This window comes from Paraburkholderia steynii, assembly GCF_900100565.1.
Classification (GTDB): Bacteria; Pseudomonadota; Gammaproteobacteria; order Burkholderiales; family Burkholderiaceae; genus Paraburkholderia; species Paraburkholderia terrae.
This window is the reverse complement of the sequence record NZ_FNDI01000010.1, coordinates 78,531-134,558: the sequence shown is the minus strand read 5'-3', so window position 1 is coordinate 134,558 and position 56,028 is coordinate 78,531. Positions and strand designations below refer to the sequence as shown.

Genomic DNA, 56,028 nt, shown 5'->3' with positions numbered 1-56,028 from the left:
CGGTGTTAGCCGCTTTCTTTTGCCTACTTTTCTTTGCGGCGGCAAAGAAAAGTAGGTGCCGCCCCGCACAGGGGCGACGCGTGAAGCACGCTAACGAATCGCGGATGCCAGCGCAAACGCCAAAACACCAAACCAACCGCGCCACGAAGTCAAACCGCGGATGCCAGCGCCAAGCCCAAGCAAACCACCTCACAGACGCCCATCCGAAACGCACAGCGAACCGCAAAAAACCTCCTGTGCCCTGGCACTTCTCCCCCTCGTGCAGACTTAATTTTTCCGGTACATATTGAACGAACACGCCGGATCGGTTGCGCGCGCATCGAACCGGCAAAATGAAAGGACCGGGCGTCCAACGCCAATCACCACGACAACGACTACCGCGCGCACCCTGGAGATCCACAATGAGTTCAACACTAGCCGCGAGCACCGCGCAAACCCGCCCCGATACATGGCGTACGGTGGTCGCCGCGTCGATCGGCAACGCGCTGGAATGGTTCGACCTCGTCGTCTACGGTTTTTTCGCCGTCGTCATTTCGAAACTGTTCTTTCCGGCCGGCAACGACATCGTCTCGCTACTGCTGACGCTCGGCACCTTCGGCGTGTCGTTCTTCATGCGGCCGCTCGGCGCGATCGTGCTTGGCGCCTATGCCGACCGGGCAGGGCGCAAGGCCGCACTCACGCTCTCGATCCTGCTGATGATGATCGGCACGCTGATCATCGCGGTCTTGCCGACGTACCAGTCGATCGGCCTCGCGGCCCCGCTGATTCTCGTCGTCGCGCGGTTGATGCAGGGCTTCTCGGCGGGCGGCGAATTCGGCAGCGCGACGGCCTTTCTCGCCGAGCATGTGCCCGGGCGGCGCGGCTATTTCGCCAGTTGGCAGATCGCGAGCCAGGGCCTCACGACGCTGCTCGCCGCACTGTTCGGCATGGTGCTGACAGGCAAGTTGTCGCCGGAACAGATGGCATCCTGGGGCTGGCGCGTGCCGTTCTTCTTCGGCCTGCTGATCGGGCCGGTCGCGTGGTACATCCGCACGAAGCTCGACGAAACCCCCGAGTTCCTCGCCGCCGAAACCACCACCACCCCGATCCGCGATACCTTCGCGAGCCAGAAACTGCGGCTTTTCATCGGCATGGGTATCGTCGTGCTCGGCACGGTGTCGACGTATCTCGTGCTGTTCATGCCGACCTTCGCGATCAAGCAGCTAGGTCTCGCGCCATCGGTGGCATTCGCGGCGATTGCGCTGGTCGGCGTGATCCAGCTGGTGTGCTCGCCGATCGTCGGGCATCTGTCCGACCGTCACGGACGCGTACGCATCATGCTCGTGCCCGCCGTGCTGCTGTTCCTGTTGATCTGTCCGGCGTTCAGCTATCTCGTCGCGCATCCGACCTTCGGCACGCTGATCGGCATGCAGATCGTGTTCGGCTTCCTGATGACGGCGTACTTCGGCTCGTTGCCGGGGCTGCTGTCGGAAATCTTCCCGGTCCAGACGCGCACGACGGGTATGTCGCTCGCCTATAACATCGCAGTGACGATCTTTGGCGGCTTCGGGCCGTTCATCATTGCGTGGCTGATCCAGGCGACGGGCTCGAAGATCGCACCGAGCTTCTATCTGATGTTCGCCGCCGTGTTGAGCGTGATTGCGCTGATTGCGGCGCGTCGCAAATTGGGCTTTCGGTGAATCGGGTTACGCGTTAGCGCAGACGTTGTAAACGACAAAGGCCGGTTCATCATCGAACCGGCCTTTTGCTTTTACGTTGCTTCCGAAGTATCAGACGCTTTTGATCAAACCTGCGCGCCCGCGTTCGGATCGCTCGGATCGTGGCGTTCCTTCTTGTCCTTGATCAGGTCTTCACGCTTGACGCCCAACCACATGGCCAGCGCCGCCGCGACGAACACCGACGAGTAGATACCGAACAGAATACCGACGGTCAGCGCGAGTGCGAAGTAGTGCAGCGTCGGACCGCCGAACAGGAACATCGACAGCACCATCATCTGCGTACAGCCGTGCGTGATGATCGTACGCGACATCGTGCTCGTGATTGCGTGGTTGATGACTTCGATCACGCTCATCTTGCGTTCGTGGCGGAAGGTTTCGCGAATCCGGTCGAAGATAACCACGGACTCGTTCACCGAATAACCCAGCACGGCAAGCACGGCAGCCAGCACCGACAGCGAGAACTCCCACTGGAAGAATGCGAAGAAGCCGAGAATGATCACGACGTCGTGCAAGTTTGCGATCACGCCTGCGACCGCGTACTTCCACTCGAAGCGGAACGACAGATAGATCACGATGCCCGCGACCACGCACGCGAGCGCGAGCAGGCCGTCGGTGGCGAGTTCCTTGCCGACCTGCGGGCCGACGAACTCGACGCGCTGCAGCTTCGCGTTCGAATCCTGGCCCGTCAGCGCGGACATTACCTGGTCGCTCTGTTGCGCCGAGCTCAGACCTTGCTTCAACGGCAGACGGATCAGCACGTCGCGCGAGGTGCCGAAGTTCTGCACCTGCGCGTCGGCGTAGCCGATCTTCGACAGCGTGTCGCGCACCGGTTCAAGCGGCACGGCGCCCGGATACTGCACTTCGATGACCGTGCCGCCCGTGAATTCCACGGACAGATGCAGCCCGCGATGCAGCAGGAAAAACACGGCGGCGATGAACGTCAGCAACGAGATCGCGTTGAAGAGCAACGCGCGCTGCATGAGCGGAATGTCTTTACGGATGCGGAAAAATTCCATGTTCTCTTCTCCGGGACTCAGCGGGATGAACCCGGTTTGTTGGTGCCACCCGGCGCGTTGCGGTTGCGCAGCGCCGGCTTGGCAGCCTGGGCTTTCGCGGTGCCGGCGGGCGCCTTGGCCTTCGGCTTTGCCTTCGGCGCCGTTGCTGCGGCGATCGCGCGAGCCGTGTCGGTTTCCGTGTCCGCGTTGTCGAGATAAGCGGGTGCGCCCTCGGCGGCAGCGGGTTTCCACACCTGGCCGATCGCGAGCGATTGCAGCTTCTTCTTGCCGCCGTACCACAGGTTCACGAGACCGCGCGAGAAGAACACGGCCGAGAACATCGACGTCATGATGCCGATACAGTGAACAACAGCAAAGCCGCGCACAGGGCCCGAGCCAAATGCGAGCAGCGCGAGACCGGCGATCAGCGTCGTCACGTTCGAGTCGAGAATCGTCGCCCATGCATGCGCGTAGCCGTTCTGGATGGCCAGTTGCGGCGGCGCGCCGTTGCGCAGTTCTTCACGCACGCGCTCGTTGATCAGCACGTTCGCGTCGATCGCCATACCGAGCGCGAGCGCGATAGCGGCAATGCCCGGCAAAGTCAGCGTGGCCTGCAGCATCGACAGAATGGCGATCAGCAGCAGCAGGTTCACCGACAGCCCGATCATCGAGATCAAACCGAACAGCATGTAGTACGCGATCATGAAGACGGCGATTGCCGCAAAGCCCCACACCACCGAGTGGAAGCCCTTCTTGATGTTGTCCGCGCCAAGGCTCGGGCCGATCGTGCGTTCTTCGATGATGTCCATCGGCGCCGCGAGCGAACCGGCGCGCAGCAGCAGTGCGAGATCGGTGGCGGCTTGCGGCGTCGGCTGGCCGGTGATCTGGAAGCGGTCGCCCAGTTCCGACTGGATCGTCGCGACCGTCAGCACTTCGCCCTTGCCCTTTTCGAACAGCACCATCGCCATCGGCTTGCCGATGTTGTCGCGCGATACGCTGCGCACCGCGCGGCCGCCTGCCGAGTCGAGACGGATGTTGACGGACGGACGTTGATGTTCGTCGAAGCCCGCCGACGCGTCGATGATGCGGTCGCCCGTGAAGATCACGGCCTTGCGCAGCAGCACGGGCGCGGCGTTGCCTTGCGTGAAGAGCTCGTCGCCCGCCGGAACCGGGTCGCCCGGGTTCGGATGCAGGCCGTTCGGGTCGGCCAGGCGCGCTTCGAGCGTCGCCGTGCGGCCGATGATGTCCTTCGCCTTCGCCGTGTCCTGCACGCCCGGCAGTTCGACGACGATGCGGTCGGAGCCTTGCTGCTGGATCACCGGCTCGGCCACGCCGAGTTCGTTGACGCGGTTATGCAGCGTCGTGATGTTCTGCTTGAGCGCCGCGTCCTCGACCGTCTTCTGCACGGCCGGCGTGAACGTGCCCACCACCTGGAAGCCGCCCGCCGGGTTCGGCTGCGTCGCCCACTGGAGTTCGGAAACGGCCGTCGTCAGTTGCTTGCGCGCGTTTTCTGCGACGTCCTGGTCGGCGAAATTGACGACCACCGTCTGGCCAGTGCGGTTCACGCCGCCATCGCGGATACCCTTGTCGCGCAACAGCGTGCGCGCATCCGATGCGTCCGAATCCAGCTTCTTGTTCAGCGCCCCTGCCATGTCGACCTGCAGCAGGAAGTGAACGCCGCCGCGCAGATCGAGACCGAGGTACATGGGCAGTGCGTGCAGGGCGGTCAGCCAGCGCGGCGACGCACTCTGCAGATTCAGCGCGACGATGTACTGCGGATCGCTCGGGTCGCTATTGAGCGCCTTTTGCAGCAGGTCCTTCACGTGCAACTGCGTGTCGGTGTCCTTCAGACGCACGCGAATGTTCGCGTTCTGCGAGGAATTGTCGAACGTGACGTCGTCCGGCTTGATCTGGCTGGATGCGAGCGCCGCTTCGACCTGCGACAGCGTGGTCGAATCGAGCTTCACCGTTGCCTTGCCGCTCGACACCTGCACCGCCGGCGCTTCGCCGAAGAAATTGGGCAGCGTGTACACGAGGCCGATGACGAGCGCCACCAGCATCACGACATACTTCCAGAGGGGATAACGATTCATGGGGTGGTCCAACGGGAGGTTGGCTTGAAAGCGATGCGTCCGGCGATGAGCGCGGCGGGCAGAAGCATGGGTGGTTTGCTTCGATCGACGCGAGGCCGCGCCGGACGCGAGAGAGCAGGCCTTACAGCGACTTCAGGGTGCCCTTCGGCAGAATGGTCGTCACCGACGACTTCTGCACGGTGATTTCCGTACCTTCAGCGATTTCGACGCCAACGTAGGCTTCGCCGACCTTGGTCACCTTGCCGACGATGCCGCCGTTCGTCACGACTTCGTCACCCTTCGCCATGGCGGAGAGCATATTGCGGTGTTCCTTCTGGCGCTTCATTTGCGGGCGAATCATGATGAAATACAGCACCGCGAACATCAGAATCAGCGGCAGGAAGCTCATCAGGCTGGATTCGGCGCCACCAGCTGCACTGCCTTGCGCGAAGGCATCGGTAATGAACGACACGTTGGTCTCTCCGTTATAACAATCAAAAAAATCAGCCGGTTATTCTACCACCGGCCATTTGCGGGACGGCACCCGGAACGGGTTTTCCTGACGGCTTGTCAAGGGGGGTGCCGATATTCCGAAAGTTAATTGTAATGTCTGACGCGCTATGTGGGAGAACGGTTTTTGCGCGTCGCCTGACGTCGCGTTTAACTCTGTTCCGTCCCGCGCGCCCGGTTTTCGTGAAACAGCTTCCTGAAGGCGTCGAACATCTGCGCGTCGATGGCGTCGCGCATTTCCTGCATCAGTTCGAGGTAGTAGTGCAGGTTGTGGATCGTGTTCAGCTGCGCGCCGAGAATCTCGCCGACGCGGTGCAGATGGTGCAGATAGCCGCGCGTGAAATTGCGGCACGTGTAGCAGCCGCATTGCTCGTCGAGCGGGCGCACCGAATTCTTGTGCGTGGCGTTGCGGATCTTGATGTCGCCGAAACGCGTGAAGAGCCAGCCGTTGCGCGCGTTGCGGGTCGGCATCACGCAGTCGAACATGTCAACGCCCGCTGCGACGCCCGCCACGAGGTCTTCCGGCGTGCCGACGCCCATCAGGTAGTGCGGCTTGTCGGCGGGCAGCTTCGGGCCGATGTGGTTCAGCACGCGCATCATGTCTTCCTTCGGCTCGCCGACGGACAGCCCGCCAATCGCGAGACCGTGGAAGCCGATCTCCGACAGCCCCGCGAGCGATTCGTCGCGCAGGTCTTCGAACATGCCGCCCTGGACGATGCCGAACAATGCATTCGGATTGCCGAGCCGGTTGAATTCGTCGATCGAGCGCTTTGCCCAGCGCATCGACATGCGCATCGAATCGGCGGCGTCCTGGTGCGAGGTCGGCACGCCGTTGGTCGCGTAGGGCGTGCATTCGTCGAACTGCATCACGATGTCCGAGTTCAGCACCTTCTGGATCTGCATCGACACTTCCGGCGACAGGAACAGCTTGTCACCGTTGATCGGCGACGCGAACGTGACGCCGTCTTCGGTGATCTTGCGCAGGTCGCCGAGCGAGAACACCTGGAAGCCGCCGGAGTCGGTGAGGATGGGGCGCTTCCAGCCCATGAAGCCGTGCAGGCCGCCGTGCGCCGCGATCGTTTCGAGTCCGGGGCGCAGCCACAGATGGAACGTGTTGCCGAGAATGATCTGCGCACGGATTTCTTCGAGTTCGCGCGGCTGGATCGCCTTCACCGTCCCATACGTGCCGACGGGCATGAAGATCGGTGTTTCGACCACGCCGTGGTTCAGCGTCAGGCGGCCGCGGCGCGCCTGGCCATCGGTCTTGAGCAGCTCAAATTTGAGGCCGTTTTCGGGGCGAATGTGGTCGCCAAGGTAGGCGCCATGGTCGGCGCGTGCAGCGTTGTTATGACCGTCGGTCATTTTGTTGACTCCGTTTGCAACCAGAGAACAGTCCGGCGCAATTTGATGTGCGCCGCCGGGCTTCCGGCGGCAGGTGGTGGATTATGCGTTAAGCGCGTCGTCGTGGCGCGTAAGCAGCATCGCGTCGCCGTAGCTGAAGAAGCGGTAGCGTTCGTCGATCGCATGCCGATACGCCGCGCGGATCGTCTCGATGCCCGCGAACGCCGAAACCAGCATCAGCAGCGTCGACTTCGGCAGGTGAAAATTCGTTACCAGCCGGTCGACCACGCGGAACCGGTAACCCGGCGTGATGAAGATATCCGTCTCGGCGCTCGTCGCGGCGAGCGGCCGGCCAGCGGCGTCGGCATCGCGCGCGGCGGCTTCGAGCGCGCGCATCGACGTCGTGCCGACCGCGATTACGCGATTGCCGCGCGCCTTCGTCGCCGCAATCTTGTCGACCAGCGATTGCGGCAACTGATACCACTCGCTATGCATCTTGTGCTCGTCGATATTCTCGACGCGCACCGGCTGGAACGTGCCCGCGCCGACATGCAGCGTGAGCGTCGCTCGCTCGACGCCTTTTGCGTCCAGGCGCGCGAAGATCGAATCGTCGAAATGCAGGCCAGCCGTGGGCGCGGCGACGGCGCCCGGATTCTGAGCGTAGACCGTCTGGTAGCGCGTTTCATCGAACGCGTCGGGGTCGTGCTCGATATACGGCGGCAACGGCAGGCGGCCGAACTGCTCGATCAGCGTCAGGCAGTCATCGGGAAAATGCAGCGTGTAGAACGGCTCGACGCGTTCGCCGACGGTGACGTCGAACGCATCGGCGAGGCGCAGCGTCGTGCCCGCAGCCGGGCTCTTGCTGGCGCGGATTTGCGCCAGCGCGGTGCGCTCGCCCGTCAGACGCTCGATCAGCACTTCGATCTTGCCGCCACTGGCCTTCTGGCCGATGAAGCGCGCCTTCAGAACCTTGGTATCGTTGAAGACGAGCAGATCGCCGGACTCGATGCAGTCGGGCAGATCGGCAAAATGGCGATCGACGAGCGTCGCGGGCGAGGTTTGCCCGTTCACTTCGAGCAGACGGCTCGCGCTGCGCTGGGGCAACGCGACTTGCGCGATCAACTCGGGCGGCAGGTCGAAATCGAAATCGGAAAGCGTGAACATGCGAACTGGCTTGATGCGGTACTTGACGGGATTGCCCCCGGACGAACGCTTGGCTGGATCAACAGCGTCTACGACAGCGCCCGTCGAGCGGCTATGATTGCGGGACATTGCCGCAGCGGCCCTGTGTGCGCGCATCACTCACGCGCACTGGCCGTAAAACTTCTGAAGCCGATATTGTACTTGCGAAGCGACTCATGCCTTTGTCCGACACCCGTTCACCTCTCGAAACCGACGATGACAGCGCTCCGAAGAAGCGCCGCGCCGCGCGGAGCAAGGCGGATGCGGATGTGACCCAGGAGCCCGGCGTGCCTGCTGCGGAAGGCACGAAAAAGCCCGCCGCCGCGAAAAAACCCACGCTCGCCAAAACCGCCGACAAGCTCGCCAAGCTGGGCCTCACGCGCGATATCGATCTGGTGCTGCATCTGCCGATGCGCTACGAGGACGAAACTTCGCTCACGCCGATCGGCGAGTTGCTGCCGGGCGGCATCGCGCAGACGGAAGGCGTCGTGTACGACAACGAGATTGCATACCGGCCGCGCCGCCAGTTACTGGTGAAAATGCGCGACGACGCGGGTGACGAGCTGATCCTGCGCTTCCTCAATTTCTACGGCTCGCAGGTCAAGCAGATGTCGATCGGCGTGCGGCTGCGCGTGCGCGGCGACGTGCGCGGCGGCTTCTTCGGTATGGAGATGGTGCATCCCGCCGTGCGCGTCGTCGATGAAGACACGCCGCTGCCGCAGGCGCTCACGCCTGTCTATCCGAGCACGGCAGGCGTCTCACAGGCGTATCTGCGCAAGGCGATCGACAACGCGCTGGCGCGCACGTCGCTGCCCGAATTGCTGCCAGAACCCGTCGAGCGGCAATATCTGAAGCCGCTCGATGTTCCGCAACTGATGGACGCCGTGCGCACGCTGCATCATCCGAATTCGCATTCGGACGAGACGGCGCTGATCGACGGCACGCATCCCGCGTGGACGCGTATCAAGTTCGAGGAACTGCTCGCGCAGCAACTGTCGCTCAAGCGCGCGCACGAGGAGCGCCGCACGCGCGCCGCGCCCGCGATGCCGCGCCGCGAGCCGACCGATGAGGCGTCCCTGGTGACGCGTTTATTAAAGACCCTGCCGTTCTCGCTGACCAACGCGCAGCAGCGCGTGTGCGCGGAAATCGCGCAGGACCTGACTCAGCCGCATCCGATGCAGCGCCTGTTGCAAGGTGACGTCGGCAGCGGCAAGACTGTCGTCGCTGCGCTGGCCGCCGCGCAGGCCATCGACGCCGGTTATCAGGCCGCTATGATGGCGCCGACCGAAATCCTCGCCGAGCAGCACGCGCGCAAATTGCGCGGATGGCTGGAGCCGCTCGGCGTATCGGTCGCGTGGCTCGCGGGAAGCCTGAAGACGAAGGAAAAGCGCAGCGCGATCGAAGCCGCCGCGCTCGGCACCGCGCAACTCGTGATCGGCACGCACGCGATCATTCAAGACGCTGTCGAATTCGCGCGGCTCGGCCTCGTGATCGTCGACGAACAGCATCGCTTTGGCGTCGAGCAGCGGCTCGCGCTGCGCGCAAAGGCGCACAACGCCGCAGACGGGGCGCGCGACTTCCAGCCGCATCAGTTGATGATGTCCGCGACGCCGATTCCGCGCACGCTCGCGATGACTTATTACGCGGACCTCGACGTGTCGACGATCGACGAATTGCCGCCCGGCCGCACGCCGATCCTGACCAAGCTCGTCTCCGATGCGCGGCGCGAAGAAGTGATCGGCCGCGTGCGCGAGGCGGCGCTCACAGGCCGCCAGGTGTACTGGGTGTGTCCGCTGATCGAGGAAAGCGAGACGCTGCAATTGCAGACGGCCGTCGAAACGTACGAGACGCTCGTCGCCACGCTGCCGGAACTGAACGTCGGGCTGGTCCATGGGCGCCTCACGCCCGTCGAGAAAGCCACCGTGATGGACGCGTTCAGCCGCAACGAAGTGCAGTTGCTGGTCGCGACGACGGTGATCGAAGTGGGCGTCGACGTGCCGAATGCGTCGCTGATGGTGATCGAGCACGCGGAGCGTTTCGGCCTTGCGCAGTTGCATCAGTTGCGCGGGCGGGTGGGGCGCGGCAGTGCGGCGTCTGTGTGCGTGCTGATGTACGCCGGGCCGCTGTCGATGACGGCCCGCGCGCGCCTGCAAACCATGCGCGAAACGACCGACGGCTTCGAAATCGCCCGTCGCGACCTCGAAATTCGCGGTCCGGGCGAATTTCTCGGCGCGCGGCAGTCGGGTGCCGCGATGCTGCGCTTCGCCGATCTGGAAAACGACGGCTGGCTGATCGAGCCGGCGCGCGAGGCGGCGACGACGCTGCTCGAGCAGTATCCGAACGTCGTCACGCAGCATCTTTTGCGCTGGCTGAACACCCGCGAACAGTATCTGAAAGCGTGATGAAGGCCGCGGGTGGAAGCGCTTGCGCGCCGCACAACGGCTGAATCTGGCTAGAAGGTTGGCGAATTGGCCCCATAGGTGTATAACAGAAACCTATCGAATCTATCGCCCTGATTGGTCCCCAATGACCCTCACCGAACTGAAATATATCGTCGCGGTTGCGCGCGAGCGCCACTTCGGCCGCGCGGCAGAAGCGTGTTTTGTGAGCCAGCCGACGTTGTCCGTCGCAATCAAGAAGCTCGAAGACGAGCTAAACGTGCAGATTTTCGAGCGCGGCACGAGCGAAGTCAGCGTCACGCCGATTGGCGAGCAGATCGTCACGCAGGCGCAGCGCGTGCTCGAACAGACGCTCGCCATCAAGGAAATCGCCAAGCAGGGCAAGGACCCGCTGCTTGGGCCGCTGCGCCTGGGCGTGATCTATACGATTGGACCGTATCTGTTGCCGACGCTCGTTAAACAGATGATCAAGCGCGTCCCGCAGATGCCGCTGATGCTGCAGGAAAATTACACGCTCAAGCTGATTGAGCTGCTCAAGCAAGGCGAGATCGACGTCGCGATCATGGCGCTGCCGTTTCCGGAAACGGGCCTGATGCTGCGCCCGCTGTACGACGAGCCGTTCGTCGTCGCGCTGCCGTCGGGTCACGCGTGGGAGTCGCGCAGCAAGATCGATCCTGGCGATCTCAAGCAGGAAACCATGCTGCTGCTCGGTAGCGGCCACTGCTTCCGCGATCACGTGCTCGGCGTGTGCCCGGAACTGATGCGCTTCTCGCAGAACGCGGACGGCATCCAGAAGACCTTCGAAGGGTCGTCGCTGGAAACCATCCGGCATATGGTCGCGAGCGGCGTGGGCATTACCGTGCTGCCGCGCATGTCGGTGCATGAGGTGAAGCCGCACGCCGGCGGCGTCGATTCAGGGCTGCTCAGCTACGTGCCGTTCGACGAGCCGGTGCCGGACCGCCGCGTGGTGCTGGCCTGGCGCAAGAGTTTCACGCGAATGCCCGCCATCGATGCGATCTGCGACGCCATCTCGGCCTGCGATCTGCCGGGCGTGAGGAAGCTGGATTTGCCCGCTGCCGTCAACTAACTAACTGCCTTTGCCGCGACGCACGGGCAGCCGATGCTGCCGCTGCGTCGCCTCCCGCCTTCTGCATGAGGCGGCGACTATCGAATATATAAAATTAATCAAATCGCAGTTTTCGATAGTTTTCTTTAAGATTTCCTCCATGGGTCCCAGCGATCCACCACTACAAACGGAGGAAATCATGCAGCCATCCACGTCTTCGCTGTTCAAGTCTGTTTCCCCATCGCCGCAGCAAGCGGCATCGAGCGGTAGCAACGCGTCCGGCTTCAGGACCATCGCGTTCTCGCTGCTCGTCGATCGCGCACTGTCCGCCTGATGGCGCGCCGCACGTCTCCTTCCCATTCGAAGTAGCCAAAACCGAATCAGCAGGACCGCATTCCTTAGGATCACCCGGAGAATAACTATGTCTGAACGCAATCTCACCACCGCCTCGGGCGCACCCGTCGCCGACAACCAGAATTCGCTGACGGCTGGCCCGCGCGGACCCGTCGCGCTGCAGGACGTGTGGCTGATCGAAAAGCTCGCGCACTTCGACCGTGAAGTGATTCCCGAGCGCCGCGTTCACGCGAAGGGCTCGGGCGCGTTCGGCACGTTCAAGGTGACGCACGACATCTCGCGCTATACGAAGGCGAAGGTGTTTGCGGAAGTCGGCAAGGAAACGCCGCTGTTCATGCGCTTTTCGACGGTGGCGGGCGAGCGTGGTGCCGCCGACGCCGAGCGCGACGTGCGCGGATTCTCGATCAAGTTCTATACGGAAGAGGGCAACTGGGACGTGGTCGGCAACAACACGCCCGTGTTCTTCATCCGCGATCCGTTGAAGTTTCCGGACTTCATCCACACGCAAAAGCGCGATCCGTACACGAACATGCGCAGCGCGACGAACGCGTGGGACTTTTTTGCGCATCATCCGGAGTCGCTGCATCAGGTGACGATCGTGATGAGCGATCGCGGCATTCCGAAGAATTATCGGCAGATGCACGGCTTCGGCTCGCACACGTATTCGTTCATCAACGCCGACAACGAGCGCTTCTGGGTGAAGTTCCACTTCAAGTCGATGCAGGGCATCGAGAACTACACCGACGAAGAGGCCGCGCAAGTGGTCGCGCGCGATCGTGAAAGCGGGCAGCGTGACCTGGTCGGATCGATCGACGACGGCAACTTCCCGAAGTGGCGTTTTCAGATTCAGGTGATGCCCGAAGCGGACGCGGCGACGTATCGCTACAACCCGTTCGATGTCACGAAGGTCTGGCCGTACAAGGATTACCCGCTTATCGACGTCGGTGTGATCGAGTTGAACCGCAACGCGCAGAACTACTTCTCGGATGTCGAGCAGGCAGCGTTCACGCCGGCCAACGTGGTGCCGGGCATTGGCTTCTCGCCGGACCGTCTGTTGCAAGGGCGTCTGTTCTCGTACGGCGACACGCAACGCTATCGTCTTGGCGTGAATCACCATCTGATTCCCGTGAACGCGTCGCGCGCGCCGAATGTGCGCTCGTTCCATCGTGATGGTGGCATGCGTGTGGACGGCAACCTCGGCGGCAACGTGAACTACGAGCCGAACCGTTTCGGCGCCTTCGCGCAGGACCGTAACGCGATCGAGCCGCCGCTCGCGGCAGGCAATGTCGATCACTACAACCATCGCGAGGACGACGACTACTACAGCCAGCCGGCTGCGTTGTTCCGGATCTTCGACGACGCGCAGCGTGGGCGTTTGTTTAGCAACATCGCGCGGGCGATCGAAGGCGTGCCCGCGGATATCGTCGCGCGCCAGGTCGAGCATTTCCGCAAGATCGATCCCGCGTATGCGGAAGGCGTGATTGCAGCAATCGAGGCGCTCGCAAAAGCGAACGCGAAGTAACGTATCAGTTAGTGGACGGCGGCAAGGTGCTGCCGTCCACAGGGAGAAAGATCATGGTTCAGATGGTGATGAACGCGGTTGGATTTCAGGCAGGTAATGCACGTAACGCTCGCGATGCCGGCAGCGTCGCGCAACAGGTGAACGGCCCCGTGCTTTTCCAGAAGCTCGTGGGTTTCGCGATCCTCGGCAGTGGCTATATGACGATCGTCGCAAGTCTCGTGCATGCAGTCCGCGGATGACGAATCGCGCATGGCCATGCGTGGTCTGGAAGGCACGAGCAGCGCGGCGTTGGGTCTCGCGAACGGTTGTCAGTTCTACGATAAACTGGCGGGCGTTCGAGCGTTGAACGATTGCACACGCGCAGTTCCGGGCATGCAGACCGGTTCGTATCACTCTTAAAAGGAGTCATCATGGCCAAGAAAGAAGCCGTACAGCACGTCAATATTGGTATCAGCGACAAGGATCGCAAGAAAATCGCAGAAGGTCTCTCGCGTCTTCTCGCCGACACTTACACGCTTTATCTGAAGACCCATAACTTCCATTGGAACGTGACGGGTCCGATGTTCAACACGCTGCATCTGATGTTCGAAACGCAGTACACGGAACTGGCCTTGGCCGTCGATCTGATCGCCGAGCGCATCCGCGCGCTGGGCGTTGCCGCGCCGGGCAGCTACAAGGAATTCGCGAAGCTGTCGTCGATCGCTGAAGCGGACGGCGTGCCCGCCGCGGAAGACATGATCCGCCAGCTGGTGGAAGGCCAGGAATCGGTGGTGCGCACCGCGCGCGCGATCTTCCCGGTGACGGACGCGGCACACGACGAGCCGACGGCCGACTTGCTGACGCAACGCATGCAGACGCACGAAAAGAACGCGTGGATGCTGCGTTCGATGCTGGCGTAATCTCTGTCGCGGTGTAGCGCGGGCGCTGTATGAAGCGCTCGCTGCTGCGCTGCAGATGTGGCAAAGAAAGCCCGGCGGGTTAGATTCCGCCGGGCTTTTGTTTTGTGCTTGCGCGTTGGAATGAGTCTGTGACGCGCGCTGCTCTAAAATACGGGAATCGTATCTCCGCGCACCGCCATGTTCGCCCGACTCCCGCTCTATCTGCGACTTGTCCGCATGGACAAGCCGATCGGCAGCCTGCTGCTGCTGTGGCCCACTCTCAACGCGTTATGGATCGCGTCGGATGGTCATCCGTCGCTGTCCTTGCTGGTGATCTTCGCGCTCGGCACGATACTGATGCGCTCGGCCGGCTGCGCGATCAACGACTACGCGGATCGTGACTTCGATCGCTATGTGAAGCGCACCGAAAACCGGCCGATCACGTCGGGCAAGATCAAGGCATGGGAAGCCGTGGCGCTGGCAGCGGGGCTTTCGCTGATCGCGTTCCTCCTGATCCTGCCGCTCAATGCGCTGACGAAGGAGTTGTCCGTGGCCGCGCTGTTCGTCGCCGGCACGTATCCGTTCACGAAGCGCTTCTTCGCGATTCCACAGGCGTATCTGGGCATCGCGTTTGGCTTCGGCATTCCAATGGCGTTCGCCGCCATCCAGAATCAGGTGCCGTTGCTCGCGTGGGTGATGCTGATTGCGAACGTGTTCTGGTCGGTCGCGTATGACACCGAATACGCGATGGTCGATCGCGACGACGACATCAAGATCGGCATTCGCACGTCCGCATTGACGTTCGGCCGCTTCGACGTACTTGCGATCATGCTCTGCTACGCGGTGACGCTCGGTATCTATGTGGGCATCGGCGTTGCGCTGAGCTTCGGCGTGCTGTACTGGATCGGTCTTGCCGCGGCGGCGGGTTGTGCCGTCTATCACTACACGCTGATCAAGGACCGTGAACGCATGCCGTGTTTCGCGGCGTTCCGGCATAACAACTGGCTCGGCGGCGCGTTGTTCGCCGGCATTGCCGCGCATTACGCGGCGCAGGCGTTCTAGACGCTATTCGCTAGTGTCCGGCGAGACGAAGCACGCGCATCGCTGCTTCGTCCGCCTGTGCCAGTCAGGCAAGCGACATCACTGCTTGCCGAATTCCTCGCCCATTTCACGCGCGCGCGCGTCCGCAGCCAGTGCGCCGCGCACGATTGCGTCCTTCACGCCTTGCGCGTCGAACGCGGCGAGCGCCGCAGCCGTCGTGCCGCCCTTCGACGTCACGCGCTCGCGCAACACGCTTGCCGGTTCGCCCGACTGCGCAGCGAGTTGCGCTGCGCCCGTGAACGTCGCGACGGCCAGCGCGCGGCCTTGCTCTTCGTCCATGCCGAGCTGACGCGCCGCTTCCTGCATCGCCTCGATGAAATAGAACACGTAGGCCGGGCCGCTGCCGGAGATCGCGGTGACGGCGTCGATCTTCGCTTCGTCGTCGAACCACACCGTTTCGCCGACCGCGCCGAGCACCTGCGAGGCCAGCTCGCGTCCCGCTGCGTCGACGCCTTCCATCGCGACGAGTCCTGTCACGCCCATGCCGATCAGCGCAGGCGTGTTCGGCATGGTGCGCACGAGACGCGCGTGACCGCCTAGCCAGCGCCCGAGGTCCGCGCCGCGAATGCCCGCGACGATGCTGATGACGAGCTGTGACGCCGACAGATGCGGCGCGAGCGCTGCTGCGACGTCCTTGACGATCTGCGGCTTCACGGCCAGCACGATCGCATCGAACGATTGCAGCGACGCATCCGCCGAAGCGCTCGTGCCGATGCCGAATTGCTGCTCGCTACGCTTGCGCGCGTCTTCGTTGGGATCGATTGCGCGGATATCCGACGGCGCAACGCCGCGCTTGATCAGACCGCCGATGAGTGCGGCGGCCATGTTGCCGCCGCCGATGAAGGCAATTTTCATGATGTTCGGAAGTTCAGTGAGAGTAATCGCGGGCGCCGAAGATAGCCGTGCCGATGCGAACGATGGTCGCGCCTTCGAGCACGGCCGCTTCGAGGTCGCCCGACATGCCCATCGACAGCGTGTCGAGTTCGAGACCGTCCGCGAGCAGCTTTTCGAACAGCTCGCGCAATGCGCGATGCGGCACGCGTTGCTGCTCGACGTCGCCTGCCGGTTCGGGAATCGCCATCAGGCCGCGCAGACGCAGCCTGGGCAGCGCGGCGATCTGGCGCGCGACTTCGACGGCTTCGTCCGGCATCACGCCGCTTTTCGAGGCCTCGCCGCTGATGTTCACCTGCAGGCACACATTGAGCGGCGGCAGTGCATCTGGCCGCTGCTCGGACAAACGCTGCGCGATTTTCAGCCGGTCGACGGAATGCACCCAGTCGAAGTTTTCGGCGACGGGACGCGTCTTGTTCGATTGCAGCGGCCCGATGAAATGCCAGCCGAGCGATGCGCGCAGATCGGACAGCGCCTCGATTTTCGTCAGCGCTTCCTGCACGTAGTTTTCGCCGAACGCGCGCTGGCCCGCGGCATGCGCGGCGCGAACGTCTTCAGCGGGAAAGGTCTTGGAGACGGCCAGCAACGCAATGGAACGCGGATCGCGGCCCGCGACCTGCGCGGCGAGGGCGATGCGCTGATGCACTGCGTCGAGATTGTGAGCGAGAGCGGGCATGAAGCGTTGAGTACCGATGCGAGGGGCGACGAATCGAATTATACGGACGCCGCCCGCGCGTCACGACCTGGCCGAACGGCCAGGTTGCGCGCAACCCGTCTGTAACCGATTCTGCCGATCAGGACGCGAGCATGTGCTCGACGAGTTCGACCCAATGCACGACAGGCGTGGAGGTGCCGCTTTGCAGATGCGCAATGCAACCTACGTTCGCAGACACGATGATCTGTGGCTCCTGTGCCTTCAGCTTTTCCAGCTTCTGGTTGCGCAATGCGTACGAAAGCGCGGGCTGCGTGAGCGAATAGGTGCCGGCCGAGCCGCAACATAGATGGCTATCGGCGGGCAGCCTGACATCGATGCCGAGCGCGTTCAGCAGATGCTCGACCTTGCCGCGAATCTGCTGGCCATGTTGCAGCGTGCAGGGCGGGTGATACGCAACCGTATGAATTGCGCGGCGACGCGTGAGGGGCGTCAGCGCTTCTTCGAAGTCCGGCAGGATTTCGCTGATGTCGCGCGTCAGTTCGACAATGCGTTTCGCTTTTTCCGCGTAGGCAGGGTCGTTGCGCAGCAGGTGCGCGTATTCCTTGACCGTCGCGCCGCAGCCCGAGGCGTTCATCACGATCGCTTCAGCGCCCTGTTCGACATGTGGCCACCACGCGTCGATGTTTTGCCGCACGTCATCGAGCGCTTCGTCGTTGTAGCCGAGGTGCAGGCGGATCGCGCCGCAACAGCCGGCTTCCGGTGCAATCACGGTCTGAATGCCGAGCGCGTCGAGCACGCGTGCCGTCGCAATGTTGACGTTCGGCATCATCGAAGGCTGCACACACCCGGCCAGCATCAACATCTTGCGCGGATGCGTGGCCGTCGGCCATTCGAGCTGGCGTTGCCGTTGCGGGACCTTGTCGCGCAGTTTCTTCGGCAGCAGCGGGCGGAAGTGTTGGCCAAGCCGCATCGCGGGCGTGAACAGCGTGCTGTTCGGCACGAAGCTCGCCAGCATCCGGCGCATCAGGCGCTGGCCGAACGGGCGCGGCACTTTCTCTTCGGTGAGCTTGCGACCTATCTCGATGAGCTTGCCGTACTGCACGCCGGAAGGGCAGGTCGATTCGCAGCTGCGGCATGTGAGGCAACGGTCGAGATGCAGTTGCGTGCTGCGCGTGACGGGCGCGCCTTCCACCATCTGCTTGATCAGATAGATACGCCCGCGCGGACCGTCGAGCTCGTCGCCGAGCAGTTGATAGGTCGGGCAGGTGGCCGTGCAAAAGCCGCAATGCACGCATTTGCGCAGGATGGCGTCGGCTTCTTCACCGTCCGGCGTGTTGCGCATGAAGTCGGCGAGATTGGTTTGCATCAGGCGCTCAGAAGTCGGAGTACAACCGGCCGCGATTGAAGATGCGGGCCGGGTCGAAAGCAGCTTTCAGGCCGCGATGGATCTTCATCAGCGGTGCGGGCAGCGGCGTGAACACGCCTGCGCCTCGGTCGTAGCCGAGGCCGGTGCGGAAGATCGTCGCGTGGCCGCCCGCCTGTTTCGCGCTGATGCGCACGGTCTGCGCGTCGGCGTCGGTGATCCACCAGCGTTGCGCGCCGCCCCATTCCATCAGTTGCGCGCCGGGCAGTTGCAGCGGCTCGGTGATGGTCGGCAGCGCGAGGCGCCAGAGCGCGGACTTCGGCGCGATCGCTGCGAAGAACGGGTCGGTCTGTTCGCGCAGGCCCGCCCAGAAGCGTTCGGCTTCGACGGCATCGACCACTTCGCCGCCCAGCGACGTGCGCGCTGACTTGACGGCCGCCTCGGCGCCGCCAAGCCGCACGGCGAGCGTGCCGTGTCGCCACGCGCTGCCCGTAATGGGAAGCGGGCGGCCGCCCCATTCGTTGAGCTTGCGGACGGCGTCGGTGCCATTCATGTCGAACTTGAGCGTCGCTTCGGCCTTCGGGCGCGGCAACACCTTGACGGACAACTGGAGAATCAGCCCGAGCGTTCCTAGAGAACCCGCCATCAGCCGGGATACGTCGTAACCCGCAACATTCTTCACGACCTGGCCGCCGAACGTCAGCACCTGGCCCTGGCCGTTCATGACGATGGCGCCGAGCACGAAGTCGCGTGCCGCGCCCGCCGAATGACGGCGCGGTCCAGCAATGCCAGCCGCAATGCAGCCGCCAAGCGTGGCTTGCGGGCCGAAGTGGGGCGGCTCGAAAGCGAGCATCTGGTCGTGTTCAGCAAGCGCCGCTTCGATTTCGAGGAGCGGCGTGCCGGCGCGCGCCGTGATGACCAGTTCGGCCGGATCGTAGGCGATGACGCCGCGATGCGCGCGCGTGTCGAGGACCTCACCCTGCAATGACTGGCCGTACCAGTCCTTCGTGCCACCGCCACGGATGCGGATCGGCTGCTGCGCGGCCGTGGCAGCGCGAACCCGTTCCGACCACGCGGCGACGATGTCGTCCTCTTTCATGGTGCGTTGCTTCGTTGTAGTGCTTTCGATTGTACCGAGGCAAGCCGCGCTCGCAACCCGGTTCGGACCCGTATAAAACGTACTGCTGCGCTTATGCGTTATGTTGGTTCAAGGGCGCGCATGGTCCGGCAGCGCAAGAAGGTGCTCAAAAACGGGTACTCAAAAACGAGGTATATCGGGATGAGGCAGCAGCCCTCCGCGCACATGCATCTTGCCGTACTCGGCGCAGCGGGCGCGCGTCGGGATGCCCTTGTCGGGATTGAGCAGGCAGGCGGGATCGAAGGCGCGCTTGACCGCGTGGAACGCATCGCGTTCTTCCGGGGAAAACTGCACGCACATCGAATTGATTTTCTCGATGCCCACGCCATGTTCGCCCGTCACCGTTCCGCCCAGCTCGACGCAGGTTTCGAGAATGTCGCAACCGAATGCCTCGGCGCGGTGCCACTCGTCGAGATCGTTGCCGTTGAACAGGATCAGCGGATGCATGTTGCCGTCGCCCGCATGGAACACGTTGATGCAGCGCAGGTTGTACTTCTTTTCCATCTCTTCGATGCGCGCGAGCAGCGGCCCGATGCTGCGGCGCGGCACGGTACCGTCCATGCAGTAGTAGTCGGGCGAAATACGGCCGGCGGCCGGGAACGCATTCTTGCGGCCCGACCAGAAACGCAGCCGCTCGGCCTCCGTGCGCGAAATCTGGATGCGCGTGGCGCCTTGCTCGCGCAAGACGGCCGTCATCCGGACGATTTCTTCGCTCACTTCCTCGGGCGTGCCGTCCGACTCGCACAACAGGATGGCCGCTGCGTCGAGGTCGTAGCCCGCTTGCACGAATTCCTCGACGGCGCGCGTGGCTGGCTTATCCATCATTTCCAGGCCGGCGGGGATGATGCCCGCGGCGATGATGCCCGCGACGGCGTCGCCGCCTTTCACGACGTCGTCGAAACTCGCCATGATGACCTGCGAGGCCTGTGGCTTGGGAATCAGCTTGACTGTGACTTCCGTGACGATCGCGAACATGCCTTCGCTGCCGATCACGACAGCCAGCAGGTCGAGGCCCGGCGCGTCCGGGCTGAGCGAACCGAACTCGACGATTTCGCCTTCCATCGTGACCGCACGCACGCGCATCACGTTATGGACGGTCAGTCCGTACTTCAGGCAATGCACGCCGCCGGAATTTTCCGCGACGTTGCCGCCGATCGTACAGGCGATCTGCGACGAAGGGTCGGGCGCATAGTAGAGACCATAAGGCGCGGCCGCTTCCGAGATAGACAGGTTGCGCACGCCCGGCTGCACGGTCGCTGTGCGCGCATACGGGTCGACTTCGATGATCTTGCGAAAGCGCGCGAGCGACACGACGACGCCATGCCGGATCGGCATCGCGCCGCCCGACAGGCTCGTGCCCGCGCCGCGCGGCACGATCGGCACGTTCAACCGGTGGCAGATCTGCACGATGCGCTGCACCTGAGATTCCGTCTCGGGCAACGCGACGGCCAGCGGCAAGCGCCGATATGCGGCAAGACCGTCGCACTCGTACGCGACGGTGTCTTCTTCGCGATACAAAAGGCAATGCGTTGGCAGCACGGCCATTAAAGCCTGCACGACTTCGCGCTGACGTTGCGCAAGCATCTCGGGCGAAAGCTCGGGGGACAGCTCGCCGGGTGCGTTCATGGAATGTCTCCTCCATCGACGGCCGCGCGCGTCGTTGCGCTGCGCAGCCAGCTCTACGGTTATGCCCGGCCTAGGCCCACGTAAAGATCTTGCCCGGATTCATCAGGTTGCGTGGATCGAGCGAATGCTTGATCGAGCGCATCACGTCGACGGCAACGGGGCCGTGTTCTTCGACCAGAAAGCCCATCTTGTGCAGGCCCACGCCATGTTCGCCCGTGCAGGTGCCGTCCATGCGCAGCGCGCGCTGCACGATGCGATGATTCAGGCGCTCCGCCTCCTCCAGTTCTTCCGGCTTGTTCGGGTCGATCAGCATCGCGACGTGGAAGTTGCCGTCGCCGACGTGCCCGACGATCGGGCAGGGCAGCGGCGAGGCTTTCAGGTCTTCTTCCGTTTCGACCACGCATTCGGCAAGCCGCGAGATGGGCACGCAAACGTCGGTGGTGACGGCGCGGCTGCCGGGCTTGAGTTGCAGCATCGCAAAGTACGCGTTGTGACGCGCGTTCCACAGACGGCTGCGGTCTTCCGGACGCGTCGCCCACTCGAAGCCTTTGCCGCTATTCTGCGCGGCGATTTCCTGCACCAGTTCAGCTTGCTCCTTCACGCCGGCTTCCGTGCCGTGAAACTCGAAGAACAGCGTGGGCGCTTCGCGCAGCGTCAGGTTCGAATGACGGTTGATCGAGCGGACGGCGAGCGAATCGACGAACTCGACGCGCGCGATCGGCACGCCGATCTGGATGGTTTCGATCACCGCGCGCACAGCATCGCCCATTGAAGGGAACGTGCAGACAGCCGCCGATACCGCTTCGGGCTGCGGGTACAGGCGCACGGTGATTTCCGTGATCACGCCGAGCGTGCCTTCCGAGCCGACGAACAGGCGCGTGAGGTCGTAGCCCGCCGACGACTTGCGCGCGCGCGTACCCGTCTGGGTCACGCGGCCATCCGCGAGCACGACGGTCAGGCCGAGTACGTTTTCGCGCATCGTGCCATAGCGCACGGCGTTCGTGCCCGACGCGCGCGTCGCCGACATCCCGCCGATGCTCGCATCGGCGCCCGGATCGATGGGGAAGAACAGACCTGTGTCCCGCAACGCTTCGTTCAACTGTTTGCGTGAAATGCCGGGCTCGACGGTGACGGTCAGATCTTCCGCGTTGATCGACAGCACGCGGTTCATCCCCGAAAGATCGATCGATACGCCGCCTTGCACGGCGAGCAGATGGCCTTCGAGCGAAGAACCGTTGCCATACGGAATGATGGGCACGTCGTAGTGACCGCACAGCTTGACGATGCTCTGTACGTCTTCTGTGTTGTGCGCGAAGACGACGGCGTCGGGCAGTTGTGGGTCGAATGGCGACTCGTCGCGGCCGTGATGGGCTCGGACGGCTTCGGACGTGGATACGCGTTCGCCGAATGCCGACTTGAGCGCAGTGAGAAGTTCAGGAGGAAAGGGGCGGCGCACGGGGGCGGGCGGCACGGGATGGTTCACCTGCGTCTCCTGTTGGCGAATATTCTGATGGTTGATGCCCATTTTACGCCCATCGACCGTTGGCGCGGCGTCATGCTTGCAGACAGGCGCGGCAAGGGTTAGCCCGATCGTCCTTATAATGGATCGAAGCTGAACGGCATACTGCGATATATCCGGACGGATGCATCGCGGAACATTATGAGGACACGGACATCATGGGCAACCGCTTGAGCAAGATCGCGACGCGCACGGGCGACGACGGCACCACGGGTCTCGGCGACGGCAAGCGCGTGCGCAAAGACGACGCGCGCATTGCCGCAATCGGCGACGTCGATGAATTGAACTCGAACATCGGCGTGCTGCTGTGCGAAAGATTGCCCGACGATGTCCGCGCCGCGCTCACGTCGATCCAGCACGATCTGTTCGATCTCGGCGGCGAACTATGCATCCCAGGCCATTCGATGATTGCCGATACCCATCTCGCGCAACTCGACGCGTGGCTTGCCGAATACAACGCGACGCTGCCGCCGCTCAAGGAATTCATTCTGCCTGCCGGCACGCGCGCCGCTTCGCTTGCGCATGTGTGCCGCACCGTTTGCCGGCGCGCGGAACGCGCGATCGTCGCGCTTGGCGCTGTCGAGACGATCAACGATGCGCCGCGCCGGTATGTGAACCGGCTGTCCGATCTGCTGTTCGTGCTGGCACGCGTGCTGAACCGCGTGGACGGCGGCGCCGACGTGCTATGGCGGCACGACCGCGGCGCGAAGAGGCCGGACCCGCAACGCGGCGAATAGCGGTGCGACCTGCAAGAGCGCTCAGCCGACCGCGAGCGTCACAGGCTTACCGATACGGCTCATCATTTCGACGAGGGTATCAATGGTGAATTTGGCCGTCTTCTTGTTGACGACATCCGACACGCGCGGCCGCGACACCATCAGGATTTCCGCAGCTTCAGACTGCTTAAGATGATGCTGTTCGATCCACGTGGACAGCTCGGTCATCAGCTGTTCCTTGAGCAGCCGCGTGTCGTTGATCTGCTTTTGCGATGCGGCATGCAGGCGCTTCGCCTCTTCTGCGGGGAAGCCGAGCTCGAGAAACAGATTCGCGCCCGGTTTTGTTACGTGACGGACCTTGGTGTCGATGGTCTTCATACTTTCCTCACATTGGCCACGGCGCGGTAGCGCGCCTCGGCGATTTCCCTGTCCTGCCGGCTGGTAGCCTGCGTCTTCTTGTGGAAGCAGTGCAGCACATAAACGGCTTCGACAAACTTGGCGACGTACATCACGCGAAATGCGCCTTCCTGCTCGTTGACGCGAATTTCGCGCGTGCCCGCGCCGACGATATCGAACGGCTTCCAGTTGTCCGGATCAAGCCCCGCCTGCACCTTGGCGAGCTGAAAGCCAGCCTGGCGGCGCGATTCATCCGGGAACGCGAGCAGATCGTTGTAGCTGGAGCCGACCCAGCGAATCTCTTTTTCCAGCTCCATGTGTTCCCTTCGTGTACAAAATTTTATACCTAAAATCTCCGGCGTTCAATCTGCGCAAACACCGGAACGAGATTTGAAGGTACCGAAAGGGACGAGAAAATTCGATTCGGCCGAATGGCCAAAAAAAAGCCCGGCTGCATGAGCCGGGCACGATGTGCGTTGGGGGAAGCGCGGCGTTCAGTTGCCGCTGCCGCGTGCAATGCGGCGCTGCTTGACGGCATCCGCGAGACCTTCCAGCACGCCGATGCTGTCGTCCCAGCCGATGCAGGCGTCCGTGACGCTCTGGCCGTAGGTCAACTCGCAGCCTTCCTGCAGGTCCTGACGGCCCGCGACGAGATGCGATTCGACCATCACGCCAACGATGCGCTCGTCGCCCGCCGCGATCTGGCGGCCGATATCCGCGCACACGGGAATCTGGTTCTCGTGCTTCTTCGAGCTGTTGGCGTGGCTCGCGTCGATCATCAGGCGCGCTGCAAGGCCGGCCTTGCCGATGTCGCTGCACGCGGCGTTCACGCTGTCGGCGTCGTAGTTCGTCGTCTTGCCGCCGCGCAGGATGATGTGGCAGTCCTCATTGCCTGCCGTCGAGACGATCGCCGAGTGGCCACCCTTGGTCACCGACAGGAAATGGTGCGGCTGCGATGCCGCCTTGATCGCGTCGACGGCGATCTTCACGTTGCCGTCGGTGCCGTTCTTGAAGCCCACGGGGCACGACAGGCCCGACGCGAGTTCACGATGCACTTGTGACTCCGTCGTGCGTGCGCCGATCGCGCCCCACGAGATCAGATCGGCGATGTACTGCGGGCTGATCATGTCGAGGTATTCGGTGCCGGCGGGCAGACCCAGCTCGTTGATCTTCACCAGCAGTTCGCGCGCAGCGCGCAGGCCGTCGTTGATCTTGAAGCTGTTGTCCATGTACGGGTCGTTGATGAGGCCCTTCCAGCCCACTGTCGTGCGCGGCTTTTCGAAGTACACGCGCATCACGACTTCCAGTTCGCCAGCGAAGCGCTTGCGCTGCTCGATCAGGCGGCCGGCGTATTCCATCGCGGCCTTCGGGTCGTGAATCGAGCACGGCCCGATGATGACGATCAGGCGGTCGTCCATGCCGTGCAGAATCCGATGCATCGACTGGCGCGCGTTGAAGATCAGATCCGACACCTTCTCGTCGCACGGGAATTCGCGGATCAGGTGCGCGGGCGGCGTCAGTTCTTTCAATTCGCGGATGCGGACATCGTCGGTATTGTGCGGGGGCATGGGTTTCTCCTCGATTCGTTTAGTAGCGCGGTTCGAGCGGTCTGCTATCTGACGACGGCGACGCAGCGAACAGGTCAACAGGCTAAAAAGGTCACAGTCAAAGTTGTTAGGGACGAAAAAAAACCGCCAGACTCGCTGGCGGTTTTTTCGGGAATTTCAGGTGCTTATGTACGTTCACACCCCTCTCGATCCGCCAGCGGTCTGAGATGCCCAAAAGAAATAAAAATAGAACTTGGCGGACATGGCGAAAAAGGGATGGCTCGTCAAAAAGGTTGATTGGCTTTATAACCCGAGGTTTGCTCGGTTGGCAAGCCGCAGGCCCTAAAAATGCGGAAAATCCGCACGCTTCGCGCTTTCAACGCGTAAAGCGTGCGTGTTACCTGAAATCACACCGTGCCGCCGACCGTCATCTTGTCGATGCGCAGCGTAGGCTGACCGACGCCGACGGGCACGCTCTGGCCTTCCTTGCCGCACACGCCGACGCCCGTATCCAGCGACATGTCGTTACCGATCATGCTCACATACTTGAGCGACTCCGGGCCGCTGCCGATCAGCGTCGCGCCCTTGACGGGATACGTGATCTTGCCGTTTTCGATCATGTACGCCTCAGACGCCGAGAACACGAACTTGCCGTTCGTGATGTCGACCTGGCCGCCGCCGAAGTTCACCGCATACAGACCGTTCTTCACGGAAGCGATGATTTCCTGCGGATCCTTGTCGCCGTTGAGCATGTACGTGTTGGTCATGCGCGGCATCGGCAGGGCTGCATACGATTCGCGGCGCGCGTTGCCCGTCACGGGCATTTTCATCAGGCGCGCGTTCAGCGTGTCCTGGATATAGCCCTTCAGGATGCCGTCTTCGATCAGCGTCGTACACTGCGTCGGGTTGCCTTCGTCGTCGATGTTGAGCGAGCCGCGGCGATTCGGCAGCGTGCCGTCGTCGACCACCGTCACGCCCTTCGCCGCGACCTGCTCACCGATGCGCCCGGCGAACGCCGACGAGCCCTTGCGGTTGAAGTCGCCTTCCAGACCGTGGCCGATTGCTTCGTGCAGCAGCACGCCGGGCCAGCCCGGTCCGAGCACGACGGTCATCGCGCCAGCCGGGGCCGGACGCGCGTCGAGGTTCACCAAAGCCGCGTGGACGGCGTCGTCGACGTACTTCGACAGAAGTTCATCCGTGAAATAGCCGTAGTCGTACCGTCCGCCGCCGCCGCCGCTGCCGATTTCGCGACGGCCGTTCTGCTCGGCGATCACCGTCACCGAAACGCGCACGAGCGGGCGGATGTCCGCCGCCAGCGCGCCGTCGCTGCGCGCAACCAGCACGACGTCATATTCACCCGCGAGGCCCGCCATCACCTGCGTGATGCGCGGATCGCGGCCGCGCGCCATCTGTTCGATGCGCTCGAGCAGCTTGACCTTCGCGGTTGCGTCGAGCGAATGCAGCGGATCGGACGGCAGATACAGATCGCGCCCGGACACGCCCGTCAGCGTCAATGCCGCCTTGATCTTCTGCTTGCCGCCGCCCGCTTTCGCGATCGCGCGCGTGGCGATCGCGGCCTGGCGAATCGCTTCAGGCGACAGGTCGTCCGAATACGCGAACGCCGTGCGGTCGCCCGACACGGCGCGCACGCCGACGCCCTGGTCGATGCTGAAACTGCCCGATTTGACGATGCCTTCCTCAAGGCTCCACGCTTCGCTGCGCGTGGCCTGGAAATAGAGGTCCGCGTAGTCGACGCGATGCGTGAAGATTTCGGCGAGGGTGCGGGTCAGCACGCCTTCGTCGAGGCCGTACGGCGTGAGGAGCACATCTTTGGCCGTCGCGAGATTACGGATGCTGGGTTCGATGATGTTCATGCGAAGTTCGCTCGATTCAGGGTATTCGGTGGGTGCATGCCAGTCAGATGGGTGACGTCGGCGGCACTTTCAATACGTGCGGTTCATGTCAAACGTAATCAGCTCAGCACGCGGTGACGCCAGGCCGGCAGACTCTGCCGGACTTCGTCGATACGTGAGCGCTCAATATTGCCCGCGACGACGCCCGCGCCTTCGTCGCGCACGTCGATAATTTCGCCCCACGGGTCGATCAGCATGGTGTGGCCCCACGTGCGCCGGCCGTTTTCATGCTTGCCGCCCTGTGCAGCGGCGAGCACGTAGCACTGGTTCTCGACGGCCCGCGCGCGCAGCAGGGTTTCCCAGTGCGCGCGGCCCGTCGTGTACGTGAAGGCGGACGGCACGACGATCAGCGCGCAGTCGCCCATGCGCCGGTACAGCTCGGGAAAGCGTAGATCGTAGCAGACGGATAGGCCGACGCGCCCGAACGGCGCGTCGAACGTGCGGACGGTGTCGCCGGGGCGGATCGTGCGCGCCTCGTCGAACGATTCCTCGCCTTTCTCGAAGTTGAACAGATGGATCTTGTCGTAGCGCGCGGCCTCGTTGCCCTGCGGATCGAACACCAGCGTCGTGTTCAGCACGCGGGTTTCTTCAGGCGCGGTCAAAGGCAGCGTGCCGCCGATCACCCAGACCTTGTGCCGGCGCGCGGCGTCGGCGAGAAAGCGCTGGATCGGGCCGTCGCCGTAGGGTTCACGCACGGTGAGCTTGTCGGTGTCCTTGTAGCCCATGAAGCAGAAGTACTCGGGCAGCAGGACGAGCTGCGCGCCATCGGCGGCGGCTTGCGCGATCAGGTGGTCGGCATCGGCGAGATTGCGGTCGCGGTCCGGCGTGCTCACCATCTGCAACGCGGCGACGCGGAAAGGACCAGCGTGGAGAAAGGACTTCGCGGACTGCGTGTTCAGGTCGCTCATAGGCGTTCGAAAGACTCCTGCAATGGGCAGTACGGACAGCGGACGCCGACATTCGCGCCCGGTGCATAGGGCGCGCCAGCCATCGCCAGAAAACTCGGAACCGCGGTTCGGCCCTCAGTTCGGCGTCGCGATGGCCGCCGGCGCGTTCATATTACCGCTATCTCCATGTACCCGCTCGACGTGCGGTTTGGCCCATGAGCCCGTGATCGAGTAATCGCGTGCGAACGCATGTTCGATCGAATGCGACAGTGCGATATCGCCGACCAACGCGGCAAGGCCGAGCAGTGGATTGATGATGGCCGCTGCGACGACGCCCGCGCCGGCGCTGACGGTCGGCACGACATGCACGTTCAGGTTCTGCGTTTCGGTGGTCATATCGACGGTGCCTTTCATTTCGGCGCGCGCGGGCGCTGTCACCAGTTCGAAGTTGTTCGTCGAGCCGATGCCGTTCACGACCTGCGCAGTGCCCGTCACGTGTTCGAACGGCAGCCCTTCGCCGATCACGTCGCGGAAATTCATCGACGCGTAGCGCGCGAGGCTTTGCAGGCTCAGCACGCCGAGCAGCTTCGCGACGCCCGGATCGACCTTGAGAATCTGCCCGTGCCGCAGATCGACGGCGAGATTCCCGTTGAGCGTCGGATAGTCGGGCTTGGTCGGGCCGCCGCGCCAGCCGAGCTTGCCCGACAGCGACCCTTCACCCGCCTTCAGTGTGCGCGGCAGGCCGGCGCGTTCGAGCAGCAGACCCGCGTCCTTGATGTCCAGTTTGAAATCGAGCTCGGTGCTCCGCTCGGCTTCGTCGTCCTGGTTCGCACCGTAATTGCGGCCCGTGCGCCAGTTCGCCGTCGCCTTCAGCACGGCGGCCGGGTTGGTGATTTCGAGCGAATCGAGTTGCCAGACGGGCGTGCCGTTGTCCTCGAAGTTATGCGCGTTGACTTCGAGCTTGCCGATGTTGCGCTCGCGCACGATCAGCTCGTTGACGACGAGATCGATCGATGGAATGTTTTGCGCGGGCTGGTTGATCGCCGGGCCAAGCAGATCGTTCTCGGTCGCCGACGGAATCACGAGCCGCGCGAGCCGCGCCTGCAGCGTGCCCGGCGATCCCGGCTGCGCGCCCGGCACCCATGACAGGTGGCCCGACACCTGGTTCGACGCGATATTCGCCTGCCACTGGCGGTCGTTGTGCGAGGCGCCGACCACCACGCTTTCCCAGTGACGCTTGAGCAGCGTCAGCGTGCCGATGTGGATGGCGAAACGGTTCGGCATGAACTGCACGGCCGTCGCGCTGGGCGGCACGGGGGCGACGCCTTCGTTGGCCTTGCGCATCTGCAGGAAGAGGGCGCGCCACGCGTCGGCGTCGAGCGCGTCGATGTCCACGGCGGCGATCACGCCTTCCGACGGCAATTCCGCCGTCCGGTTCACGCCGACCGCGCCGCGCACGACTTCGGGCGGCTGGCCGGGCGTGTGGCGCAGCAGATAGGTCGCCGCGATCGGACCGAGCGTGAGGTCGGCGCGTTGCAATCCGTTGCCCGTCGCGCTGCCGGTGCTTGCGTCCACGCTGCTGCCGCCGTTCCCGACAGTCGGCCGGAAGGTGAAGTCGAGCGGCATCGGTGTGCCGATCGGCTTGTTGAACGGCGCGGGGAAATTGAGCGCGAGCCCCGTCAGGTCCGAGTGAACGGCGACATCGGGCAAACGGCCCTTCGCGCCGCGCACGCTGATGTTATAAGGCGCGCTGCCGTTCATCCGCGTCAGCACCTGCGCGGGCAGGCCGCGCAGATTCAGGTCGCGGGCAGCATCGACGGCGACCTGGCCTGACAGGTTGAGCGCATAGGCGCCTTTGTCGTCGAGGCCGCCCTTCGCATGCACGTCGCCACCCATGAACTGCCCCGTCAGCCCGTCGACCTGCGCGGTGCGCTCGGTGAAGTGGACTTTGCCGCGCAATTGCGACAGCGGCGGGACGTTGTCCACCGCGAGCCGGTCGTTCTCGAACGCAAGCGAGCCTTCCACCGCGACACGCACTTTCGGCGGCGTGACGCCCGGCGGCGTGGGCGGGTTGCGCGGCACCGTCAGCTTGAGCGCGAGCGCGGCGGGGCCTTCGGCATGAATCTTTTCCGTTTCATGCTTCGCCATTCCGCCGAGCGCGCTGTTGTTCACGTAGTCGAGCATGTCGGCGAGCGGCCCGTGTCCGTCGCCTGTGATGATGAGGCTCGATGCGCGGTTGCCGAGGTCGTCGATCTTGCCCGTCACCTTGCGCATGGCGACGCCCTTGTAATGCGCGCGGTCCACGTCGAAGCGCAGCAGTTTCTCTTTCAGCTGGAACGTGCCGTCGATACCGTCCAGCGCGGGCCACACGTTCGGTGCGCCGTTTTTCAGCGTGCGCGGCGGATACGGCGACGGGTCGAAGCGCCCGCCCTTGAACGGCGCGATGATTCTGAACACGCCCGCGCTCGGGTCACGCGAGTAGGGGAATTTCTCAAGATTGCCGTGAATCTCGATCGTGCCGCCGTGTGACACGCCCGCCTGCAAGCCGTGGGTCAGATAGACGCGCAGTTTTTCGCTGATGCTGGTAGGCAGATAGCGCGTGATGCGCGTGACCTGCGCGCGCTCGAAGTCGGCCTTCAGATCGAGCGAGCCGCGCCCACTGCCGACGTTCGAGTAGCTGGCCGTCGCCTTCGCGGCCGTATCCGCATTCGACACCTTCAGTTCCGACACATCGACCTTGAACGCTTTGTGCTGCTGGCCTGGCTCGATGGCGGACGCGATCGTCCATGTGCCTTTGCCGCTCAGATGATCGAAGGTGAGGCGCGGGTCGTCGAACACGCCGGGCAGCGTGAGCGCCGCGTTGGCCGTATCGATGGCAATCGAGCCGTGCTTTTCGTCGGCGTCGACCGTGCCCCACAGATTCTCGATGCCCGGAATGCCCGCGCGCGGGTGGTTTCTCGCGGTCAGCCCCGGCGGCGGCTCCTGCGCGGCGACGCTGATGCCCTGCAGATCGCCCTTGAAGCGATACCGCACGATGGGTTCCGCGCCGGGCTCGCGATGCTCGGTGGCGGCCTCGCCCGAATCGGGCTTGCCGCGCTCGACTTCAATCGTGTAGTCCGCTACCAGCCCGCGCGGGTTGAAACGCACGAGGTTGTTCAGAATGCGTTTGGGGAGCGGCAGCGCGCGGCTGAATTCCACGAGCACGCCCAGATCGACGCGATCGCCCGAAATGCTGATCAGCTGGCCGTGCTGGATGCTCGGCATCCGGTAGCGGCTCGACAGCGTGTGCAGCGCAAGGATGCGGGCCACGGGCGTGCCGTCGTCGAGCGGCGGCTGGCCGAGTTCGGCGCGCAGGTTGTTCAGGTCGAGTGTCCACTCGTCCCCGTCGTGCGCGACTGCCCACGAAAAGCTCGCGACGGGCACGTCGAGCTTCGGCTGCGTCGGCTTCACGCGCAGCGCGATGTTGTTGCCCGACAGTTCGCCCGAGGCCGAGCGCACGCGGCCCTGCGCAAACTGCAGCCAGATCGCGTTGTCGACGCGGCCCGCGTAGGTTTCGATCGGGAAGTCCATGTAGCGGGCGAGCGTCGGCAGATCGACGGGCCCCGCCGATATGTAGGCTTCGCCCGTCCAGTTGATCGGCTTGCCCATCGCGGCGAGGCGCGCGTGCCGGAAGTGCGCGCGAAAGTCAAGCGGGCCGAACAGCAGCTTGCCGTTGGGCGGCGCCTGCAGCGCGAGCCGGTGATCGTAGCCGTCGCTGAGGATCGCGAGGCGAATGTCCTGTAGCGCGATCTCAGGCGCGTCGCGGCGCGCGTCGTGCCAGCGCAGCGTGCCGCCGCGCAGGATCATCGCCTCCTGGCGCAGCAGCCACGTGCTGAAGGTGTCGTTGCCGGAATGCGTGGTCGGCACCATCACGCCCGCGACCGTCAGCGAGCCGTCCGTCTCGCGCTCGATCAGCAGATCCGGCTTGTCGACGATCACACTCGACAGGATCGGCGCGAGCTTCCAGACGGATGACCACGACACCGTCGCGCTCGCGTGCGGAATGTTCAGCGCGACCTTGCCGTCGCGGTTGGTGATGGTGACGTTGGTGACTTCGAGGCCGGGCTGGAAGCCCGTCCAGTGCGGCGCGATCTTGCCGATCTTGAGCTGGGCGTGGATCTTTTCGGAGACGGCCGCCTCGATTCTCGGACGAAACGAATCGGCGTGCGGCAGCACGATGTAGCGCAGGCCAAGAACGGCCAGCACGACAACGAAATACAGGAACAGCGCGATGCCAAGCAGGACCCGCAGCGTGTGCCGCAGCACTGCGTGATCGTGTCCGCCTACGGGCTTGACGCGTCCAGCTTCGTGCGGGTCGGCGGATGAGTTTCGCTCGGACATGCTGCGACGGGGTAGGCGTATGTTAGTTTTGCGGTCTAACCACGAAATGTATCACACGGGCCAGCGGCCACGGACTTAAGGTACGGCCTGTGTGGACAAGGCCACACGGGGTGTCGGCAGCTCGAGCGAGCTCCGGCTGCGACGGCCCGAGGCAGGAACCCAAGCAACCAGCGAGCCAGATCTTTGATGACCGAACCATCCCTGTTGAGTTCCAGCTATTCGCACTACGCGTCGCGTGCCTATGCGGCGCACGATGGTCTCGCGTCGCGCGTCGCGGCGCTGGCGGAGGCGCCCATCAGCCGCGAGCGGATCGACGAGCGTCTCGACGCGCTGACGGACGCTCTGCGCGCGACGCCCGATGCGCAACTCTCCGAAGACGCACTGAAAAAGGCGCTGCGCCAGCTTCGCGCAGAAGTGTTCTGCGCCGTGATGGAGCGGGACCTGTCCGGTGCAGCCGACGTGGCGGAAGTGACGGGCACGATGACCGATCTCGCCGAAGCGACGGTCCAGCGCGCGATGGCCGTAGTCAGCGCCGATCTCGAAGCGCTTTATGGCGAGCCGCGCGGCACGCAGGGCGAGCGGCTGTCGCTGGGCGTGGTCGGAATGGGCAAGCTGGGCGGGCGCGAGCTGAATGTGTCGTCGGATATCGACCTGATCTTCGTCTATGAGGACGACGGCGAGACGACGGGCGGCCAGCGTTCGCCCATCGCCACCCAGGACTTCTTCACGCGCCTCGGCAAACGGCTGATCGCGGCGCTCGCCGAGGTGACGGCGGACGGCTATGTGTTTCGCGTCGACATGCGGCTGCGGCCGAACGGCGACTCGGGGCCGCTCGTGTGCAGCCTCGGCATGCTCGAAGAGTATTTCTACGTGCAGGGCCGCGAGTGGGAGCGCTACGCGTGGATCAAGGGCCGGCTCGTGTCCGAACACGCCAGCGATTCGGCGCGGCGGCTGTCGAAGCAGCTCGACGCGATCGTGAAGCCGTTCATCTACCGGCGCTATCTGGACTTCGGCGTGATCAGCGCGATCCGTTCGCTGCATCTGCAGATTCGCCAGGAGGCGCAGCGGCGCGCGTCGATGCGCCCCGACAAGGCCGACGATATCAAGCTCGGCCGCGGCGGCATCCGCGAGATCGAATTCAGCGCGCAGGTGTTCCAGTTGATACGCGGCGGCCAGGACGCGGGTTTTCGCGTGCGTCCGACGCTCGTCGTGCTGCGCCACGCGGCGGCGCGCGGTCTCATTTCGCCGGGTGTGTGCGCGGATCTGACGAGCGCGTATCTGTTTCTGCGCAACCTCGAACACCGTCTGCAGTATCGAAACGACGCGCAAACGCACGCAATGCCCGTCGATCCCACCGAGCGCGCGCATCTCGCGCAGGCGATGGGTTTCGATGATTACGCGTCGCTGATGACGAAGCTCGAAGCGCATCGCGAGCTGGTTGAACAGCAGTTCGACCAGATATTCGCCGACAAGGTGAGCGGGCAAGGCGGCTGCGGCGCGCGCGAAGACGGCGCGGCCGTGTGGGTCTGGAGCAGCGCACTCGTCGATGACAGCGCCGATGAAGCGCTCGCCGCGCGGCTCGTCGAACTCGGCATCGAGCATCCCGCCGAGTTGCTCGCGCGCCTGAAGGCTGTGTGGCAGTCGTCGCGCTATGCGGGGCTTGCGGAGCGCAGCCGCCAACGCTTCGACATCGTCGCGCAGCGCGCGCTCGAGGCGGCACACACGCTGGAGCCGGCCGAGCGGCGCGGCGATATTCTCGTGCGCCTGTTCGATCTGCTCGAAGCGATCGGGCGGCGCGGCGCCTATCTTGCGCTGCTGACTGAGTATCCGCAGGCGCTGCATCGCGTGCTGTCGGTACTGGGCGCGTCGCGCTGGGCGGCGGGCTACCTGATCCGCCATCCGCAACTGCTCGACGAACTGCTCGACGACGAAGCGATGGCGAGCCCGTTCGACTGGCCGGAGTTCAAGCGCACGCTGCGCGCGCGGCTCGCCGCCGCCGACGGCGTCGAGCAGCAGATGGATCTGCTGCGTCACGCGCATCAGGCCGAGGTGTTCCGCATTCTGCTGATCGATCTGGCTGGCAAGCTGAGCGTCGAGCATGTCAGCGACCGTTTGTCGGAACTCGCAGATGCCGTGCTCGACGTGACCATCGAGGCCGTCTGGAACCAGTTGGCCAAGCGCCATCGCGCGGTGCCGCGCTTTGCGATCATCGCGTACGGCAAGCTGGGCGGAAAGGAACTCGGTTACGCGTCGGACCTCGACCTGATCTTCCTGTACGACGATCCGGACGACAACGCATCCGACATCTACGCAACCTTCACCCGCCGCCTGATCACGTGGCTCACGACGGCGACGGGCGCGGGCACGCTGTTCGACGTCGACTTGCGGCTGCGTCCGAACGGCGAATCGGGCCTGCTCGTGACCGATCTCGACGCGTTCCGCCGCTATCAGCTGCGCGAGGGCGATGCCGCCAACACGGCGTGGGTCTGGGAACATCAGGCGCTGACGCGCGCCCGTTACTGCGCGGGCGATCCCGCCGTCGGCGCGCAGTTCGAGGCGATCCGCGAACAGGTGCTGACGACGCCGCGCGAAGCCGCGTCGCTCGCCGCCGAGATCGTCGATATGCGGCGGCGTGTCGAGGAAGGGCATCCGAACCGGACCGAACTGTTCGATCTGAAGCACGATCGCGGCGGCATGGTCGACATCGAGTTCACTGTGCAGTACTGGGTGCTGCTGCACGCGGCGCGCGATCCCGAGCTGATCCGCAATACCGGCAATATCGCGCTGTTGCGCGAGGTGTCGCGCTTCGGGCTGATGAGCGGCGAGGAGGCCGATACCGTGGGCGCGGCTTACCGGACGTATCGGAAGCTGCAGCACAAGCTGCGGCTCGACGGCATGGAGAAGGCTCGCGTCGAGCCGCATGCCGTCGAGAACGAACGCGAGGCCGTGCTGCGGCTGTGGCGGCGGGTGTTTGGATGACACTGCGCGGCGGCGCGGAGCGTTGAAGCCCGCGCCTTCCGCGCCACGACAGGCGTTTTAAGCCGTGGTGAGCATTTCCTTCGCGTGCTTGCGCGTGGTGGCCGTGATTGCCAGGCCGCCCAGCATGCGCGCGACTTCTTCGATACGGCTCGTCTTGTCCAGCGACGTCACCGTGCTGACCGTGCCGTTCTTGCCCTTGCTGCTCTTCGCGACCTGGAAGTGGTGATCGCCGCGCGCCGCGACTTGCGGCAGGTGCGTCACGCAAAGCACCTGGCGCTGTTCGCCAAGCTGATGCAATAGGCGTCCGACCACTTCCGCGACACCGCCGCCGATCCCCGTGTCCACTTCGTCGAAGATCAGCGTCGGCGTCGGGCTGGCCGCGCTGGCGATCACCGAAAGCGCGAGACTGATACGCGCGAGTTCGCCGCCCGAGGCCACCTTCGCCAGCGGCCGCAACGGCACACCCGCATGGCCCGCGACGCGGAATTCGATCTGTTCCATGCCATGCGCGCCGCCGTCGGGCAGCGGCACGAGCGCGACTTCGAAGCTGCCACCCGCCATCGACAGTTCCTGCATGCCCGTCGTCACCGCAGCGCCCAGCGCCTTCGCGGCTTTCGCGCGCGCCTTCGACAGCACCTTCGCGTCGGCGAGATATGCGTCTTTCGCCTTTGCCTCGGCGGCGCGCAGCGCGTCGAGATCGGCGGCGGCGTCAAGCTTCGCGAGTTGCTCGCGGCGCTCTTCATGTTCTTGCGGCAGGGTTTCCGGTTGCAGCCGGAATTTGCGAGCCGCCGAATGCAGCGCGTCGAGGCGCTTCTCAACCTGGGCGAGCCTGTCGGGATCGAGTTCCAGCCTCTGCGCGTAGTGGCTCAGCGAGTAGGCAGCTTCCTGCAACTGGATTTCGGCGGGTTCGAGCGCGGCGAGGGCGTCGTTCAGCGCCGGATCGATCTCGGCGAGATCGCGCACCTTCGAGATGACGGACGACAGATGACCGAGCATCGCTTCGTCCGATTCGGACAGCGCCGACAGCGCGCCCTGCACGCCGTCGATCAGATTCGCCGAATGCGACAGCCGCCGGTGCTCGACGTTGATCTCTTCCCACTCGCCGGGCTGCGGCGAGAGCTTGTCGAGTTCCGCGAGCTGCCATGCAAGACGCTCGCGTTCGAGTTGTAGCTCGCGGTCCTTGCTCTGCGCGGTCTCGACGGCCTGCGCCGCATCGCGCCAGGTACGCCACGCGCGGGTCACAGCGGCTTTCGTGTCGAGCAGCCCGGCATGCGTGTCGAACAGTTCGCGCTGCGCATCGGGCCGCATCAGCAGTTGATGCGCATGCTGGCCGTGAATATCGACGAACATTTCGCCGAGTTCGCGCAATTGCGCGAGCGTCGCCGCCGTGCCGTTGATGAAAGCCCGCGAGCGGCCGTTGCCGTCGACCACGCGGCGCAGCATCACCGTATTGCCGTGCTCCGTCTCGATGGCGGCAAGCGCCTGTTCATCGAGCCATGCGTCGACGTCCGGATGCGTGTCGAACTCGGCCGTGATGTCCGCGCGTGCCTCGCCGTTGCGCACGACGCTCGCGTCGGCGCGTGCGCCGAGCGCCAGCGCAAGCGCGTCGATGAGAATGGATTTGCCGGCACCCGTTTCGCCGGAAAAGACTGTGAAGCCGCTGTCGAATTCAAGATCGAGCGCGGCGACGATGACGAAGTCGCGTATCGAGAGGTGGCGGAGCATGGCTCGTCTGTGTGGCGTGGCTGGCGTGAGTTGGTGTGGTGTTGTCGTTACGCTCGGACTTGCAGCAGGCGGCGCTGGCGAGCATTCAGTCGCGCGGATCGTCTTCGTGCGACGGATACTCGTTCCAGTGCAGCTTCTTGCGCAGCGTCGCGTAATAGCTGTAGCCGACGGGATGCAGGAAAGGCACCGTATGGCGCGAGCGGCGCACGTCGATCGTGTCGTTCAGTTCGAGCGCGGTGAACGACTGCATGTCGAAGTTCACGTTGACGTCGCGGCCCGAGATGATCTGGATGCTGACCTTGGAGTCGTCCGGTATCACGATAGGGCGGTTCGACAACGCATGCGGCGCGATCGGCACGAGCACGAGGCCCTGCAACTGCGGATGCAGAATCGGCCCTTGCGACGACAGCGCATAAGCCGTCGAGCCCGTCGGCGTCGCGACGATCAGCCCGTCGGAGCGCTGGTTGTACATGAAGCGGCCATCCACGGAGACGCGCAGTTCCGCCATGCCCGAAAAGCCCGAACGGTTCACGACGACGTCGTTGAAGGCGAGCGCATGGTAAATGGGCTGGCCGTCGCGCATGATCCGCGATTCGAGCAGCACGCGTTCCTCGCGCTCGAAGGTGCCCGACAGCATCTGCGGGATGATCTCGCGCATGTCGGTGATCGGGATGTCGGTGATGAAGCCCAGCCGGCCGTGATTGATACCGATCAGCGGCGTCCTGTACGGCGCCAGTTGCCGGCCGATGCCCAGCATCGTGCCGTCGCCGCCGAGCACGATGGCAACGTCCGCGCGCGCGCCGATTTCCGCCGGGCGCAGCGCAGGCCATTGCGTCGCACCGATTTCCTGCGCGGTTTCCGCCTCGAACACGACGTCGAAGCCGAGCTTGCCGATGCACGCGGCGAGCGCGGTCAGCGGTTCCCCGATGCCCGGCGTATTGCTGCGCCCGACGAGCGCAACGGTCTTGAACTGGCTGTTAGCTTGCATGCCGGCATTACACCATAGGTGCGACCTGAAAAGAACCGTAGAAGGCGGCGGCACGCCCGCCGGGGCTGACACGCGACGGACGCGCGATGCCGGCCAGCCTTCGCCCGATTATCGTTAGAATGGTGAAGTCCTCACGACAGATGTGACGACTGTCTGGATCCATGCGATGCGGCTTGGGCGCGGGCGGGGTGCCGCGCAGGGCGCGCACGGCTGTCAAGCCGCCGCGCCGCGTGCCGCCGCGCGCTCGCCGCGATGCGGTGGTTACGCTAAAATTTTTCGCCATGCTAGATCCTCGCGCACAAACCCTTCTGAAAACGCTGATCGAGCGGTATATCGCCGAAGGTCAGCCGGTCGGCTCGCGCACGCTTTCGCGGTACTCCGGGCTCGAACTGAGCCCGGCGACGATCCGCAACGTGATGTCCGATCTGGAGGAACTGGGGCTCGTCATCAGTCCGCATACGTCGGCGGGACGCATTCCCACGCCGCGAGGCTACCGGCTTTTCGTCGACACCATGCTCACCGTCGAGTCGGCCGCCGACGAAGACGCCGTGATGCGCGCGGTGAAGACCACGCTGCAGCCGGGCGAGCCGCAGAAGGTGGTCGCGGCCGCCGCGAGCGTGCTGTCCAACCTGTCGCAGTTCGCGGGCGTGATCCTGACGCCGCGCCGCAGCCATGTGTTCAAGCAGATCGAATTTCTGCGCCTGTCCGACAAGCGCATCCTGCTGATCATCGTGACGCCGGAAGGCGACGTGCAGAACCGCATCATGGCGACGCAGCGCGATTTCTCGCCGTCGCAGCTCACCGAGGCAGCCAATTACATCAACGCGCACTTCGCGGGCCTGTCGTTCGACGAGGTGCGCCTGCGTCTGCGCGAAGAAATCGACGAACTGCGCGGCGACATGACGACGCTGATGCACGCAGCCGTCACCGCGAGCACGGACATCACCGATACGGGCGAAACCGTGCTGATTTCCGGCGAGCGCAATCTGCTCGAAGTGGCCGACCTTTCGTCGGACATGGCGCGGCTGCGCAAGCTGTTCGATATATTCGATCAAAAGACGAGTCTCCTTCAGTTGCTCGATGTGTCGAGCCACGCGCAAGGCGTGCAGATTTTCATTGGCGGCGAGTCGAACCTCGTCCCGATCGAGGAAATGAGCGTGGTGACGGCGCCGTACGAAGTGAACGGCAAGATCGTCGGCACGCTCGGCGTGATCGGCCCGACGCGCATGGCCTACAACCGCGTGATTCCCATCGTCGACATCACGGCGCGCCTGCTTTCGATGACGCTCAGCCAGGGGTAGCGTCGAGCCCGGCATGGTGTTCATCATGCGCGGCGTTTTTCGCCGTGCCAATTGGCCGAACGGCCAGGTATCGGCGGCAGACCGCGCCGCTATAATGGGCTTCCCGATTCATTGCGTGCCGCGCGCTTGCGCGGCTCTTCCCTTTGCCTATGCGCTTCGACCTCGAGCGGCCCTCGCAGAATGCTGCGGCACATCGTGTCGCCGTGTTGCTGATCAATCTCGGCACGCCCGATGCGCCGACGCCTCCCGCCGTGCGGCGCTATCTCGCGCAGTTTCTGTCCGATCCGCGCGTGGTCGAGATTCCGTCGTTCGTGTGGCAAATCATTCTGCGTCTGTTGATCCTGCCGTTTCGCGGCGTCGCCTCGGCGAAGAAGTACGCGGCCGTCTGGATGCCTGAAGGCTCGCCGCTGCGCGTGCATACGGAAAAGCAGGTGGAAGGGCTGCGGCATCTGCTGCACCTGAACGACTACACGGTGATCGTCGACTATGCGATGCGCTATGGCACGCCCGGCATTCCCGCCATGCTCAACCAGCTGAAGCTGGCGGGCGCCGAACGCATCCTGCTGATGCCGATGTACCCGCAATATTCGTCGTCGACCACGGCCACGGCTTTCGACGACGCGTTCGCCGCGCTCAAGCGGATGCGCAACCAGCCGGAAATCCGCACCGTTCGCCAGTACGCGGATCATCCCGCGTATATCGCGGCGCTCGCGGCGCAGGTGAACCATTACTGGCATGCGCACGGCCGCCCGGACTTTGCGGCGGGCGACAAGCTGGTGCTGAGCTTTCATGGCGTGCCCAAGCGCACGCTCGATCTGGGCGATCCGTATCACGAGCAATGTCAGCAGACGGCGTCGCTGTTGATGCACGCGCTCGGGCTCACAACTGTGGAATGCCGCGTGACGTTCCAGTCGCGCTTCGGTAAGGCCGAATGGCTGCAGCCTTATACGGCGCCGACGCTCAAGGAGCTGGGCGCGGCGGGTGTGCATCGCGCGGACGTGTTCTGTCCGGGCTTTACGGCGGATTGTCTGGAGACGATCGAGGAAATCGGCATGGAAGTGCGCGACGAATTCGTGCATGCGGGTGGGAAAGTTTTTCACGCCATTCCCTGCCTGAACGCGTCGTCCGCTTGGATCGCGGCGCTCGGCGAGATCGTCGCGCAGCATCTGCAAGGCTGGCCCGTGCAGGTAAGCGCGCCCCAAAGCGCGTCCGTCGCCTGATTTTTTCCGTGTCCGGCATGCAATCTGCATTCGTGTATCGGCTCATGGCGTCTGGAAGCGCCTGAAGAAGGACTGATGAACTACAAGATTTCTACCGAACCGGGCGCTCGCTTGCGCATCGACAAATGGCTGTGGGCGGCGCGCTTCTTCAAGACGCGTTCGCTGGCAACGGATGCCGTCGAGAAGGGCCGGGTGCGGATCGGCGGCGCGACGGTGAAGCCGGCCAAGGATGTGCGGGTCGGCGATCTGGTCGAGATCGAGATCGAACGGATTGTCTGGCAGATCCAGGTGCTCGGCGTCTGCGACGTGCGCGGGCCAGCGAGCGTCGCGCAGACGCTTTACGTGGAAACCGAAGAGGGCAGGCAGAAGCGCCAGCAAGAGAACGAGCGGCGCAAGACCTATCGCGAGCCAGCCGCCGAATTGCAAGGGCGGCCGACCAAGCGCGATAGACGCGTCATCGACAAATTTTCGCGTGAGGGTTGAACAGCTGTTCCATCGTCGCATGAACGCCACCGTATTCGGTGGTGTGTTCATTGACGACGCCGGACATGCAGATGGTCGTGGTGCCTGCGATGAGTACCAATGCGACCACCGATATAGCGAAGGTCAGTTTCACGGTACTCCCCCATGGAGATTGCAAGCGGAAACGGGCGATTCAGCTGGTAGTAAGCCGTACGTCAGATTAGGGTTAACGTGCCTTTTCGGACGCTTTAGTTGAGTTTAGGACACTCGCGCAGCGCGCTCAATCTCAATATGATGTCGCGCTCGAAATGCTTGTTACGCCAGATTTCCCGGCCCCTGCAAGGTGCAAAAAGCATCGGCGGGAGCCTTGAAATACGGCGTGCGCACCCTTACTTGCACCGTTGACGCGCGGCCGGCATGTTGTATCGGCGCAACGCTCATCGAGCAAGTCCCGTTAAACTGCCGCCGTTTCTTGGCCATATCTATTTGAATTTCAGCGACATGGAAAACACGCAAGAGAATCCGACGAGCCCGAATCCCACGCCCGCCGACGAAGCCGCGCGCCAGGCCGCAGAGGCCGCATCGGGCGAGCCGCAGGCTCAGGCGCAACAGCCGGAGGCGGCTGCCGGCGCACAGCAAGCCGAAACGTCCGGCGTAGAAGCGGCGCTGGCCGAAACGCAGGCGAAGCTGGCCGAAATGCAGGAAAACTTCCTGCGCGCCAAAGCGGAGACGGAGAACGTGCGCCGCCGCGGTCAGGAGGACGTCGCGAAGGCGCACAAGTTCGCCATCGAGAGCTTTGCCGAACATCTGCTGCCCGTCGTCGACAGCCTCGAAGCTGCCGTCACGCACTCCTCCGACGATCTCGTGAAGGTCCGCGAAGGCGTCGAGCTGACGCTGCGCCAGCTGACGGGCGCGCTGGAGAAGGGCAAGGTTGTTGCTCTTAATCCCGTTGGCGAGAAGTTCGATCCGCATCGCCATCAGGCCATTTCGATGGTCCCGGCCGACCAGGAGCCGAACACCGTGGTCGCCGTGCTGCAAAAGGGCTATGTGATCGCCGACCGCGTGCTGCGTCCGGCGCTGGTCACGGTCGCGGCGCCGAAGTAAGCGGCGCTCGCACCGCCATGGCCGGCATTCCCGTCGACAGCACCGCGTTCGCGGTCTTCGAGATGCAGGCGCTCACGGCCGACACCTTCGACGCCGGCATTCAGTCGGTGGGCGACGAGCTGGCCGTGGTGTTCTTCTGGGGGCTGGACTGTTTCAACTGCGAAATCGCGAAGAAGGCGATGCTCGCGCAGCCGGACGCGATCCGCGCGCTCGGGCTGCGCTGGTTTCACAGCAATGTGTACGAGCATCGTGAGCTGGGCCGGCGCTTCGTGCTGCATGGCGTGCCGACGTGGTTCTTCTTTCACCGGGGCAAGCGTCTCGGGCGGGCGACGGGCTGGCATGGGCTGGCGCAGTTCGAAGCGGCCGTCGCCGCGGCGCGTGAGAAAATCCGCGCGGCTGCGGTAGGGGCGGCCGGCGTCGGAGCGAGTGACGAAGGCGCAATCGGCGGCCAGACCGATTGAAAAAATTTAATGACCGCATCGCATTAAGGGTCTTGAAAACGATGCGACTGCACTTATGTTGAGTGCAGGATGAATTTCAGGGGCGGGACGCCCGGTGGCCGGATGGGTCAGCCAGCGATGCCCGCAGCGATCAAAGTCAGGAGATTAGTAAAAATGGGCAAAATCATCGGCATCGACCTCGGCACCACGAATTCGTGCGTGGCGCTGATGGAAGGCAATCAGGTCAAGGTGATCGAGAACTCGGAAGGTGCGCGCACCACGCCGTCGATCATCGCTTACATGGACGACAACGAAGTCCTCGTCGGCGCGCCCGCCAAGCGTCAGTCGGTCACCAATCCGCGTAACACGCTGTACGCGGTCAAGCGCCTGATCGGCCGCCGCTTCGAAGAAAAAGAAGTGCAGAAGGACATCGGCCTGATGCCCTACAAGATCGTCAAGCACGACAACGGCGATGCCTGGGTCGAAGCGCATGGGCAAAAGCTCGCGCCGTCGCAGATCTCGGCGGAAGTGCTGCGCAAGATGAAGAAGACGGCTGAAGACTACCTCGGCGAGGAAGTCACGGAAGCCGTGATCACGGTTCCCGCGTACTTCAACGACAGCCAGCGTCAAGCTACGAAAGATGCAGGCCGTATTGCCGGTCTGGAAGTGAAGCGGATCATCAACGAACCGACGGCTGCTGCGCTGGCGTTCGGTCTGGACAAGGCCGAAAAGGGCGACCGCAAGATCGCGGTGTTCGACCTTGGCGGTGGCACGTTCGACATCTCGATCATCGAAATCGCGGACGTGGACGGCGAAATGCAGTTCGAAGTGCTGTCGACGAACGGCGACACGTTCCTCGGCGGTGAAGACTTCGACCAGCGCATCATCGACTACATCATCGGCGAGTTCAAGAAAGAGCAGGGCGTCGATCTGTCGAAGGACGTGCTCGCGCTGCAACGCCTGAAGGAAGCGGCTGAAAAGGCGAAGATCGAACTGTCGTCGGGTCAGCAGACGGAAATCAATCTGCCGTACATCACGGCAGACGCATCGGGTCCGAAGCACTTGAACCTGAAGATCACGCGCGCCAAGCTGGAAGCGCTGGTCGAAGACCTGATCGAACGCACCATCGAGCCGTGCCGCGTCGCGATCAAGGACGCAGGCGTGAAGGTGAGCGACATCGACGACGTGATTCTCGTCGGCGGCCAGACGCGTATGCCGAAGGTGCAGGAGAAGGTCAAGGAATTCTTCGGCAAGGAACCGCGCCGTGACGTGAACCCGGACGAAGCCGTTGCTGTCGGCGCGGCGATCCAGGGCCAGGTGCTGTCGGGCGACCGCAAGGACGTGCTGCTGCTGGACGTGACGCCGCTGTCGCTGGGCATCGAAACGCTCGGCGGCGTGATGACGAAGATGATCAACAAGAACACCACGATCCCGACGAAGCACGCTCAGGTGTATTCGACGGCGGACGACAATCAGGGCGCCGTGACGATCAAGGTGTTCCAGGGCGAGCGCGAAATGGCGGCGGGCAACAAGCTGCTGGGCGAGTTCAACCTGGAAGGCATTCCGCCCGCACCGCGTGGCGTGCCGCAGATCGAAGTGAGCTTCGACATCGACGCGAACGGCATTCTGCACGTCGGCGCGAAGGACAAGGCGACGGGCAAGGAAAACCGCATCACGATCAAGGCGAACTCGGGTCTGTCCGAAGCCGAAATCGAAAAGATGGTGAAGGACGCGGAAGCGAACGCGGAAGAAGATCACAAGCTGCGTGAACTGGCCGACGCCCGCAACCAGGGTGATGCGCTGGTCCACAGCACGAAGAAGGCGCTCACCGAGTACGGCGACAAGCTGGACGCGGGCGAGAAGGAAAAGATCGAAGCCGCGCTGAAGGACCTCGAAGAAACGCTGAAGAGCGGCTCGAGCGACAAGGCTGCGATCGAAGCGAAGATCGAGACGGTTGCAACGGCCTCGCAGAAGCTCGGCGAAAAGATGTACGCCGACATGCAGGCGCAAGGTGCAGCGGGCGCGGCAGGTGCGGGCGCAGCCGGTGCGGAAGCAGCGGCAGCGGGCCAAAGCCAGCAGGCCGACGACGTCGTCGACGCCGAGTTCAAGGAAGTGAAGAAGGACTAAGCCGGGTTGCTATCTGACCGCAAGGCTGCGCATGTCATCCGTGCGCAGCCCGGCTGCAAAGGGTTGAGCGCCTCCACGGCGTCTGAACCGATCACGCGCCTGGCGAGCCTTTCGGCTCTCCGGGCACATTTGTTTTATGGAGGGCGCGGCTTTTGACCCGTAATTGCGGTCGAGGCCAGAGCCTTACGAGTCGCGAGACTCCAGCATTCAAGAGGAGCCGCCGCGCCGCATCGCGCGGATGGCGTTGAACCGATATGGCGAAACGGGATTACTACGAGATTCTGGGCGTTGCAAAGAACGCGAGCGACGACGAAATCAAGAAGGCTTATCGCAAGCTCGCGATGAAGCACCACCCTGACCGCAATCCGGGCAACAAGGATGCGGAAGAGCATTTCAAAGAGGTGAAGGAAGCCTATGAAATGCTGTCGGATTCGCAAAAGCGTGCAGCGTACGACCAGTACGGCCACGCTGGCGTCGATCCGAACATGGCGGGTGCGGGCGCCCAGGGTTTCGGCGGTTTTGCCGACGCATTCGGCGATATCTTCGGCGACATCTTCGGCCAGGCAGCGGCCGGTGGGCGCGGCGGCCGCGGCGGTCCGCAGGTTTACCGCGGTGCCGATCTGCGCTACAGCATGGAAATCACGCTCGAGCAGGCCGCGCACGGCTACGACACGCAGATCCGCGTGCCGAGCTGGGTGTCGTGCGAAATCTGTCACGGCTCGGGCGCGAAGCCGGGCACGAAGCCGGAAACCTGCCCGACCTGTAACGGCTCGGGCGCGGTGCGGATGTCGCAAGGTTTCTTCAGCATCCAGCAGACGTGTCCGAAGTGCCACGGCACGGGCACCTACATTCCCGAGCCTTGCACGCACTGCCACGGCGCGGGCAAGACCAAGGAAACCAAGACGCTGGAAGTGAAGATTCCGGCGGGTATCGACGACGGCATGCGCATCCGTTCGGCTGGCAACGGCGAGCCGGGCATCAACGGTGGTCCGTCGGGCGACCTGTACGTCGAGATTCACATCAAGGCGCACGCCGTGTTCGAGCGCGACGGCGACGATCTGCATTGCCAGATGCCGATTCCGTTCACGAAGGCGGCGTTGGGCGGCGAGATCGAAGTGCCGACGCTTGCCGGCCGCGCGAGCTTCACGGTGCCGGAAGGCACGCAGTCAGGCAAGACGTTCCGGCTGCGCAGCAAGGGCATCAAGGGTTTGCGTTCGAGCATCGCGGGCGATCTGTACGTGCATGTTCAGGTGGAAACGCCCGTCAAGCTCACCGATGCGCAGCGCGAACTGCTGCAGCAGTTCGAGAAGTCGCTCGTGGAAGGCGGCGCGCGTCACAGCCCGCAGAGCAAGAGCTGGTTCGACCGCGTCAAGAGCTTTTTCGATTAACGCGTTCTGACGTTGGCGGCATGCATGGCGGCTCAGGAAACAGCGGCTCACGAAGGAAGCTCCGTGTTCGCGTTGCTGGACGACTGCGACTCGACTGCGAGTCGCCGTTCGAGCCGGCTGTACACGGGGTTTCGTCGCGAGCACGTTTGCACTGACCGCGCGCAGTTGGACGCCGTCTGCGAGGCGGCTTCGGCCGATGTCGACAGCGGGCTGTTCGCCGTCGTGCTGGCCGACTACGAATTTGGACAGGCTTTGCAGCAGAAGACGCAGCGTGCCAGTGGCACGCTGCGTTTTTTATTGTTCGACACATGCCGGAAGATGTCGCGCGACGAGGTCGACGCATGGCTCGCGCTCTACGACAGCGCGGCCGTCGAGCCTTCTGTGGCGGGCATCGGCGGCGTTCATGCGAGTGTCGACGAAACGCAGTTCACGCAGGCCATCGGCGCGATTCACGACGCGCTGCGCGCTGGCGACTCCTATCAGATCAACTACACCTATCGGTTGTACTTCGACGTGTTCGGCACGCCCGCCGCGCTGTTCCGGCGGCTGCGCGCGCGGCAGTCGGTTCATTACGGTGCGCTGATCGCGTTGCCCGACGACCGCTGGGTCGTGTCGTGCTCGCCGGAGCTATTCGTCGAGAAGAAGGGCGCTTCGTTGCGCACGCGGCCGATGAAAGGCACCGCGCCGCGTTCGTCGGATGCGCAGCAGGATCGCGCGGCTGCCGAATTCCTCGCCAGCGACCCGAAGAACCGCGCGGAAAACGTGATGATCGTCGACCTGCTGCGCAACGATCTCTCGCGGATCGCGGAAACCGGCACGGTGAAAACGCCCGCGCTGTTTTCGATCGAACCGTATCAGTCGTTGTGGCAGATGACGTCGACCGTGACGGCGACGTTGCAGCCGCGCACCTCGTTTGCCGAGGTGCTGCGCGCGCTCTTCCCTTGCGGCTCGATCACGGGCGCGCCCAAGCACAAGACCATGCAGTTGATCGAGCAGCTCGAATCCACGCCGCGCGGGCTGTACACGGGCGCAATCGGCTGGCTCGACGCGCAGGCGGATCTTGGCGAAACAGTCGGCAAGCAGTGCGGCGATTTTTGTCTGTCGGTGGCGATCCGCACGCTGACGCTCGGCGCCGTCACATCGGATGGCGCGCGGCACGGCGAAATGGGCATCGGCGCGGGCATCGTGCTCGATAGCGTGGCGCAGGACGAATACGCGGAGTGCAAATTGAAAGCACGTTTCCTGACGGAAGCCGACCCGGGCTTCCAGTTGTTCGAAACGATGTATGCGACGCGTGAAGGCGGCGTGCGGCATCTCGACCGGCATCTCGCGCGGCTTGGCAATAGCGCGCGGTGGCTGGGCTTCGCGTTCGACGAAGACAGGGTGCGCGCGCAACTCGTCGCGCAATGCGCGGCGCTGCGCAACGCCACGCCGCACCGGATGCGGCTGACGCTGGACAAGGCCGGCGCGGCGGAAATCACGTTTGCGCCGCTCGTGGCGCTGACGGAAGAAGTGGCCGGCGTGCTGCTCGGCCCCGATCACGGTTTCGCGACGATGCAGGCGGCCGATCCGCTGCTGCTGCACAAGACGACGCGTCGCGCGGAATACGATCGCGGCTGGCGCGAAGCCGAATCGCACGATGCGTTCGACACGTTGTTCTTCAACGAACGCGGCGAACTGACCGAGGGCGGTCGGTCAAACGTTTTCGTAATGCTGGATGGACGATGGTGGACGCCGCCGTTGTCGTCGGGCGTGTTGCCGGGCGTGATGCGTAGCGTGCTGCTGGACGATCCCGACATGCATGCCGGCGAACGGGTGCTGACTCGGGAAGATGTGTTGAATGCGCAAGCGCTGCTACTCTGCAATGCGCTGCGTGGGGCGATGCCGGCGCGGATTATTGCTTGAATGGTTTAGCCGGCAACGTAGAAGGAACGCGCATCAGGCGTGATGCCGGTGAAACAGGCGACCGATCCACGCGGCGAGGCGCGCATGCCACGTTGTGTCGTGTTCGTGGGGATGATTGCCATGGTCACGGATGCGCGTGACGTCGATCAGGCAGAAGGGGCTCATGTTCGTATCTCCGTTGGCGCGCACTGAGCGCGTTGAAAGGAGAACGAAGATAGACGACACCGATTGCAGGTCGAATCGGACCGGTCTCAAAGTGTTTGCGCGGCTCCGCACATATTCACAATGAAAAAGCGGCGCATCGAAGCGCCGCCAGAATCAATCAGAACGTGTGCTCAGGTCCCGGGAACGTGCCGTCCTTGACGGCGCGCACGTACGCTTCGACGGCAGCGAGAATGCTCGGCTGCCCCTGCATGAAATCTTTCACGAAACGCGGACGCTTGCCGGGAAAAATGCCCAGCATGTCGTGCAGCACCAGCACCTGACCCGAACAATCGACGCCCGCGCCGATGCCGATCGTCGGAATGCGCAACTGTTTCGTGACTTCGGCGGCGAGCAGCGTCGGCATCGCTTCCATCACGAGCAGTTGCGCGCCCGCGTCCTGCATCGCGCGTGAATCGCGCAGCAACTGGGCCGCGCCCGCTTCCGTCTTGCCTTGCACCTTGAAGCCGCCGAACGCGTGGACCGATTGCGGCGTGAGCCCGACGTGTCCGCACACGGGCACCGCGCGCTCGACCAGAAAGCGCACCGTGTCCGCGAGCCATTCGCCGCCTTCGAGCTTCACCATCTGCGCGCCTGCCTGCATCAGCTTGACGGCGTTCGTGAACGCGTCGGCGGGCGTGCCGTAGGTGCCGAAGGGCATGTCGGCGACGATCAGCGCCGACGGCTTCGCGCGCGCCACACAGGCCGTGTGATAGGCGATTTCGTCGATCGTGACGGGCAGCGTCGTGCTTTGCCCTTGCAGCACGTTGCCGAGCGAATCGCCGATCAGCAGCGAATCGACGCCCGCGCGGTCGAGCAGCGCTGCGAAGCTCGCGTCGTAGCACGTGAGCATCACGATCTTGTCACCGGCTTCACGCATCGCCTGGAGCTTCGGGACGGTGACGGCGCTGCGGCTCGTCTCCTGCAAATAGGTCATGGGTGATCCATTGGGAACGCGGCTACACGCTACAGCCAGACGCTATAGCATGCCGCCTTTGACAAAGAATTCCTTGCGCCCGCGCATCGTTTCGATGCGTTCGACGAGCAAAGCAAGGTCCGCGTCGGATTCGAGCGGATTCAGGTGTTCGGCGCTGACCGTGAGAACGGGGGCGCCGTCGTAGTGATAGAAGAAGTCGTTGTACGCGTCGCACAGCGAGCGCAGGTATGCATCCGAAATCTGCAGTTCCATCGGCACCGCACGCTTTTGAATGCGCGAGAAGAGCACTTCGGGACTCGCCTGCAAATAGATGATCAGATCCGGCGACGGACCGGGCACATCCAGCTTCGCCGCGAGCGCGCGATACAGCGGGTACTCGTCGTCCTGTAGCGTCAGGCGCGCGAAGATGTCGTTCTTCTGCGTCATGAAATCGGTGATGAGCGGCGTGCCTGCCGTGCGCAGCGCGCTGATGTCCTGCACCTGCTGCGCGCGCTGCAGCGCGAAGCTCAGCTGCGCGGGCAGGGCGTAGCGCGACGTGTCTCGATAAAAGCGCTCGAGAAACGGATTGTCCTGCGGGCGTTCGAACAACTCGTGCATCGACCAGCGTTGCGCGAGCCGGCGCGCAAGCGACGTCTTGCCGACGCCGATCGGCCCTTCGATCGTCAGATAGCCGTGCGGCGGACGCAAGTGGGGTGCCGTCACGGTGAGCGGCGGGGCGGACATCGGCAGGGAGTTCATGGGCAGCCGCCCTTGGGCGTATCGATGCTGGTGTCATCCGTGCGGATCGCATCGGCCGGGTTGGGCGCAACGCACTGGCACGGAGATTTCATTTTTTCGATTCGCTGATCGGCGACGCCTGCCAGAAACGCGTCGGCGCGGCCGCGTTGCGGGATGATCAGCGCGGGTTCGATTTCGACGAGCGGCACGAGCACGAACGCACGCTCCGTCATGCGCGGATGCGGGACGATCAGATCGGGTTCGTCGATGGCGTGTTCGCCAAACAGCAGAATGTCGAGATCGAGCGTGCGCGGCGCGTTGCGAAAGGGGCGCTCACGGCCAAAGTGATGCTCGATCTTGTGACACAGCGCGAGCAGATGGCGAACGGGCAGCGTGGTGTCGAGCTTGACGACGAGATTCAGATAATCGTCGCCGCCCGCGTCGATCGGGGCCGTTCTATAAAGGCTCGATTTCGCGAGCACGGTGACGGTGTGCTGTTGTGCGAGACACACCACCGCGTCTTTCAGGGTCTGGCGCGCGTCCCCGAGGTTCGCGCCGAGGCCGAGATAGGCAACCGTCATGGCATAACTTCCTGCAACTTTCGTTCGACGGCGCGCGCCAGAAATGCGTCAGTCCTCATGCGGGCCGTCGTGGCTCGCATCGTCTGCTGCGCGGTTTTCTGAAGCCGTGCCGCCCTCCATTCCGTCGCCCTGTTTGCTGCGGTTTCGGCTGTTGCTACGCCGCCGTCGTTTTCTGGGCGCCCGGTCCTTCCCGCCTTGCGTAAGCAGCGCTTCGCGCGCGGCGATGTCTCCTTCGATGAACTCCGTCCACCACGAACCGACCGACTCATCCAGTTCGCCCGATTCGCAGCGCAACAGGAGGAAATCATACCCCGCTCTAAATCTTTGGTGTTCCAGCAACTTCAGCGCGCTGCGGCCCGAGCGCTTTTCGAGGCGATGCTGCAGGCCCCAGATCTCGCGCATATCCGACGAGAAGCGTTTGTGGATGGCGAGCTTCTCGGTCTGCATGTCGAGCACGTCGTCCATCGCACGATGCAGCGCGGGCACGGGGAACTCGCCGTTCGCCTCGTACTGCTGCCAGCGTTGCTGCATGTCGTGCCACAGCAGCGTGGCGAACAGGAAGCCCGGCGACACCGGCTTGCCGGCGCGCACGCGCGCGTCGGTGTTGTTCAGCGCGAGCGTGATGAACTTCTCGCCGTGCGGCTGTTCGAGCACGACGTCGAGCAGCGGCAAGAGACCGTGATGCAAGCCTTCCTTGCGCAGACGCTGCAGGCACGCGAGCGCATGGCCCGACAGCAGCAGCTTGAGCATCTCGTCGAACAGACGCGCGGCGGGCACGTTGTTGATCAGATCGGCGAGTTCGGTGATGGGCGCGCGCGTCGCTTCGTCGATATCGAAATCGAGCTTCGCGGCGAAGCGCACGACACGCAGCATGCGCACCGGGTCTTCGCGATAGCGCGTTGCCGGATCTCCGATCATGCGCAGCAAGCGTGCGCGCACATCGGCCATGCCGTTGTGGTAGTCGAGCACGGTTTGCGTCGCGGGATCGTAGTACATCGCGTTGACGGTGAAGTCGCGGCGCGTGGCGTCTTCGTGCTGCTCGCCCCAGACGTTGTCGCGCAGCACGCGGCCGCTGGCATCGACGGCATGCGTGCGACGGTCCAGCTCGTCGCGCTTCAGGCGGCGCGGCGGCGGGGCGTCGGCATCGGCGGGTGGGGCGTCCACGAGTGCGCGGAAGGTCGACGTTTCGATGATTTCCTGGCCGAACTGCACGTGTACGATCTGGAAGCGCCGCCCGATGATGCGCGCGCGGCGGAACAGCTTTTGCACCTGTTCGGGCGTGGCGTCCGTGGCGACGTCGAAGTCTTTCGGCGCGATGCCGAGCAACAGATCGCGCACGGCGCCGCCCACGATGAACGCGCGAAAGCCCGCCTGTTGCAGGCCTTCCGTCACGCGGATCGCGTTGCGCGAAATCAGCGATGGGTCGATGCCGTGAATGTCCGACGAGATGATGACGGGCGCGTCCGGCTCGTGTACGGCTGTTGGTGCCGCTTTGCGGCGCGTACCGCCCTTCGGCGATGCAGCGCCCGCTTTCGATGACGTACGGGGTGAGCGGCTGGTGTGCGCGCGCTCTTCCGGCACAGCGTAGTCGTCTGCTTCTGCGGGAGGCGCGGCTTCGTCAGCGGGCTCTGCGTCCTGTCCGAACAGCTTGCGAATGAGTTTCTTGATCACGAGGGTTGAAAGAGTTCGAGGATGCGCCAGCCATGCTTCTGAGCATGTGCGCGTAGCGTGTCGTCCGGGTTGGTCGCGATCGGGTCGGTGACCTTTTCGAGCAGCGGGATGTCGTTATGCGAATCGCTGTAGAAATAGCTGCGTTCGAAGTCCGACCATGTTTTACCGATCGATGCGAGCCATTCTTCCGTGCGCACGATCTTGCCTTCACGGTAGCTCGGCGTGCCTTTCGGGTAGCCGGTGTAGTCCGATGCGGGATGACCGTCGATGGTCTCCACTTCGCACGCGATCAGCTTCTCGACGCCGAACACTTCGGCGATCGGCGCGGTGATGAATTCGTTGGTCGCGGTGACCATGCAGCACAGGTCGCCCGCGTCGCGATGCTTGCGCACCAGTTCCATCGCGGCGGGCACGATGGCGGGTTTGATGACCTCATGCATGTACTGGTCGTGCCACGTTTTCAGCTGCGAGCGCGGGTATTTCGCCAGCGGCGTCAGCATCGCGACCAGATAGGCATGAATGTCGAGCTTGCCGGCCTTGTAGTCGGCAAAGAAGCGATCGTTTTCACGCGCGAAACTTTCGGCTTCGACAATGCCGAGTTTCACCATGAAGCGGCCCCATTCGTGGTCGCTGTCGGTGGGGATGAGCGTGTGATCGAGGTCGAAGAGAGCGAGGTTAGCCATGGGGGACTATTTTACTTGAAGCGGATGATGAAGCCTGGGCAGCCGCGCGACGCGGGGCGTCGACCGTGCCGCTCGCAGTGCTGGCGCCGTCGGGCGACGCGAGCATCGTGCGCAAAAGCGGCAGCGTGACGGCGCGCTTTTGCTCGAGCGAAAAGCGGTCGAGCGCGTCGAGCAATGCCATCAGGCTCGGCATGTCGCGGCGGAAATGGGTGAGCAGGTAGGCGGGCACGTCGTCGGCGAGATTGATGCCGCGCTCGCGCGCCGCGCGCTTCAGAACGGCCGCCTTGCCATCGTCGGCGAGCGGCGCGACATGGAACACGAGACCCCAGCCGAGGCGCGTGCGCAGGTCTTCGCGCACGTCGAGGCCCATCGGCGCGGCGTTGCCCGCGGCGACGAGCGCGCTGGTCGGATGCGCGCGCACTTCGTTGAACAGGTTGAACATCGCGATCTGCTGCGCGCCGGACAGGCGGTCGCAATCGTCGATTGCATACAGCGCGACGGCAGGGTCGAATGTGAAAGCCGCGAGGCTGCTCTGCGGGCCGGCGTAGCGCGCGTGGCCCGGCGGCGCCTCATGCACGAGCGCCTCCAGCAGATGCGTGCGGCCGCTGCCCGTCTCGCCCCAGACATAGAACGTGCGGTCCGCGACCGGGCCAGCCGCGAGCGCCGCGTCCAGCTCGCGCATGCGCGTGACCAGCTCGGCGTTGGCGCCGGCGAAGAAGTTGTCGAATGTCGATGGCGGCGGGGTGCCGAGATCGAGCGTCAATTGGCGCGACACAATAGATAAGCCGTAAATGACCGATATGCGAACCGATAAGCGATCAGTTCTTGTAAAGCGAGCTGGACAGATAACTCTGCCGCAACTCGCGGAACGCGACAGACAGTATCGCGCTGACGGGCAGCGCGATCAGCACGCCGAAAAAGCCGAACAACTGGCCGAACGCGAGCAGCGCGAAGATCACCGCGAGCGGATGCAGCCCGATCCGTTCGCCGACGAGCCGCGGCGTCAGGAAGAAACTTTCGAGTATCTGACCCACGCCGTAGATCACCGCGACGGCGCCGAAGCCGTACCAGTCGCCAAATTGCAGCAGCGCGGCCAGAAGCGCGAGCGCGAGGCCCGTCGCAAAGCCGATATACGGAATGAAGACGGCGAGCCCCGTGAAGATGCCCACGGGCAGCGCGATCTCGAACCCGGCGATATACAGCGCGGCCGCATAGAACACGGCGAGCACGCCCATCACGAGCAACTGGCCGCGCAGATATTGCGACAGCATGTGATCCATGTCGCGCGCGAGATGAATCGTCTTCGCGAAAAAGCGTCGCGGGATGAAGCCGCGCAGGCGCGCGAGCATCGCGTTCCAGTCGTACAGCAGATAGAACAGCACGAGCGGCACCATCACGACGTTGCCGACCACGGTGATCATCACATTCGAACTGGTGCGGATCGAGGTCCACGCATACAGCACGACCGTCTGCGCGCTGCCTTCGAGCTGACCCATGACCACGTCGCGGATGCTCGCGAAATCGAGCGGATCGATGATGCCCAGCAACGCCAGCTTGGGCTGCAGCCAGCCGTGCAGATGCGAGAAGAACGAGGGCACCTGCTGCTTGAGCTGCGGCACTTCCTTCTGGATGACGCCCAGCACGAGCAGCCCCAGCAGCGTGACGATCAGGGCGAAGAACAGGATCATCAGCAGTGCGGCGACGCCGCGCGGGACGCGCCGGCGGGTCATCCACGCGACGCCGGGCTGCAGGATATAGGCGAGGATCGCGCCGAGCAGGAACGGCGTGAGCACGGGGCTCAACAGCCAGAGCAGAATGCCGACGGCCAGCGCAATGGCAAGCCAGATAAAGGCGCGGCGCTGATACGGCGTGAGGATCGGACTGTTTTGCTGCAAAACGGGTTTCCCTGGTGTCGTGTCGGCGTCTCAAATTCCAGCCGTGCGGCCGGCATCGGGTAAAATCGCATTTTACCGACCTTCGAGCTCTCCCCCCATGAATCAACCGAAATCCGCCCCGAATTCCCCTGATTCGGCCCAAGGTTTGTCGTATCGCGACGCGGGTGTGGACATCGACGCGGGCGACGCCCTCGTCGACGCGATCAAGCCCTTTGCCAAGAAGACGCTGCGCGACGGCGTGCTGGGCGGCATCGGTGGGTTCGGCGCGCTGTTCGAAGTGCCGAAAAAGTACAAGGAGCCGGTGCTCGTATCGGGCACGGACGGCGTCGGCACGAAGCTGAAGCTGGCGTTCCAGCTGAACAAGCATGACACAGTCGGCCAGGATCTCGTCGCGATGAGCGTGAACGACATTCTGGTGCAGGGTGCCGAGCCGCTGTTTTTCCTCGACTACTTCGCGTGCGGCAAGCTGGACGTCGGCACGGCCGCGACGGTCGTGAAGGGCATTGCGCAGGGCTGCGAGCTGGCTGGCTGCGCGCTGATCGGCGGCGAAACGGCGGAAATGCCGGGCATGTATCCGGACGGCGAGTATGACCTGGCGGGTTTTGCCGTCGGCGCGGTCGAAAAGAGCAAGATCATCGACGGCAGCAAGATCGTGCCGGGCGATGTGGTGCTCGGTCTTGCGTCGAGCGGTATTCATTCGAATGGGTTTTCGCTGGTGCGGAAGGTCATTGAGCGCGCTCAGCCGGATTTGAATGCTGATTTCGATGGGCGTTCGCTTGCTGATGCGTTGATGGCGCCTACGCATATTTATGTGAAGCCTTTGCTGGCGTTGATGCAGCAGCTCGAAGTGAAGGGTATGGCGCATATCACGGGCGGCGGTCTGGTTGAGAATATTCCGCGCGTGCTCAGGGAAGGCCTGACGGCCGAGCTGGATCACCGTGCGTGGCCGCTGCCGCCGTTGTTCGTGTGGCTGCAGAAGCATGGTGGCGTGGCTGATGCCGAGATGCATCGCGTGTTCAATTGCGGGATCGGGATGGCGGTTATTGTTTCTGCCGCTGACGCGGATAAGGCTACTGGCTTGTTGTCCGCCGCTGGCGAGCAGGTCTGGAAGATCGGTGTCGTGCGTGAAAGCAAGGAAGGTGAGGCGCAGACTGTAGTGGTTTGAGTTGCCTTTCAGGCAGAGGTTATGAAGCCGTCCGGCGGGAGTTGGGCGGCTTTTTTGCTTTTTGCAGTTTGCAGTTTGATGGGGGCGTTGCCGGTTGGTGTTTCCGGCTTTTGGCTGGCTCCCGGTTGGCGGTGTTTGCGGCGCAAGTGGTTTGGGTTGGTTTGGGTTTTTTGGGGCTTTTCGCTGGCATCCGCGTGTTGCGTTCGTGCTTCAGGCGTTGCCGTTCGGTGTTTTGGCTTTTGCGCTGGCATCCGCGCTTTGCCTTCGTGCTTCACGCGTCGCCCCTGTGCGGGGCGGCACCTACTTTTCTTTGCCGCCGCAAAGAAAAGTAGGCAAAAGAAAGCGGCTAACACCGCCAACATTTCTTTTT

The 56,028-nt window shown here is 63.8% G+C and carries 49 protein-coding genes; 19 read left to right on the top strand and 30 right to left on the bottom strand.

Features of this window, described 5'->3' with window-relative positions; translation table 11 throughout:
- Positions 1-401: 401 nt before the first annotated feature.
- Positions 402-1,679: an MFS transporter gene (locus tag BLT65_RS19410; RefSeq protein WP_091780059.1), complete on the top strand. Its 1,278-nt coding sequence runs from the start codon at positions 402-404 to the stop codon at positions 1,677-1,679.
- A 104-nt stretch (positions 1,680-1,783) separates the two neighbouring features.
- Here the strand turns inward: BLT65_RS19410 and secF are convergent, their stop codons facing one another.
- From secF to queA, 5 genes are all read right to left on the bottom strand, one after another.
- Entirely contained in the window at positions 1,784-2,734 is a 951-nt protein-coding gene (gene secF, locus BLT65_RS19405) for a protein translocase subunit SecF (protein WP_042313135.1), read from the bottom strand.
- A gap of 17 nt (positions 2,735-2,751) precedes the next feature.
- Positions 2,752-4,806 (bottom strand): protein translocase subunit SecD, encoded by a 2,055-nt coding sequence (gene secD / locus BLT65_RS19400; RefSeq protein ID WP_091780056.1) that lies wholly within the window; start codon positions 4,804-4,806, stop codon positions 2,752-2,754.
- Between the two features lie 121 nt (positions 4,807-4,927).
- The gene (gene yajC / locus BLT65_RS19395; protein ID WP_007578638.1) at positions 4,928-5,257 is read right to left on the bottom strand and encodes a preprotein translocase subunit YajC; all 330 of its coding nucleotides are present in this window, start codon (positions 5,255-5,257) and stop codon (positions 4,928-4,930) included.
- Positions 5,258-5,445: 188 nt separating this feature from the next.
- Positions 5,446-6,657: a tRNA guanosine(34) transglycosylase Tgt gene (gene tgt / locus BLT65_RS19390; RefSeq protein ID WP_091780054.1), complete on the bottom strand. Its 1,212-nt coding sequence runs from the start codon at positions 6,655-6,657 to the stop codon at positions 5,446-5,448.
- An 81-nt stretch (positions 6,658-6,738) separates the two neighbouring features.
- Positions 6,739-7,800: a tRNA preQ1(34) S-adenosylmethionine ribosyltransferase-isomerase QueA gene (gene queA, locus BLT65_RS19385; protein ID WP_091780236.1), complete on the bottom strand. Its 1,062-nt coding sequence runs from the start codon at positions 7,798-7,800 to the stop codon at positions 6,739-6,741.
- 194 nt (positions 7,801-7,994) lie between these two features.
- Here queA and recG point away from each other — a divergent pair, with 194 nt between their 5' ends.
- The 7 genes from recG (at position 7,995) to ubiA (ending at position 15,099) form a co-directional block, all read left to right on the top strand.
- A complete protein-coding gene (gene recG, locus BLT65_RS19380; RefSeq protein ID WP_091780051.1) occupies positions 7,995-10,220 on the top strand; it encodes an ATP-dependent DNA helicase RecG in 2,226 nt (741 codons plus the stop codon).
- Between the two features lie 124 nt (positions 10,221-10,344).
- Positions 10,345-11,304, top strand: coding sequence for a LysR substrate-binding domain-containing protein (locus BLT65_RS19375; RefSeq protein WP_042313121.1), 960 nt, complete (start codon positions 10,345-10,347; stop codon positions 11,302-11,304).
- 178 nt (positions 11,305-11,482) lie between these two features.
- On the top strand, positions 11,483-11,617 hold the full coding sequence (locus tag BLT65_RS48435) for a hypothetical protein (RefSeq protein WP_007740270.1): 135 nt from the start codon (positions 11,483-11,485) through the stop codon (positions 11,615-11,617).
- Positions 11,618-11,704: 87 nt separating this feature from the next.
- Positions 11,705-13,159 (top strand): catalase, encoded by a 1,455-nt coding sequence (locus BLT65_RS19370; RefSeq protein ID WP_091780048.1) that lies wholly within the window; start codon positions 11,705-11,707, stop codon positions 13,157-13,159.
- Between the two features lie 53 nt (positions 13,160-13,212).
- The gene (locus BLT65_RS19365; protein WP_091780045.1) at positions 13,213-13,398 is read left to right on the top strand and encodes a hypothetical protein; all 186 of its coding nucleotides are present in this window, start codon (positions 13,213-13,215) and stop codon (positions 13,396-13,398) included.
- A 171-nt stretch (positions 13,399-13,569) separates the two neighbouring features.
- Positions 13,570-14,058 carry a Dps family protein gene (locus BLT65_RS19360; protein ID WP_007578627.1) on the top strand — a complete coding sequence of 163 codons (489 nt, stop codon included), beginning with the start codon at positions 13,570-13,572 and terminating at the stop codon, positions 14,056-14,058.
- A gap of 177 nt (positions 14,059-14,235) precedes the next feature.
- Positions 14,236-15,099, top strand: coding sequence for a 4-hydroxybenzoate octaprenyltransferase (ubiA, locus tag BLT65_RS19355; RefSeq protein WP_007578625.1), 864 nt, complete (start codon positions 14,236-14,238; stop codon positions 15,097-15,099).
- Between the two features lie 78 nt (positions 15,100-15,177).
- Here the strand turns inward: ubiA and proC are convergent, their stop codons facing one another.
- From proC to BLT65_RS19325, 6 genes are all read right to left on the bottom strand, one after another.
- Positions 15,178-15,993, bottom strand: a complete 816-nt coding sequence (gene proC / locus BLT65_RS19350) for a pyrroline-5-carboxylate reductase (RefSeq protein ID WP_091780042.1) — start codon at positions 15,991-15,993, stop codon at positions 15,178-15,180.
- A gap of 13 nt (positions 15,994-16,006) precedes the next feature.
- A complete protein-coding gene (locus tag BLT65_RS19345) occupies positions 16,007-16,705 on the bottom strand; it encodes a YggS family pyridoxal phosphate-dependent enzyme (protein WP_042313104.1) in 699 nt (232 codons plus the stop codon).
- Positions 16,706-16,823: 118 nt separating this feature from the next.
- Positions 16,824-18,050 (bottom strand): glycolate oxidase subunit GlcF, encoded by a 1,227-nt coding sequence (gene glcF, locus BLT65_RS19340; RefSeq protein ID WP_042313101.1) that lies wholly within the window; start codon positions 18,048-18,050, stop codon positions 16,824-16,826.
- Between the two features lie 7 nt (positions 18,051-18,057).
- Positions 18,058-19,146: a glycolate oxidase subunit GlcE gene (gene glcE, locus BLT65_RS19335; RefSeq protein ID WP_042313098.1), complete on the bottom strand. Its 1,089-nt coding sequence runs from the start codon at positions 19,144-19,146 to the stop codon at positions 18,058-18,060.
- 159 nt (positions 19,147-19,305) lie between these two features.
- Positions 19,306-20,811, bottom strand: coding sequence for an FAD-linked oxidase C-terminal domain-containing protein (locus tag BLT65_RS19330; RefSeq protein WP_091780039.1), 1,506 nt, complete (start codon positions 20,809-20,811; stop codon positions 19,306-19,308).
- A 70-nt stretch (positions 20,812-20,881) separates the two neighbouring features.
- The gene (locus tag BLT65_RS19325; protein WP_091780234.1) at positions 20,882-22,294 is read right to left on the bottom strand and encodes an FAD-binding oxidoreductase; all 1,413 of its coding nucleotides are present in this window, start codon (positions 22,292-22,294) and stop codon (positions 20,882-20,884) included.
- Between the two features lie 194 nt (positions 22,295-22,488).
- Here BLT65_RS19325 and BLT65_RS19320 point away from each other — a divergent pair, with 194 nt between their 5' ends.
- Positions 22,489-23,067 carry a cob(I)yrinic acid a,c-diamide adenosyltransferase gene (locus BLT65_RS19320; protein ID WP_091780036.1) on the top strand — a complete coding sequence of 193 codons (579 nt, stop codon included), beginning with the start codon at positions 22,489-22,491 and terminating at the stop codon, positions 23,065-23,067.
- A 21-nt stretch (positions 23,068-23,088) separates the two neighbouring features.
- On the opposite strand, the gene BLT65_RS19315 is transcribed toward BLT65_RS19320, so the two are convergent.
- The 6 genes from BLT65_RS19315 to BLT65_RS19290 all read right to left on the bottom strand — a co-directional run bounded on the left by BLT65_RS19315 (position 23,089) and on the right by BLT65_RS19290 (position 32,169).
- Positions 23,089-23,424 (bottom strand): helix-turn-helix domain-containing protein, encoded by a 336-nt coding sequence (locus BLT65_RS19315; RefSeq protein WP_042313094.1) that lies wholly within the window; start codon positions 23,422-23,424, stop codon positions 23,089-23,091.
- Positions 23,421-23,759: a type II toxin-antitoxin system RelE/ParE family toxin gene (locus tag BLT65_RS19310; protein WP_091780033.1), complete on the bottom strand. Its 339-nt coding sequence runs from the start codon at positions 23,757-23,759 to the stop codon at positions 23,421-23,423. Before BLT65_RS19310 ends, BLT65_RS19315 begins: the two co-directional genes overlap by 4 nt.
- A 177-nt stretch (positions 23,760-23,936) precedes the next feature.
- The gene (aroG, locus tag BLT65_RS19305; RefSeq protein WP_007578607.1) at positions 23,937-25,010 is read right to left on the bottom strand and encodes a 3-deoxy-7-phosphoheptulonate synthase AroG; all 1,074 of its coding nucleotides are present in this window, start codon (positions 25,008-25,010) and stop codon (positions 23,937-23,939) included.
- Positions 25,011-25,396: 386 nt separating this feature from the next.
- Positions 25,397-26,863: a metalloprotease TldD gene (gene tldD, locus BLT65_RS19300; RefSeq protein WP_091780030.1), complete on the bottom strand. Its 1,467-nt coding sequence runs from the start codon at positions 26,861-26,863 to the stop codon at positions 25,397-25,399.
- Positions 26,864-26,961: 98 nt separating this feature from the next.
- A complete protein-coding gene (locus BLT65_RS19295; protein WP_091780027.1) occupies positions 26,962-27,810 on the bottom strand; it encodes a carbon-nitrogen hydrolase family protein in 849 nt (282 codons plus the stop codon).
- A gap of 114 nt (positions 27,811-27,924) precedes the next feature.
- Positions 27,925-32,169 (bottom strand): YhdP family protein, encoded by a 4,245-nt coding sequence (locus BLT65_RS19290; RefSeq protein WP_091780024.1) that lies wholly within the window; start codon positions 32,167-32,169, stop codon positions 27,925-27,927.
- Between the two features lie 87 nt (positions 32,170-32,256).
- Here BLT65_RS19290 and glnE point away from each other — a divergent pair, with 87 nt between their 5' ends.
- Positions 32,257-35,148 (top strand): bifunctional [glutamate--ammonia ligase]-adenylyl-L-tyrosine phosphorylase/[glutamate--ammonia-ligase] adenylyltransferase, encoded by a 2,892-nt coding sequence (glnE, locus tag BLT65_RS19285; protein WP_091780021.1) that lies wholly within the window; start codon positions 32,257-32,259, stop codon positions 35,146-35,148.
- 57 nt (positions 35,149-35,205) lie between these two features.
- Here glnE and recN read toward each other — a convergent pair whose 3' ends face one another.
- The 3 genes from recN to BLT65_RS46500 all read right to left on the bottom strand — a co-directional run bounded on the left by recN (position 35,206) and on the right by BLT65_RS46500 (position 38,144).
- Positions 35,206-36,873 carry a DNA repair protein RecN gene (gene recN / locus BLT65_RS19280; RefSeq protein WP_091780018.1) on the bottom strand — a complete coding sequence of 556 codons (1,668 nt, stop codon included), beginning with the start codon at positions 36,871-36,873 and terminating at the stop codon, positions 35,206-35,208.
- A gap of 85 nt (positions 36,874-36,958) precedes the next feature.
- Positions 36,959-37,861: an NAD kinase gene (locus BLT65_RS19275; protein ID WP_042313080.1), complete on the bottom strand. Its 903-nt coding sequence runs from the start codon at positions 37,859-37,861 to the stop codon at positions 36,959-36,961.
- A 7-nt stretch (positions 37,862-37,868) separates the two neighbouring features.
- Positions 37,869-38,144, bottom strand: a complete 276-nt coding sequence (locus BLT65_RS46500) for a hypothetical protein (RefSeq protein WP_143036528.1) — start codon at positions 38,142-38,144, stop codon at positions 37,869-37,871.
- Here BLT65_RS46500 and hrcA point away from each other — a divergent pair.
- From hrcA to BLT65_RS19260, 3 genes are all read left to right on the top strand, one after another.
- Positions 38,143-39,162: a heat-inducible transcriptional repressor HrcA gene (gene hrcA / locus BLT65_RS19270; RefSeq protein ID WP_007578598.1), complete on the top strand. Its 1,020-nt coding sequence runs from the start codon at positions 38,143-38,145 to the stop codon at positions 39,160-39,162. The two genes, BLT65_RS46500 and hrcA, sit on opposite strands and share 2 nt — an antisense overlap.
- A 149-nt stretch (positions 39,163-39,311) precedes the next feature.
- Positions 39,312-40,382: a ferrochelatase gene (gene hemH, locus BLT65_RS19265; RefSeq protein ID WP_091780015.1), complete on the top strand. Its 1,071-nt coding sequence runs from the start codon at positions 39,312-39,314 to the stop codon at positions 40,380-40,382.
- Positions 40,383-40,457: 75 nt separating this feature from the next.
- Positions 40,458-40,865 carry an RNA-binding S4 domain-containing protein gene (locus tag BLT65_RS19260; protein ID WP_042313077.1) on the top strand — a complete coding sequence of 136 codons (408 nt, stop codon included), beginning with the start codon at positions 40,458-40,460 and terminating at the stop codon, positions 40,863-40,865.
- Here BLT65_RS19260 and BLT65_RS47245 read toward each other — a convergent pair.
- Complete coding sequence (locus tag BLT65_RS47245) at positions 40,837-40,998, bottom strand: hypothetical protein (RefSeq protein ID WP_165489460.1); 162 nt, start codon at positions 40,996-40,998, stop codon at positions 40,837-40,839. The two genes, BLT65_RS19260 and BLT65_RS47245, sit on opposite strands and share 29 nt — an antisense overlap.
- A 347-nt stretch (positions 40,999-41,345) precedes the next feature.
- Here BLT65_RS47245 and grpE point away from each other — a divergent pair, with 347 nt between their 5' ends.
- The 5 genes from grpE to pabB all read left to right on the top strand — a co-directional run bounded on the left by grpE (position 41,346) and on the right by pabB (position 47,808).
- The gene (gene grpE, locus BLT65_RS19255; protein WP_091780013.1) at positions 41,346-41,948 is read left to right on the top strand and encodes a nucleotide exchange factor GrpE; all 603 of its coding nucleotides are present in this window, start codon (positions 41,346-41,348) and stop codon (positions 41,946-41,948) included.
- A gap of 17 nt (positions 41,949-41,965) precedes the next feature.
- Positions 41,966-42,409, top strand: a complete 444-nt coding sequence (locus BLT65_RS19250; RefSeq protein ID WP_091780010.1) for a thioredoxin family protein — start codon at positions 41,966-41,968, stop codon at positions 42,407-42,409.
- 153 nt (positions 42,410-42,562) lie between these two features.
- Positions 42,563-44,515 (top strand): molecular chaperone DnaK, encoded by a 1,953-nt coding sequence (gene dnaK, locus BLT65_RS19245; protein ID WP_042313069.1) that lies wholly within the window; start codon positions 42,563-42,565, stop codon positions 44,513-44,515.
- 254 nt (positions 44,516-44,769) lie between these two features.
- On the top strand, positions 44,770-45,903 hold the full coding sequence (gene dnaJ, locus BLT65_RS19240; RefSeq protein WP_091780007.1) for a molecular chaperone DnaJ: 1,134 nt from the start codon (positions 44,770-44,772) through the stop codon (positions 45,901-45,903).
- Between the two features lie 24 nt (positions 45,904-45,927).
- Positions 45,928-47,808 (top strand): aminodeoxychorismate synthase component I, encoded by a 1,881-nt coding sequence (gene pabB, locus BLT65_RS19235; RefSeq protein WP_091780004.1) that lies wholly within the window; start codon positions 45,928-45,930, stop codon positions 47,806-47,808.
- A gap of 33 nt (positions 47,809-47,841) precedes the next feature.
- Here pabB and BLT65_RS48430 read toward each other — a convergent pair whose 3' ends face one another.
- From BLT65_RS48430 to BLT65_RS19200, 8 genes are all read right to left on the bottom strand, one after another.
- A complete protein-coding gene (locus BLT65_RS48430; protein ID WP_255221901.1) occupies positions 47,842-47,973 on the bottom strand; it encodes a hypothetical protein in 132 nt (43 codons plus the stop codon).
- 157 nt (positions 47,974-48,130) lie between these two features.
- Positions 48,131-48,946 (bottom strand): 3-methyl-2-oxobutanoate hydroxymethyltransferase, encoded by an 816-nt coding sequence (gene panB, locus BLT65_RS19230; protein ID WP_042313062.1) that lies wholly within the window; start codon positions 48,944-48,946, stop codon positions 48,131-48,133.
- 42 nt (positions 48,947-48,988) lie between these two features.
- On the bottom strand, positions 48,989-49,669 hold the full coding sequence (locus BLT65_RS19225; RefSeq protein ID WP_091780002.1) for a deoxynucleoside kinase: 681 nt from the start codon (positions 49,667-49,669) through the stop codon (positions 48,989-48,991).
- A gap of 11 nt (positions 49,670-49,680) precedes the next feature.
- Positions 49,681-50,244, bottom strand: coding sequence for a 2-amino-4-hydroxy-6-hydroxymethyldihydropteridine diphosphokinase (folK, locus tag BLT65_RS19220; protein ID WP_091779999.1), 564 nt, complete (start codon positions 50,242-50,244; stop codon positions 49,681-49,683).
- 48 nt (positions 50,245-50,292) lie between these two features.
- A complete protein-coding gene (gene pcnB / locus BLT65_RS19215) occupies positions 50,293-51,915 on the bottom strand; it encodes a polynucleotide adenylyltransferase PcnB (protein WP_091779997.1) in 1,623 nt (540 codons plus the stop codon).
- On the bottom strand, positions 51,912-52,598 hold the full coding sequence (locus tag BLT65_RS19210; RefSeq protein ID WP_042313055.1) for a histidinol-phosphatase: 687 nt from the start codon (positions 52,596-52,598) through the stop codon (positions 51,912-51,914). The genes pcnB and BLT65_RS19210 overlap by 4 nt, the downstream gene beginning before the upstream one ends.
- Positions 52,591-53,373 carry a DnaA regulatory inactivator Hda gene (gene hda, locus BLT65_RS19205; RefSeq protein ID WP_091779994.1) on the bottom strand — a complete coding sequence of 261 codons (783 nt, stop codon included), beginning with the start codon at positions 53,371-53,373 and terminating at the stop codon, positions 52,591-52,593. Before hda ends, BLT65_RS19210 begins: the two co-directional genes overlap by 8 nt.
- Positions 53,374-53,416: 43 nt before the next feature.
- Entirely contained in the window at positions 53,417-54,493 is a 1,077-nt protein-coding gene (locus tag BLT65_RS19200; protein WP_091779991.1) for an AI-2E family transporter, read from the bottom strand.
- A 97-nt stretch (positions 54,494-54,590) separates the two neighbouring features.
- On the opposite strand from BLT65_RS19200, the gene purM reads away from it, so the two are divergent.
- Positions 54,591-55,658, top strand: coding sequence for a phosphoribosylformylglycinamidine cyclo-ligase (gene purM, locus BLT65_RS19195; protein ID WP_091779988.1), 1,068 nt, complete (start codon positions 54,591-54,593; stop codon positions 55,656-55,658).
- 8 nt (positions 55,659-55,666) lie between these two features.
- Here purM and BLT65_RS46495 read toward each other — a convergent pair.
- Positions 55,667-56,028, bottom strand: a 362-nt coding sequence (locus BLT65_RS46495; RefSeq protein ID WP_208545781.1) for a hypothetical protein, incomplete at its 5' end; no start/stop codon positions are given.

Excerpts from the sequence above, each read along its gene's own strand:
- BLT65_RS19410 (WP_091780059.1), top strand. The coding sequence starts at position 402 with ATGAGTTCAACACTAGCCGCGAGCACCGCGCAAACCCGCCCCGATACA.
- secF (WP_042313135.1), bottom strand. The coding sequence starts at position 2,734 with ATGGAATTTTTCCGCATCCGTAAAGACATTCCGCTCATGCAGCGCGCG.
- secD (WP_091780056.1), bottom strand. The coding sequence starts at position 4,806 with ATGAATCGTTATCCCCTCTGGAAGTATGTCGTGATGCTGGTGGCGCTC.
- tgt (WP_091780054.1), bottom strand. The coding sequence starts at position 6,657 with ATGACCGACGGTCATAACAACGCTGCACGCGCCGACCATGGCGCCTAC.
- queA (WP_091780236.1), bottom strand. The coding sequence starts at position 7,800 with ATGTTCACGCTTTCCGATTTCGATTTCGACCTGCCGCCCGAGTTGATC.
- recG (WP_091780051.1), top strand. The coding sequence starts at position 7,995 with ATGCCTTTGTCCGACACCCGTTCACCTCTCGAAACCGACGATGACAGC.
- BLT65_RS19375 (WP_042313121.1), top strand. The coding sequence starts at position 10,345 with ATGACCCTCACCGAACTGAAATATATCGTCGCGGTTGCGCGCGAGCGC.
- BLT65_RS48435 (WP_007740270.1), top strand. The coding sequence starts at position 11,483 with ATGCAGCCATCCACGTCTTCGCTGTTCAAGTCTGTTTCCCCATCGCCG.
- BLT65_RS19370 (WP_091780048.1), top strand. The coding sequence starts at position 11,705 with ATGTCTGAACGCAATCTCACCACCGCCTCGGGCGCACCCGTCGCCGAC.
- BLT65_RS19365 (WP_091780045.1), top strand. The coding sequence starts at position 13,213 with ATGGTTCAGATGGTGATGAACGCGGTTGGATTTCAGGCAGGTAATGCA.
- BLT65_RS19360 (WP_007578627.1), top strand. The coding sequence starts at position 13,570 with ATGGCCAAGAAAGAAGCCGTACAGCACGTCAATATTGGTATCAGCGAC.
- ubiA (WP_007578625.1), top strand. The coding sequence starts at position 14,236 with ATGTTCGCCCGACTCCCGCTCTATCTGCGACTTGTCCGCATGGACAAG.
- proC (WP_091780042.1), bottom strand. The coding sequence starts at position 15,993 with ATGAAAATTGCCTTCATCGGCGGCGGCAACATGGCCGCCGCACTCATC.
- BLT65_RS19345 (WP_042313104.1), bottom strand. The coding sequence starts at position 16,705 with ATGCCCGCTCTCGCTCACAATCTCGACGCAGTGCATCAGCGCATCGCC.
- glcF (WP_042313101.1), bottom strand. The coding sequence starts at position 18,050 with ATGCAAACCAATCTCGCCGACTTCATGCGCAACACGCCGGACGGTGAA.
- glcE (WP_042313098.1), bottom strand. The coding sequence starts at position 19,146 with ATGAAAGAGGACGACATCGTCGCCGCGTGGTCGGAACGGGTTCGCGCT.
- BLT65_RS19330 (WP_091780039.1), bottom strand. The coding sequence starts at position 20,811 with ATGAACGCACCCGGCGAGCTGTCCCCCGAGCTTTCGCCCGAGATGCTT.
- BLT65_RS19320 (WP_091780036.1), top strand. The coding sequence starts at position 22,489 with ATGGGCAACCGCTTGAGCAAGATCGCGACGCGCACGGGCGACGACGGC.
- BLT65_RS19315 (WP_042313094.1), bottom strand. The coding sequence starts at position 23,424 with ATGAAGACCATCGACACCAAGGTCCGTCACGTAACAAAACCGGGCGCG.
- BLT65_RS19310 (WP_091780033.1), bottom strand. The coding sequence starts at position 23,759 with ATGGAGCTGGAAAAAGAGATTCGCTGGGTCGGCTCCAGCTACAACGAT.
- aroG (WP_007578607.1), bottom strand. The coding sequence starts at position 25,010 with ATGCCCCCGCACAATACCGACGATGTCCGCATCCGCGAATTGAAAGAA.
- tldD (WP_091780030.1), bottom strand. The coding sequence starts at position 26,863 with ATGAACATCATCGAACCCAGCATCCGTAATCTCGCGACGGCCAAAGAT.
- BLT65_RS19295 (WP_091780027.1), bottom strand. The coding sequence starts at position 27,810 with ATGAGCGACCTGAACACGCAGTCCGCGAAGTCCTTTCTCCACGCTGGT.
- BLT65_RS19290 (WP_091780024.1), bottom strand. The coding sequence starts at position 32,169 with ATGTCCGAGCGAAACTCATCCGCCGACCCGCACGAAGCTGGACGCGTC.
- recN (WP_091780018.1), bottom strand. The coding sequence starts at position 36,873 with ATGCTCCGCCACCTCTCGATACGCGACTTCGTCATCGTCGCCGCGCTC.
- BLT65_RS19275 (WP_042313080.1), bottom strand. The coding sequence starts at position 37,861 with ATGCAAGCTAACAGCCAGTTCAAGACCGTTGCGCTCGTCGGGCGCAGC.
- hrcA (WP_007578598.1), top strand. The coding sequence starts at position 38,143 with ATGCTAGATCCTCGCGCACAAACCCTTCTGAAAACGCTGATCGAGCGG.
- BLT65_RS46500 (WP_143036528.1), bottom strand. The coding sequence starts at position 38,144 with ATGGCGAAAAATTTTAGCGTAACCACCGCATCGCGGCGAGCGCGCGGC.
- hemH (WP_091780015.1), top strand. The coding sequence starts at position 39,312 with ATGCGCTTCGACCTCGAGCGGCCCTCGCAGAATGCTGCGGCACATCGT.
- BLT65_RS19260 (WP_042313077.1), top strand. The coding sequence starts at position 40,458 with ATGAACTACAAGATTTCTACCGAACCGGGCGCTCGCTTGCGCATCGAC.
- grpE (WP_091780013.1), top strand. The coding sequence starts at position 41,346 with ATGGAAAACACGCAAGAGAATCCGACGAGCCCGAATCCCACGCCCGCC.
- BLT65_RS19250 (WP_091780010.1), top strand. The coding sequence starts at position 41,966 with ATGGCCGGCATTCCCGTCGACAGCACCGCGTTCGCGGTCTTCGAGATG.
- dnaK (WP_042313069.1), top strand. The coding sequence starts at position 42,563 with ATGGGCAAAATCATCGGCATCGACCTCGGCACCACGAATTCGTGCGTG.
- dnaJ (WP_091780007.1), top strand. The coding sequence starts at position 44,770 with ATGGCGAAACGGGATTACTACGAGATTCTGGGCGTTGCAAAGAACGCG.
- pabB (WP_091780004.1), top strand. The coding sequence starts at position 45,928 with ATGGCGGCTCAGGAAACAGCGGCTCACGAAGGAAGCTCCGTGTTCGCG.
- BLT65_RS48430 (WP_255221901.1), bottom strand. The coding sequence starts at position 47,973 with ATGAGCCCCTTCTGCCTGATCGACGTCACGCGCATCCGTGACCATGGC.
- panB (WP_042313062.1), bottom strand. The coding sequence starts at position 48,946 with ATGACCTATTTGCAGGAGACGAGCCGCAGCGCCGTCACCGTCCCGAAG.
- BLT65_RS19225 (WP_091780002.1), bottom strand. The coding sequence starts at position 49,669 with ATGTCCGCCCCGCCGCTCACCGTGACGGCACCCCACTTGCGTCCGCCG.
- folK (WP_091779999.1), bottom strand. The coding sequence starts at position 50,244 with ATGACGGTTGCCTATCTCGGCCTCGGCGCGAACCTCGGGGACGCGCGC.
- BLT65_RS19210 (WP_042313055.1), bottom strand. The coding sequence starts at position 52,598 with ATGGCTAACCTCGCTCTCTTCGACCTCGATCACACGCTCATCCCCACC.
- purM (WP_091779988.1), top strand. The coding sequence starts at position 54,591 with ATGAATCAACCGAAATCCGCCCCGAATTCCCCTGATTCGGCCCAAGGT.